Origin of the sequence: Stenotrophomonas maltophilia (assembly GCF_013464915.1) — a bacterium.
In the GTDB taxonomy this organism is placed as follows: domain Bacteria; phylum Pseudomonadota; class Gammaproteobacteria; order Xanthomonadales; family Xanthomonadaceae; genus Stenotrophomonas; species Stenotrophomonas maltophilia_AT.
Genome location: NZ_RAVT01000054.1, coordinates 1 through 43,463 on the forward strand (window position 1 = coordinate 1; position 43,463 = coordinate 43,463).

The 43,463-nt window shown below is 67.4% G+C and carries 38 protein-coding genes; 25 read left to right on the forward strand and 13 right to left on the reverse strand.

Translation table 11 applies throughout. The features are described 5' to 3' along the window. Window positions 1–190 precede the first annotated feature (190 nt). From D7T59_RS17805 to D7T59_RS17820, 4 genes are all read left to right on the forward strand, one after another. A complete protein-coding gene (locus D7T59_RS17805) occupies window positions 191–826 on the forward strand; it encodes a ubiquinone biosynthesis accessory factor UbiJ (RefSeq protein WP_164139083.1) in 636 nt (211 codons plus the stop codon). After that, window positions 823–2,478: a ubiquinone biosynthesis regulatory protein kinase UbiB gene (gene ubiB / locus D7T59_RS17810; RefSeq protein WP_180853084.1), complete on the forward strand. Its 1,656-nt coding sequence runs from the start codon at window positions 823–825 to the stop codon at window positions 2,476–2,478. The genes D7T59_RS17805 and ubiB overlap by 4 nt, the downstream gene beginning before the upstream one ends. 5 nt (window positions 2,479–2,483) lie before the next feature. Further along, window positions 2,484–3,062 (forward strand): O-methyltransferase, encoded by a 579-nt coding sequence (locus D7T59_RS17815; protein ID WP_164139100.1) that lies wholly within the window; start codon window positions 2,484–2,486, stop codon window positions 3,060–3,062. 131 nt (window positions 3,063–3,193) lie between these two features. Further along, window positions 3,194–3,937 carry a pseudouridine synthase gene (locus D7T59_RS17820; RefSeq protein WP_180853083.1) on the forward strand — a complete coding sequence of 248 codons (744 nt, stop codon included), beginning with the start codon at window positions 3,194–3,196 and terminating at the stop codon, window positions 3,935–3,937. A 75-nt stretch (window positions 3,938–4,012) separates the two neighbouring features. Here the strand turns inward: D7T59_RS17820 and D7T59_RS17825 are convergent, their stop codons facing one another. Then, window positions 4,013–4,540 (reverse strand): DUF2059 domain-containing protein, encoded by a 528-nt coding sequence (locus D7T59_RS17825; protein ID WP_180853082.1) that lies wholly within the window; start codon window positions 4,538–4,540, stop codon window positions 4,013–4,015. A gap of 134 nt (window positions 4,541–4,674) precedes the next feature. Between D7T59_RS17825 and arfB the strand changes: the two genes are divergently transcribed. The 3 genes from arfB to dcp all read left to right on the forward strand — a co-directional run bounded on the left by arfB (window position 4,675) and on the right by dcp (window position 7,981). Continuing rightward, window positions 4,675–5,106 (forward strand): alternative ribosome rescue aminoacyl-tRNA hydrolase ArfB, encoded by a 432-nt coding sequence (gene arfB / locus D7T59_RS17830; protein ID WP_032962216.1) that lies wholly within the window; start codon window positions 4,675–4,677, stop codon window positions 5,104–5,106. A gap of 4 nt (window positions 5,107–5,110) precedes the next feature. Next, window positions 5,111–5,713 (forward strand): lysophospholipid acyltransferase family protein, encoded by a 603-nt coding sequence (locus D7T59_RS17835; protein ID WP_180853081.1) that lies wholly within the window; start codon window positions 5,111–5,113, stop codon window positions 5,711–5,713. A 111-nt stretch (window positions 5,714–5,824) separates the two neighbouring features. Further along, complete coding sequence (gene dcp / locus D7T59_RS17840) at window positions 5,825–7,981, forward strand: peptidyl-dipeptidase Dcp (protein WP_180853080.1); 2,157 nt, start codon at window positions 5,825–5,827, stop codon at window positions 7,979–7,981. Between the two features lie 148 nt (window positions 7,982–8,129). Here dcp and D7T59_RS17845 read toward each other — a convergent pair whose 3' ends face one another. Together D7T59_RS17845 and D7T59_RS17850 are read right to left on the reverse strand one after the other, a co-directional pair. Continuing rightward, a complete protein-coding gene (locus D7T59_RS17845; protein WP_004153636.1) occupies window positions 8,130–8,576 on the reverse strand; it encodes a 3-dehydroquinate dehydratase in 447 nt (148 codons plus the stop codon). Between the two features lie 3 nt (window positions 8,577–8,579). Continuing rightward, window positions 8,580–8,981, reverse strand: coding sequence for a hypothetical protein (locus tag D7T59_RS17850; RefSeq protein WP_019661885.1), 402 nt, complete (start codon window positions 8,979–8,981; stop codon window positions 8,580–8,582). A gap of 258 nt (window positions 8,982–9,239) precedes the next feature. On the opposite strand from D7T59_RS17850, the gene lepB reads away from it, so the two are divergent. Further along, the gene (lepB, locus tag D7T59_RS17855) at window positions 9,240–9,866 is read left to right on the forward strand and encodes a signal peptidase I (RefSeq protein WP_180853079.1); all 627 of its coding nucleotides are present in this window, start codon (window positions 9,240–9,242) and stop codon (window positions 9,864–9,866) included. A gap of 122 nt (window positions 9,867–9,988) precedes the next feature. Next, window positions 9,989–11,245 (forward strand): MFS transporter, encoded by a 1,257-nt coding sequence (locus tag D7T59_RS17860; protein ID WP_180853078.1) that lies wholly within the window; start codon window positions 9,989–9,991, stop codon window positions 11,243–11,245. Window positions 11,246–11,339: 94 nt separating this feature from the next. Here D7T59_RS17860 and D7T59_RS17865 read toward each other — a convergent pair whose 3' ends face one another. Both D7T59_RS17865 and D7T59_RS17870 read right to left on the reverse strand, forming a co-directional pair. Next, complete coding sequence (locus D7T59_RS17865) at window positions 11,340–12,257, reverse strand: LysR family transcriptional regulator (protein ID WP_180853077.1); 918 nt, start codon at window positions 12,255–12,257, stop codon at window positions 11,340–11,342. Between the two features lie 355 nt (window positions 12,258–12,612). Next, complete coding sequence (locus D7T59_RS17870; protein ID WP_180853076.1) at window positions 12,613–13,581, reverse strand: LysR family transcriptional regulator; 969 nt, start codon at window positions 13,579–13,581, stop codon at window positions 12,613–12,615. Between the two features lie 110 nt (window positions 13,582–13,691). Here D7T59_RS17870 and aceB point away from each other — a divergent pair, with 110 nt between their 5' ends. The 4 genes from aceB to D7T59_RS17890 all read left to right on the forward strand — a co-directional run bounded on the left by aceB (window position 13,692) and on the right by D7T59_RS17890 (window position 20,693). Further along, entirely contained in the window at window positions 13,692–15,314 is a 1,623-nt protein-coding gene (aceB, locus tag D7T59_RS17875) for a malate synthase A (protein ID WP_180853075.1), read from the forward strand. Between the two features lie 66 nt (window positions 15,315–15,380). Then, a complete protein-coding gene (aceA, locus tag D7T59_RS17880) occupies window positions 15,381–16,682 on the forward strand; it encodes an isocitrate lyase (RefSeq protein ID WP_004153647.1) in 1,302 nt (433 codons plus the stop codon). A 418-nt stretch (window positions 16,683–17,100) separates the two neighbouring features. Next, window positions 17,101–18,141, forward strand: a complete 1,041-nt coding sequence (locus tag D7T59_RS17885; RefSeq protein ID WP_099551553.1) for a GGDEF domain-containing protein — start codon at window positions 17,101–17,103, stop codon at window positions 18,139–18,141. A 17-nt stretch (window positions 18,142–18,158) separates the two neighbouring features. Continuing rightward, the gene (locus D7T59_RS17890) at window positions 18,159–20,693 is read left to right on the forward strand and encodes a putative peptide modification system cyclase (protein ID WP_180853074.1); all 2,535 of its coding nucleotides are present in this window, start codon (window positions 18,159–18,161) and stop codon (window positions 20,691–20,693) included. Here D7T59_RS17890 and D7T59_RS17895 read toward each other — a convergent pair. Then, window positions 20,666–20,971 (reverse strand): NHLP-related RiPP peptide, encoded by a 306-nt coding sequence (locus D7T59_RS17895; RefSeq protein WP_180853073.1) that lies wholly within the window; start codon window positions 20,969–20,971, stop codon window positions 20,666–20,668. The two genes, D7T59_RS17890 and D7T59_RS17895, sit on opposite strands and share 28 nt — an antisense overlap. Before the next feature lie 141 nt (window positions 20,972–21,112). Between D7T59_RS17895 and D7T59_RS17900 the strand changes: the two genes are divergently transcribed. Further along, complete coding sequence (locus D7T59_RS17900; protein WP_180853072.1) at window positions 21,113–22,282, forward strand: putative peptide maturation dehydrogenase; 1,170 nt, start codon at window positions 21,113–21,115, stop codon at window positions 22,280–22,282. Between the two features lie 21 nt (window positions 22,283–22,303). Here the strand turns inward: D7T59_RS17900 and D7T59_RS17905 are convergent, their stop codons facing one another. Genes D7T59_RS17905 through D7T59_RS17915 form a run of 3 tightly spaced genes read right to left on the reverse strand, consistent with a single transcriptional unit; the run spans window position 22,304 to window position 27,112 of the window. Continuing rightward, on the reverse strand, window positions 22,304–24,319 hold the full coding sequence (locus tag D7T59_RS17905) for an acetyl/propionyl/methylcrotonyl-CoA carboxylase subunit alpha (RefSeq protein ID WP_407070873.1): 2,016 nt from the start codon (window positions 24,317–24,319) through the stop codon (window positions 22,304–22,306). A gap of 8 nt (window positions 24,320–24,327) precedes the next feature. Continuing rightward, entirely contained in the window at window positions 24,328–25,938 is a 1,611-nt protein-coding gene (locus tag D7T59_RS17910; RefSeq protein WP_180853070.1) for a carboxyl transferase domain-containing protein, read from the reverse strand. 10 nt (window positions 25,939–25,948) lie between these two features. After that, window positions 25,949–27,112 (reverse strand): isovaleryl-CoA dehydrogenase, encoded by a 1,164-nt coding sequence (locus tag D7T59_RS17915; protein WP_008268237.1) that lies wholly within the window; start codon window positions 27,110–27,112, stop codon window positions 25,949–25,951. A 158-nt stretch (window positions 27,113–27,270) separates the two neighbouring features. On the opposite strand from D7T59_RS17915, the gene D7T59_RS17920 reads away from it, so the two are divergent. The 3 genes from D7T59_RS17920 (at window position 27,271) to D7T59_RS17930 (ending at window position 30,352) form a co-directional block, all read left to right on the forward strand. Continuing rightward, window positions 27,271–27,888: a TetR/AcrR family transcriptional regulator gene (locus tag D7T59_RS17920; RefSeq protein ID WP_180853069.1), complete on the forward strand. Its 618-nt coding sequence runs from the start codon at window positions 27,271–27,273 to the stop codon at window positions 27,886–27,888. A 196-nt stretch (window positions 27,889–28,084) separates the two neighbouring features. Further along, complete coding sequence (locus D7T59_RS17925) at window positions 28,085–28,603, forward strand: c-type cytochrome (RefSeq protein ID WP_005407662.1); 519 nt, start codon at window positions 28,085–28,087, stop codon at window positions 28,601–28,603. Between the two features lie 303 nt (window positions 28,604–28,906). Next, complete coding sequence (locus D7T59_RS17930; protein WP_180853068.1) at window positions 28,907–30,352, forward strand: ExeM/NucH family extracellular endonuclease; 1,446 nt, start codon at window positions 28,907–28,909, stop codon at window positions 30,350–30,352. A 60-nt stretch (window positions 30,353–30,412) separates the two neighbouring features. Here the strand turns inward: D7T59_RS17930 and D7T59_RS17935 are convergent, their stop codons facing one another. Further along, a complete protein-coding gene (locus D7T59_RS17935) occupies window positions 30,413–31,270 on the reverse strand; it encodes an EamA family transporter (protein ID WP_180853067.1) in 858 nt (285 codons plus the stop codon). 43 nt (window positions 31,271–31,313) lie between these two features. On the opposite strand from D7T59_RS17935, the gene D7T59_RS17940 reads away from it, so the two are divergent. Together D7T59_RS17940 and zapE are read left to right on the forward strand one after the other, a co-directional pair. Then, complete coding sequence (locus tag D7T59_RS17940; protein ID WP_180853066.1) at window positions 31,314–31,985, forward strand: alpha/beta hydrolase; 672 nt, start codon at window positions 31,314–31,316, stop codon at window positions 31,983–31,985. Continuing rightward, complete coding sequence (zapE, locus tag D7T59_RS17945; RefSeq protein ID WP_059034176.1) at window positions 31,982–33,082, forward strand: cell division protein ZapE; 1,101 nt, start codon at window positions 31,982–31,984, stop codon at window positions 33,080–33,082. Before D7T59_RS17940 ends, zapE begins: the two co-directional genes overlap by 4 nt. Before the next feature lie 75 nt (window positions 33,083–33,157). On the opposite strand, the gene D7T59_RS17950 is transcribed toward zapE, so the two are convergent. Beyond that, window positions 33,158–33,994, reverse strand: coding sequence for a DUF2884 family protein (locus D7T59_RS17950; protein WP_180853065.1), 837 nt, complete (start codon window positions 33,992–33,994; stop codon window positions 33,158–33,160). Window positions 33,995–34,524: 530 nt separating this feature from the next. Between D7T59_RS17950 and D7T59_RS17955 the strand changes: the two genes are divergently transcribed. Both D7T59_RS17955 and D7T59_RS17960 read left to right on the forward strand, forming a co-directional pair. Continuing rightward, the gene (locus D7T59_RS17955; RefSeq protein WP_164136220.1) at window positions 34,525–36,927 is read left to right on the forward strand and encodes a ribonucleoside-diphosphate reductase subunit alpha; all 2,403 of its coding nucleotides are present in this window, start codon (window positions 34,525–34,527) and stop codon (window positions 36,925–36,927) included. Window positions 36,928–37,054: 127 nt separating this feature from the next. Then, the gene (locus D7T59_RS17960; protein WP_008264781.1) at window positions 37,055–38,074 is read left to right on the forward strand and encodes a ribonucleotide-diphosphate reductase subunit beta; all 1,020 of its coding nucleotides are present in this window, start codon (window positions 37,055–37,057) and stop codon (window positions 38,072–38,074) included. Window positions 38,075–38,176: 102 nt separating this feature from the next. On the opposite strand, the gene D7T59_RS17965 is transcribed toward D7T59_RS17960, so the two are convergent. Further along, window positions 38,177–38,812, reverse strand: coding sequence for a LysE family translocator (locus D7T59_RS17965; protein WP_049429770.1), 636 nt, complete (start codon window positions 38,810–38,812; stop codon window positions 38,177–38,179). Window positions 38,813–38,963: 151 nt separating this feature from the next. Between D7T59_RS17965 and D7T59_RS17970 the strand changes: the two genes are divergently transcribed. From D7T59_RS17970 to D7T59_RS17980, 3 genes are all read left to right on the forward strand, one after another. After that, on the forward strand, window positions 38,964–39,365 hold the full coding sequence (locus D7T59_RS17970; RefSeq protein WP_004153688.1) for an acyl-CoA thioesterase: 402 nt from the start codon (window positions 38,964–38,966) through the stop codon (window positions 39,363–39,365). Between the two features lie 55 nt (window positions 39,366–39,420). Beyond that, a complete protein-coding gene (locus D7T59_RS17975) occupies window positions 39,421–40,236 on the forward strand; it encodes an NAD-dependent protein deacetylase (protein ID WP_180853064.1) in 816 nt (271 codons plus the stop codon). 181 nt (window positions 40,237–40,417) lie between these two features. Then, complete coding sequence (locus D7T59_RS17980; protein ID WP_180853063.1) at window positions 40,418–41,518, forward strand: NADH:flavin oxidoreductase/NADH oxidase; 1,101 nt, start codon at window positions 40,418–40,420, stop codon at window positions 41,516–41,518. Between the two features lie 3 nt (window positions 41,519–41,521). On the opposite strand, the gene D7T59_RS17985 is transcribed toward D7T59_RS17980, so the two are convergent. Continuing rightward, complete coding sequence (locus tag D7T59_RS17985; RefSeq protein ID WP_180853062.1) at window positions 41,522–42,433, reverse strand: LysR family transcriptional regulator; 912 nt, start codon at window positions 42,431–42,433, stop codon at window positions 41,522–41,524. 114 nt (window positions 42,434–42,547) lie between these two features. Here D7T59_RS17985 and purU point away from each other — a divergent pair, with 114 nt between their 5' ends. Beyond that, window positions 42,548–43,399 carry a formyltetrahydrofolate deformylase gene (gene purU, locus D7T59_RS17990; protein ID WP_111112505.1) on the forward strand — a complete coding sequence of 284 codons (852 nt, stop codon included), beginning with the start codon at window positions 42,548–42,550 and terminating at the stop codon, window positions 43,397–43,399. Window positions 43,400–43,463 lie beyond the last annotated feature (64 nt).

Consider the following 43,463-nt stretch of genomic DNA (forward strand, 5'->3'; position numbering starts at 1 on the left):
CCGCGGCATGGATGCCGCGGCCAAGCCCCCAAGGACGGGTTTACGGCGTCCCCCGCAACCGGACCCACCCCGCCAACCCACGGAATGCCGGTTGTTGCTGTTGCTTCGGCTATTGCTGTTGCCGTTGCCTCTGCGGGTGCCGGGCGGCAGCCCGGCCCAAGCCCCCCACCCACGCAGGTAGAATGCGCACATGGCTCTTTCCCTGCTCAAGTCCCTCAAGCCGGTCGCTGGCCGCGCCCTGCAGATCGCCCTGAACCGCGCACTGGCGCTGGATCCGGATACCCGCCATGCATTGGCCAGCCTCGACGGCCGGCATATCGACCTGACCCTGGAAGCCCCTGCGCTGGCCATGCGCATCAGCGTCGACGGTGATGCACTGCGGGTCGGCCCGGTGGACGCGCAGGAAGCCGACCTGGCCGTGCGCAGCAGCCTGGCCGGCGTGCTCGCGCAACTGCCGCTGCTGGCCAATGCGCGGCGCGGCGGCGACAACGGCAAGGGCCGCGTGCGCGTGGCCGGCGATGCCGAGCTGGCGCGTCGCCTGCAGCAGCTGGCCAAGGGCTTCGACCCGGACTGGCAGCAGCCGTTCGTCAGCGTGTTCGGCGAAGTGCTGGGCGTGCAGGTCGCCAACACCCTGCGCAGCGCCCTGCAGCATGCGCGCCAAGGGGCGATCGACCTGGCCCACAGCGCCGCCGAGTTCATCACCGAGGAGTCGCGCGACGTGGTACCGCGCGCTGAACTGGATGCCTTCCACGACGATGTGGATGTGCTGCGCGATGACGTCGAACGCCTCGGTGCGCGCGTGCAGCGCCTGCGGGGTGCCGCATGAAGGCCGTGCTGCGGGCAAGCCGCATTGGCCGGGTGATCCTGCGTTACCGCCTCGACGATCTGCTTCAGGGCACGCCGGCCGAGCGCTGGCTGCGCCTGGCCAAACCCTTCGTGCCGCGCGCTTCGGCCAGCATCGCGTCGCAGTCGCGCGGCGCCCGCCTGCGTCTGGCGCTGCAGGACCTCGGCCCGATCTTCGTCAAGTTCGGCCAGATCCTGTCCACCCGCCGCGACCTGGTGCCGCCGGACGTGGCCAACGAACTGACCCTGCTGCAGGACCGGGTCAAACCGTTCGATGGCGAGACCGCGCGCCGCATCGTCGAGGACGCGCTCGGCCTGCCGGTCAGCGAGGCCTTCGCCAGCTTCGACACCGAGCCGTTGGCCTCGGCCTCGATCGCGCAGGTGCACGCGGCCACCCTGGCCGATGGCCGGCAGGTGGTGGTCAAGGTGCTGCGCCCGGGCATCGAGAAGCAGATCGACGCCGACATCGCCCTGCTCAACTCGCTGGCCGCCCTGGTCGAGCGCACCCACCCGCGTGCCGACAAGATCCGCCCGCGCGAGGTGGTGGCCGAAGTCGAGAACACCCTGGCCGCCGAGCTGGACCTGCAGCGCGAAGGCGCCAATGCCAGCGTGCTGCGCCGCTTCTGGGAAAACAGCGACGACCTGTACGTGCCGGAAGTGATCTGGAGCCACACCGCCGAGCGCGCGCTGACGCTGGAGCGCGTGTGGGGCATTCCGTCCGACGACATCGCTGCGCTGGACAAGGCCGGCATCGACCGCAAGGCGCTGGCTGCCAAGGGCGTCCGGGTGTTCTACACCCAGGTATTCCGCGACAACTTCTTCCACGCCGATGCGCATGCCGGCAACATCTGGGTCGACACCGATCCATCGCGCCGTGCCAATCCGCGTTTCATCGCGCTGGACTTCGGTATCATGGGCCAGCTCTCGCAGGAAGATCAGTACTACCTGGCCGAGAATTTCATGGCCATCTTCAACCGGGATTACCGCCGCATCGCCGAACTGCACGTGCAGGCACGCTGGATGCCCGACCACGTACGCATCGATGATCTTGAAGCGGCGGTGCGCTCGGTGTGCGAGCCGTACTTCACCCGCCCGCTGTCGCAGATCTCGCTGGCCGAAGTGCTGATGAAGCTGTTCCGCGTGGCGCAGCGCTACCAGCTGACCCTGCAGCCGCAGCTGATCCTGCTGCAGAAGACCCTGCTGAACATCGAGGGCGTCGGCCGCCAGCTGGACCCGCAGATCGACATCTGGGCGGTGGCCAAGCCGGTACTGGCAAAGATCCTGCGCGAGCGCTACAGCCCGCGCCGTGTGGTGCGCGAGCTCGGCAAGCGCCTGCCGGAAATCATGACCCATGCGCCGGACATGCCTCGCCTGGTGCACGCCTGGCTGACCCAGCAGGTGGAAGGTCGCCACGAACTGGCGATGCGTTCGCGCGATCTGGTCGCGCTCGACGCCAGCCTGCAGCGCCTGCAGAAGCGCGCCGTGGGCGCGATCACCGGTGTGGGCCTGCTCGCCATTGCCGCACTGATGTATGTGCTGCAGCCGCCGGGCTGGTACTGGGGCGACCTGCCGATGTGGAGCTGGCTGTCCGGTGTGGTCGGCGTGGTGGCGCTGGCGCGCGCGTGGTGGAAGTAGCTACCGTGCTGCAGGCGCTCAAGAACGAACTCGCACGGTTCGGCGCCGACAACGACGCGCTTGAAACCGAACGCGGCCGCCGCATGCTCAACATCACGCCGGAGACCGGTGAATTCCTCTCCGTGCTGGTGCGCTTCGGCACTGCGCGCAGGGTACTGGAGGTCGGCACCTCCAATGGATACTCGACGCTGTGGCTGGCCGAAGCCGCCGCTGCCATCGATGGCCACGTGACCACGCTGGAGTTTGCCGAAGACAAGGCGGCGATGGCACATGCGAACTTCGCACGCAGCGGTCTGGCCGAGCACATCACGCTGGTGCACGGCGATGCCGGGCAGTGGTTGGCACAGGCCGCCGATGCCAGCATCGATCTGCTGTTCCTCGATTCGGACCGCGGCCAGTACGCCGGCTGGTGGCCGCAGCTGCGCCGCGTGCTGTGTGCGGGTGGCCTGCTGGTGGTGGACAACGCCACCTCGCACGCGGAAGAGATGGAACCGCTGCGGGCGCTGCTGGAGGCTGACGCGAACTTCAGCACAAGCCTGGTGCCGGTGGGCAACGGCGAGCTGCTGGCCGTACGCAACGCCTGAACGACGTGCCGCCCCGCTTGATCCGGTAGTGCCGGCCGCTGGCCGGCAACCGCAGCCATCCKATTGCCCGGATGGCAGCCGGCCMGCGGCCGGCTCTACCCCATTCAATGCCCAGCCCCGATAATCCTGCCGTGAGCACCGAACCTGACACCCTCGCCGCGGTCGAGACCGACACCGCGCCCCTGCAGCTGCTGCACCTGGATGAACGCCTGGCCGTGGTCAACAAGCCTGCCGGGCTGATGGTCCACGACAGCAAGTTGGCCCGTGGCGAAGACGACTTCCTGGCCGACCGCCTGCGCGAGCAGCTGGGCCGCCCGATCTTCCTCGTGCATCGCCTGGACCGGGCCACCAGTGGCTGCCTGCTGCTGGCCTTCGACCGCGATACCGCCAGTGCGCTGGGCAAGGCGCTGATGGGTGGCGAGGTGTTGAAGGACTACCTGACGGTCTGCCGTGGCTGGCCGGCCGAGCTGTCCTGGCGGGTGGACCATGATCTGGACGGTGGCCCGGGCAAGCCGGTGAAGAAGCCGGCCATCACCGACTTCCAGCGCCTGGCGACCGGCGAGCTGTCGGTGCCGGTCGGCGAGTTCACCAGCTCGCGTTATGCGCTGCTGCGCTGCCAGCCACAGACCGGGCGCTTCCGGCAGATCCGCCGGCACCTCAAGCACCTGTCGCATCACATGATCGGCGACACCAGCCACGGTGATGGCCGCCACAACCGCATCTTCCGCATGCAGGGCGTGCATCGCATGCTGCTGCACGCCGAGCGCCTGCGCTTCCCGCATCCGGACGGTGGCGCGGTGGATGTGCGTGCGCCGCTGGACCGCGAGTTCCAGAAGGCGCTGGACCTGTTCGGCTGGCAGGTGGATACCGATTGACGGTAGTGCCGGCCGCTGGCCGGCATCTGCGCGATTCCAGATGTAATGGGGAGCCGGCCAGCGGCCGGCACTACCTCATTTCTTTTCCGGCTCGTTGACGATCGCTTCCAGGTCCTTCTGCAGGTCCGCAAACAGCGGCTGCATGCGGGCCTGGATCGCCACCATCACGTTCTGCATCAGCGCCGGGGTCTTGTCCAGCAGGCTCTGGCCGGCCGCGCTCTCGTAGAACTCGGCCATCGCCAGCACGTCTTCCTTGCTGAAGGTCTTCTTGTACAGGTCCACGTACATCGGCCGCAGCTGCTGCCACGACAGGGCCTGGCGCAGGGTCTGGCTGGTCCGCGCCTGGATCCGCTTCAGCTGTTCCTGCTGCTGGGCATTGAGCTGGCGCTGTGCGGCCACCTGCTGGAACTGCTGCTGCTGCATCGCCTCGATCTGCGGCAGCATGGTGTCGATCATGCTCTGCGCACGTGACGCGGACAGCAGGCGGTTGATGTCGCCGTCGGTCGGCGGTGCGGCCAAGGCGGGGACACCGGCCACGGCCAGCGCCAGCAGCAGGGCGGCGCGGCGCAGCAGGGACGGCAGGGCGGGTACGAAGCGGGTCATGCGAAGCTTCCTGCGGTACATGGGACGGCCAGCATACCCGCAGCCAAGGCGAAGGCGGCGTGTTCGGTACCTGATCGGCGGCATACGGCGCGCGATGTCGCACTCCGGTGCGTGGCTGCCGCTACAATGCGCGGATGGGCAGTGGACCGGTCACCATCAGCGCGCAGCTTGAAATCCCCGACGGCGAGATCGTCGAGCGGTTCGTGCGTGCCAGCGGTGCCGGTGGCCAGAACGTCAACAAGGTCTCCACCGCGGTGGAACTGCGTTTCGATGTGGCCAACTCGCCCTCGTTGCCCGAACCGTTGCGCACGCGCCTGCTGGCGCGGCGTGACCGGCGCATGACCGGCGAAGGCGTGCTGGTCATCGACGCGCAACGTTTCCGCACCCAGGATCGCAATCGCGAGGATGCGCGCGAGCGGCTGGCGGCCTTCATCCAGGCCGGGCTGAGCGTGCCCAAACCGCGCAAGGCCACCAAGCCGACCCTCGGGTCGAAACTGCGTCGTCTGGACGCCAAACGCGGGCGCGCGCAGATCAAGCGCGGGCGCTCATCACGTGACTGGGAGTGATTGCTTGAACAACCCGACTCCGCTGCTGCCGGCCGTGCCGCCGCAGATGCCACAGGTCAAACCCAACGCCTTCCTGCGCTGGCTGGCGCGCTGCACCCTGCGCATGGGGGGCTGGAAGGTGACCGGCACCCTGCCTGACATCCCGCGGCTGGTCTTCATCATCGCCCCGCACTCGTCAAACTGGGACGGCCTGTGGGGCATGGCGGCCAAGATCGCGCTGGGCATGAAGGTGAAGGTGCTGGGCAAGGCCTCGCTGTTCTGGTGGCCGCTGGGCCCGCTGCTGCACAAGCTGGGCGTGATCCCGCTGGACCGCAGCTCGCCGCAGGGAACGGTGGGCCAGGCGGTGGACCTGCTGCGCAACAACGAGAAGATGTGGTTCGCCATCACGCCCGAGGGCACCCGCAAGGCGGTGAAGGACTGGAAGGCCGGTTTCCTGAAAATTGCCCGGATGGCCGACGTGCCGATCCTGGCCGCATACTTCCACTACCCGGAAAAGACCATCGGCATCGGCCCGCTGTTCACGCCGACCGGTGATGACGCCGCCGACATGGCCGCCATCCGCGAGTTCTACCGGCCCTGGATCGGCAAGACCCGCGGTACGGTCTGAACCCGCCGGCAGGGCCTGCATAGACGCCACGTCCGGCACATGCCGGGCGAGCGCGACAGGAGTAGGGTGGAGGGCTGGTATTCCATACCGTCTGCCCAAGGAGCGTTTTACATGTCGCGTACCGTAGTCCTGGCCGCCGCCATCAGCCTGGCGCTGGCGGCCTGTTCCGGCAAGGAGTCCACCCCCGTGTCCGATGCCCAGAAAGCCCCGGCCCAGCAGCCGGCCGAAGCCTCCACCAATCCGCTGCTGAGCGCGAGTACGCTGCCGTTCCAGGCGCCGCAGTTCGACAAGATCAAGGACAGCGACTACCTGCCGGCCTTCGAGGAAGGCATGCGCCAGCACCTGGCCGACGTGCGCAAGATCGCCGACAGCAGCGAGCCGGCCACCTTCGACAACACCATCGTGGCGATGGAGCGCAGCGGCGAGACCCTGAACCGCGTGTCGCGCATCTTCTTCGGCCTGGTCCAGGCCGATACCAACGACGCGCGCCAGAAGATCCAGGAAGAAGTGGCGCCGAAGCTGGCCGCGCACCAGGACGAGATCAATCTCGACCCGAAGCTGTTCGCGCGCGTGAAGTCGATCTATGACCAGCGCGAAACGCTGGAACTGGACCCGGTGCAGAAGCGCCTGGTCGAGCATTACTACGACGGCCTGGTGCGCGCTGGCGCGCAGCTGTCCGACGCCGACAAGGCCTCGCTGCGCAAGCTCAACGTGGAAGAGACCACCCTCTCCACCCAGTTCCACACCCGCCTGGTGGCCGCCACCGCTGCTGCTGCCGTGGTCGTCGACGACAAGGCCAAGCTGGCCGGCCTGGACGAGGATGCGATCAACAACGCTGCGGCGGCTGCCAAGGAGCGCAAGCTGGATGGCAAGTTCCTGCTGCCGCTGCAGAACACCACCCAGCAGCCGGTGCTCGGCTCGCTGAGCGACCGCGACCAGCGTGCCGCCGTGCTGAAGGCCTCGGAAACCCGCGCCGAGCGCGGCGATGCCAATGACACCCGGCAGACCGTGCAGCGCCTGGCCCAGCTGCGTGCGCAGAAGGCCAAGCTGCTCGGCTTCGACACCTTCGCCGACTACCAGCTGGGCGACCAGATGGCCAAGACCCCGGCCGCTGCGCTGAAGCTGCTGACCGACACCGTGCCGGCCGCCACCGCCAAGGCGCGTGCCGAAGCCGGCGAGATCCAGAAGGTGATCGACGCGCAGAAGGGCGGCTTCCAGGTCGCTGCCTCGGACTGGGATTTCTACGCCGAGCAGGTGCGCAAGGCCAAGTACGATCTGGACGAATCGCAGGTCAAGCCGTACTTCGAACTGGACAACGTGCTGCAGAACGGCGTCTTCTACGCCGCCACCCAGCTGTACGGCATCACCTTCAAGCCGCGTACCGACATTCCGACCTACAACCCGGACATGAAGGTGTACGAAGTGTTCGACAAGGACGGCACCTCGCTGGCCCTGTTCTACACCGACTACTTCAAGCGTGACAGCAAGTCCGGTGGCGCCTGGATGGACGTGTTCGTCGAACAGGACGGACTGACCGGTGCCAAGCCGGTGGTCTACAACGTCTGCAACTTCACCAAGCCGGCCGCCGGCCAGCCTGCGCTGATCAGCTTCGATGACGTCACCACCATGTTCCATGAGTTCGGCCATGCGCTGCACGGCATGTTCTCGAACGTGAAGTACCCGTCGATCGCCGGCACTGCCACCTCGCGCGACTTCGTCGAGTTCCCGTCGCAGTTCAACGAGCACTGGGCGCTGGACCCGAAGGTGTTCGCCAACTACGCCAAGCACTACAAGACCGGCGAGGCGATGCCGCAGGAACTGGTCGACAAGATCCTCAAGGCACGCAGCTTCAACCAGGGCTATGCGACCACCGAGTACCTGTCGGCCGCACTGCTGGACCTGGCCTGGCACACGCAGAAGGCCGACGCGCCGCTGCAGGATGTCGGTGCCTTTGAAGCCAGCGCGCTGAAGAAGTTCAAGGTCGATCTGCCGCAGGTGCCACCGCGTTACCGCACCACCTACTTCGACCACATCTGGGGTGGCGGTTACTCGGCCGGTTACTACGCCTACTTCTGGGCCGAAGTGCTGGATCATGACGCCTACCAGTGGTTCACCGAACACGGTGGCCTGACCGCCGCCAACGGCCAGGAATTCCGCGACAAGATCCTCTCGCGTGGCAACAGCGTGGAGCTGTCGACCCTGTACCGCGATTTCCGCGGCAAGGACCCGTCGGTGGAACCGCTGCTGAAGTTCCGCGGGCTGAAGTAAGAAACAGAAAACGGCGGGGGCAACCCCGCCGTTTTTCTTTCTGTAGCGTCGAGGCATGCTCGACGTTCTTCTGTAGAGCCGAGCCCATGCTCGGCTGATGTTTCCTGGAAAGGCACCGAGCATGGGCTCGGCTCTACAAGAAACAGCGTTACGTCCCCACGTGCACGCGGTTTGCCTGTTCGGCCAGCCCCAGGTGATCCAGCGCGATGTCCAGCGCCAGCACATAGCTCTGCGCGCCATACCCGGCAGCAATGCCCAGTCGCTGGCCGACACCGGCCGGCAGGCACGGCTCGGCCACCGCGCCGTCGTCATGCACTTCCACGTACGCGTTGTGCAGATAGGGCAGCAGACGCTGCAGGCGCAGGCTGTTGGCACACGCACCCGGGTCAAGCAGGGTCACCTCGCCGCGGCTGTGATCGGCCACGCGCAGGGCATCCAGCAGTTCCTGCTCCGAACCACAGGCACGGATCGCCACGCTGGTGCCGGCGTCGATCGCACGATGCACCAGTGACTTCAGGACCGGTGCCGGCAGCGGCATGGCGGTACGAATCAACGCACCGGCGGCTTCCGGGCCACGGATGATGAAGATCGACATGGCTCAGCCCTCCTGTGCCAGGCGGCGACCGACGATGGCCAGCGACAGCGGGTAACCGGCCTGCTGGCTGCGCTGGTCCACCACCACCGCGGCGGGGCCATGCTGCAGGCGCAGGCGTGCATCCAGGCCGGGCTCGCTGGGGGCCTGCAGCTCTATGTACTGCGCCGGCAGCCGTTCCAGCGCCGCCTGCAGCGCGCCACCTTCGGCCTGCCATTGCGCCTCGTCGGCGGCGCCGACATCCAGCAGTACCCAGTCGGCCGAGCGCGCCTGCGGCTGGCACAGGCACTGGCGTACTTCGGACAGGCTGGCGCAGTCGCTGCACAGCACGCGATGGCCGGCCAGCTGCGCCGGCAGCTGCGGGCGCGGCGCCGACGAAGACGCGTGGCGGATCACCAGGAGGGTCATACAACACCTTGCGGAATGCGCCCTGTGGCGCGGTGGGCACACGATGCGCGTGCTGCCCGTAAAGGTGCGATGCCCGCGGCCGGGCCGGGGCGTAAAACCTGCGTAACCCTTCCTGTAGAGCCGAGCCCACGCKCGGCTGTGGGTAACCGAAGCGCGAAGCGCAAGCCGAGCGTGGGCTCGGCTCTACWGGACGCCGGCGCGGGAACCTCTTCGGTCTGCATGTGGTCTGATACCGCTACCAACCACCCGGAGCCTGTCATGGATGCTGTTGCCCGCCCTCCCTTTTCCGAACGCGCGCTGGCCTGGCTGAAGAAGGAGGCGTTGCCGCTGCTGGTGATGCTCGGCCTGTTGGCCGCCGCCCGCGATACCCTGGCCAACCACTACGTCGTGCCCAGCGGCTCGATGCAGCCGACCCTGCAGCCCGGTGACCGGGTGGTGGTGGACATGCGCGCCTACGGCCTGCGCCTGCCCTTCACCAGCAAGGAACTGATGGCGACCGGTACCCCGCAACGCGGCGAGGTGGCGGTGTTCGATTCGCCGGCCGATGGCACCCGGCTGATCAAGCGCGTGGCGGCGGTGGCGGGTGACCACGTGCAGATGCGCGAGGGACACCTGAGCATCAATGGCCAGCCGCTGCAGATCGCCGACCTGCAGGACGTGGAAGCCTTCGGTGAGCGTCGTGCCCGTCTCGACCTGGACATGGGCGGTGGTCCGGACATCGCCGATCTGGTGGTGCCGGCCGGCAAGGTGCTGGTGCTGGGCGACCACCGCGGCAACAGCTTCGATGGCCGCTTCTTCGGCTTCGTCGACGCCGACAAGGTCTACGGCCGGGCGGTGGCGGTGTACTACCGCCGTGGCGACGGCTTCGAGTGGCAGCGCCTCTAAGCTGAATCGATACGTCAGACGTATCGATCATGACCTATCAGGTTATGGATCGACTGGATGGGCGGGCCTAGTCTAGGCCTGTTCCCTCCCACGCCCGGCCGCCCCACCGGCCCATCGATCCCATGACTGGCGAAACCGCGGCGGCCGCCGAACGCCGCCCCCACACTGCCGATTCCGGCGCCGAGACCCGCATCCAGCAGGGCACGCCGGCCTTCCGCCGCACCGCGCTGGCGCTGTTCCTGGCCGGCTTCTCCACCTTCGGCCTGCTGTACACGGTGCAGCCGCTGCTGCCCGAGTTCAGTCGTCACTTCGGCGTGTCCGCCGCCGGCAGCGCGATGTCGTTGTCGTTGACCACGGGCACGTTGGCGGTGGCGATGCTGCTGGCCGGCCTGTTGTCCGATGCGATCGGGCGCCGTCCGTTGATGATCGCCGCGCTGCTGGCATCGGCAACCTTGTCGCTGTGCACCGCACTGGTGGACGACTGGACCACACTGCTGGTGCTGCGCACCCTGCTCGGCCTGGCGCTGAGCGGCGTACCGGCAGTGGCGATGACCTACCTGGTCGAGGAAATGGACAGCCGCGCGCTGGGCCTGGCGATGGGCCTGTACATCGGCGGCAACGCCATCGGTGGCATGAGCGGGCGCCTGCTGGCCGGCATCATCGCCGACCACTGGGGCTGGCGCTGGGGGATCGGCGTGGTCTCGATCATCGCCATCGCCAGCACCGTGCTGCTGTGGCTGCAGCTGCCGCCGTCGCGCCATTTCAGTGCGCGCCGCGATGGCCTGCGCCAGTTGCCGGCGCGCTGGCGCACGCTGTTCGCCGATCCGGGCCTGCCGTGGCTGTTCGCCACCTCGTTCGTGCTGATGGGCGTGTTCGTCACTCTCTACAACTACCTGGGCTATCACCTGCTGGCGCCGCCCTATCACCTCAGCCAGACCGTGGTCGGGCTGATCTTCAGCGTCTATCTGGTGGGCACCTTCAGTTCGGCGTGGATGGGCCAGCAGGCCACGCGCTACGGCCGCGGCCGCATCCTGTCGATCTCGTTCACGCTGATCGGCGCCGGCATCGCGCTGCTGGCGATGCCGTGGCTGAGCACGATGGCGCTGGGGATCGCACTGGTGACCTTCGGCTTCTTCGGCGGCCACTCGGTGGCCAGCAGCTGGGTCGGCAGCCGCGCCGGTACGATGCGTGCGGAAGCCTCGGCGCTGTACCTGTTCGCCTATTACCTGGGATCCAGTGTGCTCGGCGGTGTCGGTGGCCTGGCCTATGCAGCCTGGGACTGGCTGGGCGTTTGTGCGTTCGCGGCCGTGCTGACCCTGATCGGCGGTGGCATCGTCTGGGCGCTGCAGCAGCGTGCGCCGCAGCCGGTGACGGCGTGAACCTGTGGAGTTGCGCTTGCCTCGGTAGAGTCGACTGTTAGTCGACTATCGCGCGCAGCGCGGGGTTTTTGAATTCTGATGGAAGAGCAGTCGACTAACAGTCGACTCTACCGGCGAACGCTTCGCGCAGCAGCGTGGAGAAGTTGCGGATCAACGGCGTTACCCGTTCGTGGTGCCACGCCAGCTGCACTTCCGAATGCGCACCGGCATCGGCCAGCGCGACGAAGCGCGCGCCTTCCACCCGGATGTGATCACAGGACGACGGCAGGATCGCCGCGCCGAGACCGGCAGCCGCAAGACTGATCAATGTCGATGCCTCACCGGCTTCCTGCACGATGCGCGGCGTGAATCCGGCCGCCGCACACAACGCGATCATGTGGTCGTGGATGCCCGCACCGGCACTGCGGCGGAACGCCACGAACGGCTCCTGCGCGAAGTCGCGCAGCGACAACGTGCCCTGCTTCGACAGTCTGCGCAGGGCAGGATGGTCGGCATGCACGATCAACGCCAGCGGATCGACGAACAGGCTGTGCGCCACCAGTTCCGCTGGCAGCGCGCGCTTGCGGATGATGCCCACGTCCAGGCTGCCATCGAGCAGCGCATCGATCTGCTGCAGGGTGTTCATCTCGCTCAGCTGCAGCCGCACCTGCGGATACCGCTGGCGGTAGTGCAGGATCGAACGCGGAATCTGCGGCGACAGCGGCGTGGCGCGGGTCAGGCCGATGTGCAGTTCACCCTGCTCACCGCGCTGTGCACGCTGCACCTCGTCCACCGCCGTTTCCACCTGCTGCACGATGGCGCGCGCACGTTCCTGCAGCAGCTCGCCGGCGGGGGTCAGCTGCACGCGACGATGGCTGCGCACGAACAGGCGCGCCCCGATCAGTTCTTCCAGCTGCCGGATCTGCTGGCTGAGTGGCGGCTGCGACATGCCCAGCCGCTCGGCCGCCTGGCCGAAGTGCAGCGTATCGGCGACGGCAAGGAAGTAACGCAGGTGGCGGAGTTCGATGGACATGGCGCCAGTTTATTCATCGTCAGCCGGAAATGGGGTCAGAGCCCGTTGCGCAGCAACGGGATCCGACCCCGACAGATCGCGGGAATCTGTCAGAGGCGGGGCGGTGTGGGTKGGCAGGACCGTTGGCGCCATGGATGGCGCCATCGAGCCCCCAKGGGTGAGGGCGCTTTGCTTGCGAAGCACTGCTTCGCAAGCGCCCGAACGCACAGCCGCCAGCGGCTGGGCCGGACCGCGGAGCGGGGTTTACGGCGTGTCCTGCCCGCCTACACCGCCCCGCCGAATGCCAGCTTTTGACGTTGACGTTGACGTTGCTTCGGCTTCGGCAGGTGCAGGGCGCAGCCCTGCCGAACACCCCTCACCGCTCCGAATGCCCGCTCTGGTCGTAATCGCGCGGGCTGAACAACTCCGGCTGGATCAGCTCGATGAACGCCCGCGCCTGCGCCGACAACGCCTTGCCACGCCGCACGATCACCCCATAACTGCGTTCCGGGAACCAGCGCTTCATCGAACGCGCCGCCAGCCGCTCGCGGTCGGCCTCGTTCAGGCACAGCGCCGGCACGATGGAAATGCCCATGCCCATCGCCACGTACTGCTTGATCACCTCCCAGCCGCCCACCTCCAGCGCCACCGTGTAGGCAATGCGGTGGCGCTGGAACACCTGGTCCACCAGCCGGTAGGTGATCTGCCGCTTCGGCGGCAGCACCAGCGGGTAGCGCGCGATGTCGGCCAGCTCCAGCTCGCCGCCGCTGGCCAGTGGATGGTCATGCGGGGCGATCAGCACCTGTTCGAAACGGTAGGCCGGGGCGTAGCTCAGGTCGGCTGGCACATCGGTCATCGAACCGATGGCCAGGTCGGCCGCGTCCTCGCGCAGCAGGTCGGTGCCATCGGCACTGATCGCGTTGTGCAGGGTCAGGCGCACGTCCGGGTGGTGCAGGCGGAAGCGTTCGACGATCTTCGGCAGCAGGTACAGGATGGTCGAGCTGTTGGCGGCGATGTTCAGCTCACCCGCGTCCAGACCGCGCACCTTGTCGCGGAAGCGCGCCTCCAGCCCATCCAGGTTCTCCACCAGTGGCTGCGCCATTTCATACAGCACCTGGCCCTCGCGGCTGGGCACCAGGCGGCGCCCGCTGCGCTCGAACAGGGGTACCCCCAGCTCACGCTCCAGCGCTTGCAGCTGCAGGCTGATGGCCGGCTGGCTGACGAAAAGCGCCTCAGCCGCACGTGAGACCGAGCCCAGGCGCACCGTCTGGCAGAACGCGCGCAGCGGCTTCAACCGGTCGGATTTGTAGGAAAAACGAGGACTTGGCGAAGGGCGCGTGGTCATGGCGTCACAAGTATTAGCACAATTTATGTAGAGCATTGCAAAAACTGTTTTGCCAAATACTCAGTCCCAGCGGCACCGTGGAGACGTTCCCCCACCGCTGGAGTCGCCCCATGTCCGCCGTCGCTTCCGCTGTTCCCACCCCTGCCAGCAAGGCCACCCCCGGCATCGCCCTGGCGACCCGCGTGGCCGGCCAGGACACTGTGCTGCCGGCGCCACTGCTGGCCCTGCTGGTGTCGCTGCACCGTGCGGTGGAACCGGGCAGGCAGGCACGGCTGCAGGCCCGCCGCGAGCGCCAGGCGTTCTTCGACCAGGGCGGCCTGCCGGATTTCCGCGAAGACACTGCCGCCATCCGCAGCGGCGACTGGACCGTCGCGCCGCTGCCGGCCGCGCTGCAGGACCGCCGCGTCGAGATCACCGGCCCGACCGACCCGAAGATGGTCATCAACGCGCTGAACTCGGGCGCCAAGGTGTTCATGGCCGACTTCGAGGATTCGACCTCGCCCACCTGGCGCAACCTGCTGGCCGGTCAGCAGTCGCTGGCGGCGGCGGTGCGTGGTGATCTGGAATTCACCGCCGCCAATGGCAAGCACTACACCCTGCGCCCGTATGACGAACAGGCGGTCCTGATCGTGCGCCCACGTGGCTGGCACCTGGACGAAAAGCACGTGGCCATCGACGGCCAGCCGCTGGCCGGTGGCCTGTTCGACGCGGCAGTGTTCGCCTTCCACAACGCCCGCACCCTGCAGGCCAAGGACCGCGGCCCGTACTTCTACCTGCCCAAGCTGCAGAGCATGGAAGAGGCGGCGCTGTGGGAGACCGCGCTGTCGCACATCGAGGGCATGCTCGGCCTGCCGCATGGCCAGATCAAGGTGACCGTGCTGATCGAAACGCTGCCGGCGGTGTTCGAGATGGACGAGATCCTGCACGCGCTGCGTGATCGCATCGTCGGCCTGAACTGCGGGCGCTGGGACTACATCTTCTCGTACCTGAAGACCTTCCGCCGCCATGCGGATCGCGTGCTGCCCGAGCGTGGCCAGGTGACCATGACCCAGCCGTTCCTGAAGGCCTATTCGGAACTGCTGATCCAGACCTGCCATCGTCGCGGTGCGCATGCGATGGGCGGCATGGCCGCGCAGATTCCGATCAACAACGATGCCGCCGCCAACGAACAGGCGATGGCTCGGGTGCGTGCCGACAAGCTGCGCGAAGTCAGTGCCGGCCATGACGGCACCTGGGTCGCGCACCCGGCGCTGATTCCGGTGGCGATGGCGATCTTCGACGAGCACATGCCCGGCCCGAACCAGCACAGCGTGCTGCGCCAGGATGTGCGTGCTGGCCGCGATGAACTGATCGCGCGGCCGCCGGGCACCATCACCCGCGCCGGTTTCGAGGGCAACGTGGAAGTCTGCGTGCGCTACCTGGCGGCGTGGCTGGATGGCAACGGCTGCGTGCCGATCCATCACCTGATGGAGGACGCGGCCACCGCCGAGATCAGCCGCAGCCAGCTGTGGCAGTGGCTGCACACGCCGGGGCAGCAGCTCGACGATGGCACCGCGATCGACCTGGCCCTGCTCGACGCCACGCTGGCGCAGCTGCCGGCGCGGCTGGGCGAAACGCGTGCACTGCCCGGTGGCGCCCGCATCGGCGAGGCCATCGCGCTGCTGGCCGAACTGAGCCGCAGCAACGAACTGACCGATTTCCTGACCCTGCCGGCCTACGCACGCATTGACTGATCGCGCGTCCGCGTACCGCCGTCGCTTCCCTCCCCGCTGCACGCACGAACCGAACTGGAGAAAGACATGAGCAAGCTGCCCACTGCCGAACAGATCCAGCACGACTGGGATACCAACCCGCGCTGGGAAGGCATCCAGCGCAACTACAGCGCCGCCGACGTGGTGCGCCTGCGCGGCACCGTCCACATCGAGCACTCGCTGGCCCGCCTGGGCGCGGAAAAGCTGTGGGCGTCGCTGCACGAGCGCGAGTTCGTCAACGCGCTGGGTGCGCTGACCGGCAACCAGGCCATGCAGCAGGTCAAGGCCGGCCTGAAGGCCATCTACCTGTCCGGTTGGCAGGTGGCGGCCGACGCCAACCTGGCCGGCCAGATGTATCCGGACCAGTCGCTGTACCCGGCCGATTCGGTGCCGGCGGTGGTCAAGCGCATCAACAACACCCTGCTGCGCGCCGACCAGCTGCACCACGCCGAAGGCAAGGACGATATCGACTTCCTGCAGCCGATCGTGGCCGATGCCGAGGCCGGTTTCGGCGGCGTGCTCAACGCGTTCGAGCTGATGAAGGCGATGATCGAGGCCGGCGCCGCCGGCGTGCATTTCGAGGACCAGCTGGCCTCGGTGAAGAAGTGCGGCCACATGGGCGGCAAGGTGCTGGTGCCGACCCGCGAGGCGATCGAGAAGCTCAACGCCGCGCGCCTGGCGGCCGACGTGCTGGGCGTGCCGACCCTGCTGGTGGCGCGTACCGACGCCGAAGCCGCCGACCTGCTGACCAGCGACATCGACGGCAACGACAAGCCGTTCGCCACCGGCGAGCGCACCGTGGAAGGCTTCTACAAGACCCGCAATGGCCTGGACCAGGCGATCAGCCGCGGCCTGGCCTACGCGCCCTATGCCGACCTGGTGTGGTGCGAGACCGGCAAGCCGGACCTGGAGTTCGCCCGCAAGTTCGCCGAGGCGATCCATGCGAAGTTCCCCGGCAAGCTGCTGGCCTACAACTGCTCGCCCAGCTTCAACTGGAAGAAGAACCTGGACGACGCGACCATTGCGAAGTTCCAGCGCGAACTGGGCAGCTACGGCTACAAGTTCCAGTTCATCACCCTGGCCGGCTTCCACGCGCTGAACTACGGCATGTTCAACCTGGCCCATGGCTATGCACGCCGCCAGATGAGCGCCTTCGTGGAACTGCAGGAGGCCGAGTTCGAAGCGGCCGAGCGTGGCTTCACCGCGGTCAAGCACCAGCGCGAGGTCGGCACCGGCTACTTCGATGCAGTGACCCAGGCGATCCAGCAGGGCCAGTCCTCGACCACCGCACTGACCGGCTCCACCGAGGAAGAGCAGTTCCACGGCGGGCGCAGCGAACGCGCCGCGTGATGCGGTAGTGCCGGCCGCTGGCCGGCGACCATGTGATCTTCCGGGCATTGCAGGGAAGCCGGCCAGCGGCCGGCTCTACCGAAGCCTCGAAATACGATCAGGGTGGCCAGGGAAGGGCCAGACAACGCCGGCCGGTCGGGGGACCTGCCGGCGTTGTTGTATCGATGGAAACGCGATGAACGCATGCAGCGTCAATCCGGCGCACCCCACAGCCCGGCAACTTGGCCGAAACCCTGTGAAGGTGGCCATCAGATTGATCCGGAACGACTTTTCCCTCGACCGTGGCGGGCGGAACGGCCACCGCGCGCCTTCACATCGGGAAAGTGGACCAGAACGCTCAAAATGAGATAGGGCGCACATTTTAAAGCGGTGCTATGCTCCGCGGCTCACCAGGGGACGCTGGCGGCGGGTGCAGGGAATGACCGGCAGGGGTGCGGCCGAGAACAGTGATGTGACGTCAGGTATCGCCCGGGTGGCGATGGCCGAGATCGTGCATGCGCTGCTGTCCGATGCCGAGGTCGCATTGTTCGCCAGATTTGCCCGCCCATGCAAGCTTCATGCCGGACAGTGGCTGTTCCAGCGCGGGCATCGTGGCGAGCGCATGTATGTGATCCTGGAAGGCCAGATCGAACTGGACTTCGGCGAGGACCTGGTGATCAAGACCCTCGGGCAGCAGGAGTTCTTCGGTGAGCTGGGCCTGCTGGTGGGTGATCACCCGCGCAGCGCCAGTGCGCGCGCCCTGGTGGACTGCGAGGTGCTTGAGCTGGGGCCCGCCGACTTCCATCGCCTGGTCGAATCCGATCCGGGCCTGGTCGCCTACTTCCTGCGCCGCACGATCATGCGCGTGCTGACCAACGAACAGGCCCTGATCAGCCAGCTGCGCCGGCGCAACCATGACCTGGAAACCGCGCTGGACAACCTGTACATCACCACCCACCAGCTGACCCACACCCGTGAGCTGGTGCGTACCGATGAACTGACCGGACTGCACAACCGCCGTGGCCTCACCCTGTACCTGCAGGAATGCCGCGCCGATGGCAGTGGGCTGCCGCAGGCGCTGCTGCTGATCGACTGCGACCGCTTCAAGCAGATCAATGACCGCCATGGCCACCAGGCCGGCGATCGGGTGCTGCAGAGCATGGGCAACATCCTGCGCTCGATGGCCGGTGAGCAGGACCTGACCTGCCGGCTCGGCGGTGACGAGTTCTGCCTGATCCTTCGCCGTGGAAATCATGAGATCGTGCAGCACGCGGCCGAGTTCATTCTCAGCGCGGTGCACGGCCTGCTGGAACGCAGCCACGGCACCCCGCACGTCAGCCTGGTCAGCATCGGCGCCAGCCTGCTGGACCCGGATGCGGGCTGGAGCGAGTGGTACGCCAGCGCGGACCGTGCGCTGTACCAGGCCAAGCGTGATGGTGGCAACTGCCTGCGTTGGGCAGACGCAGTGGACTCACCCTAGATCGGGAGACAGAGGCGATGAATGGCGACAACGGAACGTCGGCGCCGCACAACCAGCAACTGCGCGCCCTGCTGTTCACCGACCTGTGTGACTCGCTGCTGCTGGTCGAACGCATCGGCGATGTCGCTGCCGCCGAACTGTTCCAGGAACACGACCGGCTGGTGCTGGCGCTGCAGCAGCGCTGGAATGGCCAGCTGATCGATCGCTCAGACGGGTTGTTCATGCTGTTCGAGCGCCCGATCGATGCGCTTGGCTTCGCATTGGATTACCAGCGTGGGCTGCAGCCGCTCGGGCAGGCACGCGAGATCCGCCTGCAGGCGCGGGCCGGGCTGCACGTCGGCGATGTGCTGACCTGGGAAAACAGCGCCGAGGCGGTGCGGGCGGGCGCCAAGGCGATCGAGGTCGAAGGGCTGGCCAAGCCGATGGCGGCGCGCCTGATGCAGCTGGCGCAGCCGGGGCAGATCCTGCTGTCGGCGGTGGCCGAATCGATCGTGCGTCGCTCCAGCGCAGCGTTGGGAGCCACTGCCGAAGGCCTGCAGTGGCGGTCGTTCGGGCGCTGGCGCTTCAAGGGTGTCAGCCAGCCTGCCGAGGTCTTTGGCGTGCAGGCGGCGGACATGCCGACGCCGGGACGGCTGCGGCACACGGCCAAGGCCCAGCGCGATCTGCCGTTGTGGCGCCGTCCGCTGGCGATGGCGGCGCAGGCCGCTGTACTGCTGGCCGCCGTGCTCGGGGTCTGGCTGCTGACCCGGCCGCAGCCGGCCATCGCCTTCGCCGAACGCGACTGGGTGGTGCTGGGCGGGCTGCGCAACCTGACCGGCAATCCGTTGCTGGACGATGCACTGGACCAGGCATTCCGGATCAGCCTCGAGCAGTCCCGCTACGTCAACGTGGTCAGCGACGATCGCGTCGGCCGCACCCTGGAAATGATGCGCAAGCCGCTGGAAGGTGGCGTCCGCGAGCGTGCCGATGCCGCCGCCGTGGCAGTGCGCACCGGCGCACGCCTGTTGTTCGTGCCATCGGCGACCCACATCGGCGGCCGCACCCGATTCAGTGTGGAAGTGGTCGAACCGTCGACCCTGCGTACCCTGGCCGTGGTATCGGCCGATGCCAAGGCCGGTGCGGTGCTGGCCGCGGTGGACGATGTTTCCCGCCAGCTGCGCGATCGCCTCGGCGAAGAGGCGACGCTGATCCAGCGCGACAGCCAGGCGCTGCCGGAGGTGACCACGGGCAGCATGGACGCATTGCGCGCGTTTGCGCTGGGCCAGAAGCGCTACAGCCGCGGAGACTTCACCGGTGCGATGGCGTTCTACGAGCAGGCGCTGCAGGTCGATGCTGATTTTGCGCTGGCCTGGCTGGGCCAGAGCCGTTGCCGCTTTGCCACGATGAACTACCACGAAGCCGCGCGCCTGCTGGAGGAGGCGCGCCGTCGCTCGGCACACCTGACGCCACGCGAGCGCCTGTACGTGCAGAACTGGATGCTGCAGATCCGCGATCCGGATCGCGCCACCGACGGTTGGGCGCGCATGGCCGAGCTGTATCCGGATTACATGCCCGCAAGCTACAACGCCGGCCTGAACCTGTTCCACGAAAACCGTTTTGCCGAGGCCCTGGTGCTTTCCGGGCGGGTTGCGCAGAGCAGGGTCGACCTCCCGGAGATCGCGCAGGACCAGTACGGCCGTGCGTTGCTGGCGAGCGAGCGCTATGCCGAGGCTGACATCGCGTTCAGCCGTGCTGCCAGCAATGGCTGGGAGGGGGCACTGATGCGCCAGGCATCAGTGGCCGCCGCGCGCGGTCAGTTCGGAAAGGCCAATGCACTGCTGGCGCGCATTGCTCCGGACAATTTCCACGCCGGCAATTTCGCGACGACGATTGCGCTGGACCAGGGCGATATCGAGGGCGCGATCAGGCGTGCCGAGCAGGGGCGGGTGCACGCCGGGCAGCGCCAGGGCATGGATCGATACAACTTCGATATGCCCCTTGCCGTTGCCTACATGACGGCTGGCAGGAGATCCAACGCGCTCGCTGTCGCGCGGGCGGCAGCCACTGCGCCGTTCGCCGGGCTGAGCGGCGAACCGGCCGTTGAGACGGTGGATCGCCTGGTGGCGGCACACGCGGCAGCCCTGCTGGCATTGCGGTTGGGTGACGCGGCACCGGCCAGAGCGGTGCAGGCAAGGATGAAGCTGCTGCGGGAACGTCCCGACAGCAGCGTGCTGCGGCAATACATCGCATTGCTGGCTGCGCGGCTGATGCAGCATGAAGGTCAGCCCCGGCCAGCGTTGGACCTGCTGGTGCCGCTGTTGAAGACGCAGCCCCGCCTGCAGGTGCGGTTGGCGGTGCGCGAGCTGGCACTGGAAGCCGGCCTGGTCGATGTCGCCCAGCAGCAGACCCGCTGGTTGCGTGATCGTCCCGGGCTGGCGTACGCCGAAGCGCAGTGCAGTTTCTGCCTGCAGGCACTCAACGTTGTGGACGTGCGGAAGCTTACGGCGGGGCCGGCAGGCGCTGCCGGCACCGACCCGGTGGTGGCTCAGCGCAGCGTGCGCGGCGCGCCGTAGCCATCCTCGAGCATCGGCACCGAGTAGCCGGTACCACTGGTCAGCATGGCGATGATCTGGTCTTCGGCCTGTGCGATGACGTCCTTCTCCGCCAGGCAGATGTTCTTGCAGCAATCCTGGACGAACTGCTGGAGTTCGGCGGGATCGGACGGAACGTGTCCGGCCAGCAGGATCGCGGCGGCAGTGTCGCTGGCGAAGAGCTGGCGGAAGGTGTCATCGGTGGCGAGGCGGTGAACCAGAGTTTTGGCAACCGGCAGCGAAAGCGTCAACGTGGGCATTGTGTCGTGGATCCATGGAGTGTCGAGAGGCAGAGGTGATGTCGGCCCGGCGAAGCGCTTCTTGAGCGTGCGGAACTGGAATGTAAAGGAATTCCGTAGCGGTTCGATAACGTGGGTTCACGATGAAGGATGATTGATTCGATGGATGTCAGGCGTTGCGCGATCGTGGTGGTACAGCCCACCGAGCAGATCCGGTTTGAACTTGAGGGCCTGCTGCGTGGCGGCGATGGCCTGGTGCGCACGCTCGCCTGGGAAGCACTGGCCCCGCACCTGGATGCCCCGGTTCTGCTCGACGCTGCCGCCCAGGCATTGCTTGGCAGCGTGAGTCCAAGTGCGTGGACTACGCTTGACGCAGGGCAGGTCGGCTCGCCGGCGATGCAGCAGCTGATGGCCACGGGCCTGGTGCTGGCCCGGGGGCAGGACGACGATGCTGCCGCACGGGATGAACGGTTGCGCGCGACGCACTGGCATCCATTGGCCGCGGTAATGCATGCCTTCTCGCGCTGGGAGGACGTCGATGCTGTGCGCAACATGCGCGAATCGCAGATCGAAACGGCCTCGCAGATGCGCAGGACATTGGGCCCGCCGCCTTCGCATGCTGCAGCCACGGAAGAAGGGCTGGTGCCATTGCCACCCATGCAACCCAACGATTTCGATGCACTGCTTGCGCGGCGCGTGACGTGCCGGAATTTCGACAGCGCCCGGCCACTGCCGCTGCCCCTGTTGAGCCAGATGCTGCAACGTGCATTCGGCAGTACCGGATGCCAGCGCGAAGGCGATGATCTGGTGTTCCTGAAGAAGAACGTACCTTCAGGCGGTGGACTGCATCCGGTCGAAGCCTATGTGCTGGTGCGCAATGTCGATGGGCTTGCCGCCGGCATGTACCTCTATCGAGCGCAGGGCCATGGGTTGATGCCGGTTGACTGCCCGGTGCCCATCGATCGCGACTTCGTGATGTCCATGGTCGGGCAGCAGCACTGGTTCGCCGATGCGCATGTGCTGGTCATCCTGTCCCCGCGTTTCAACAGGACGTACTGGAAGTATCGCCAGCATGGCAAGAGCTATCGGGTGGTCGCGATGGAGGCGGGGCACCTGTCGCAGACCCTGTACCTGGCGGCGACCGATGCCGGTCTCGGTGCCTTCATCACCGCAGCGATCAATGAAAAGCCGATTGAACGCGCGCTGGGCCTCGATACGATCAATGAGGGCGTGCTCGCGGTCTGCGGCTTCGGATGGCGCGCTTCGCAGATGACCACCAGCGAGCTGGACCCGGCAGGCGTGATCTGGAACCTTGAAGACCGCGCGGGCTGACCCCGCGCGGCCTCTGCCACGTCACGCCGCTTCGAAGTCCACCAGCACCGCACCATCACCCACCTGGTCGCCGGCCTTGGCGCGGTAGCCCTTCACCGTGCCGTCTGCCGGTGCCTGCAGGGTGTGCTCCATCTTCATCGCTTCCAGCACCACCAGCGGCGTGCCGCGCTTGACCTCGGTGCCGGCCGCGACCAGTGTCGCGACGATCCTGCCCGGCATCGGCGCCAGCAGGCTGCCGGCATCGGCCACGGCGTGGTCCGATTCGCCCACCGGATCGTGCAGGGTGAAGCGGTGCTGGCCATCGGCGCCGAACAGATACAGCTGGTCGCCTTCGCGCAGTAGCTGCAACGACCAGCGGCGCTCGCCCAGCAGCACGGTCAGATGCTGCGCATCGGCCGTGCCAAGCACCTGCACCGGCGCGGCGTCATCGCACTGCACGCGCCAGCCATCGATCTGCGTCCACACCTTCAGCGTGTGCTTGCGTTCGCCCTGCTGCAGCGGCAGCACGCGCGGTGCCGATGCGCCAAGGCGCCAGCCGTCCTGGGCCTGCCACGGCGAATGCGGATCGCGCGCGTCGGTGCTGGCGCTGCCCGTGCTTGCAACCGCAGCCACCGCAGCCAGCTGCCACAGGGCATCATCCGTGTCGCCCACTGCACTCAATGCCGCCTGCTCGCGCTCGATAAGCGCGGTGTCCAGCTTGGCGTGCGCGAACGAATCAGTGTTCACCAGGCGGCGCAGGAAGCCGGCATTGGTGGTCACGCCCACCACCTGGCAGTCGGCCAGCGCCTGGCTCATGCGGCGCAGTGCGGCCTCGCGGTCCACGTCCCAGACGATCAGCTTGGCGATCATCGGGTCGTAGTACGGGGTGATGCTGTCGCCTTCCTCCACGCCGGTATCCACGCGCACATGGGCCGACGGGGTCGGCAGGCGCAGGCGGCGCAGGGTGCCGGTGGAGGGCAGGAAGCCCCGGTCGGCATCTTCGGCATACAGGCGCGCTTCGATGGCGTGGCCGTGGATCGCCAGCTGTTCCTGGCGCAGCGGCAGCGGCTGGCCCGAGGCCACGCGCAGCTGCCACTCCACCAGGTCGGTGCCGGTGATGTACTCGGTCACCGGGTGCTCGACCTGCAGGCGGGTGTTCATTTCCATGAAGTAGAAATCGCCGTCCGGGCCGGCGATGAACTCCACCGTGCCGGCACCGACGTAGCCCACCGCGCGCGCGGCATCGACTGCCGCCTTGCCCATTGCAGCACGACGTTCTGCGCTCATGCCCGGCGCCGGCGCCTCTTCCAGCACCTTCTGGTGGCGGCGCTGCACCGAGCAGTCGCGCTCGAACAGGTACACCGCCTCGCCGTGGCTGTCGCCGAACACCTGGATCTCGATGTGGCGCGGGCGCTCGACGTACTTTTCGACCAGCACGTGGTTGTTGCCGAACGCCGAGGCCGCTTCGCGCTGGCAGCTGGCCAGCGCATCGACGAAGTCCTCGCTGCGCTCGACCTTGCGCATGCCCTTGCCACCGCCGCCGGCGCTGGCCTTGATCAGCACCGGGTAGCCGATGCCATCAGCCTGCGCGCGCAGGAAGTCCGGTGCCTGCTGGTCGCCGTGGTAACCCGGAGTCAGCGGCACACCAGCCTTGGCCATCAAGGCCTTGGCCGCGCTCTTGTCGCCCATCGCGCGGATGGCGCTGGCCGGTGGGCCGATGAAGGTGATGCCGGCGGCGGCGCAGGCGTCGGCGAAATCGGCGTTCTCGGACAGGAAGCCGTAGCCGGGGTGGATGGCCTGCGCGCCGGTCGCGCGTGCGGCGTCGAGCAGCGCATCGCCGCGCAGGTAGCTCTCACGCGCGGCGGCCGGGCCGATGTGGATGGCTTCGTCGGCCAGCCGGACGTGGCGCGCGTTGCGGTCGGCATCGGAATACACCGCCACGGTGGCGATGCCGAGGCGGCGGCAGGTGGCGATGACGCGGCAGGCGATCTCGCCGCGGTTGGCGATCAGGATCTTGGTGAACATGGCAACGGGCTTCATGGGAGCGTGCTCGGTCATGGCATGGATTACATGCGGAACACGCCGAAGCGCGTCTGCTGCGGGGCGGCGTTGAGGCTGGCCGACAGGGCGAGGGCGAGCACCCGGCGGGTGTCGGCCGGATCGATCACACCGTCGTCCCACAGGCGCGCGCTGGCATAGTAAGGATGACCCTGCTGCTCGAACTGCTCGCGGATCGGTGCCTTGAACGCATCCTCTTCCGCTGCCGGCCACTGGCCGCCCTTGGCTTCGATGCCATCGCGCTTGACCGTGGCCAGCACGCTGGCCGCCTGCTCGCCGCCCATCACGCCGATGCGCGCGTTCGGCCACATCCACAGGAAGTTCGGCGAGTACGCGCGGCCGCACATGCCGTAGTTGCCGGCACCGAACGAACCACCGATCACCACGGTGAACTTGGGCACCCTGGCGCAGGCCACCGCCATCACCAGTTTGGCCCCGTCCTTGGCGATGCCACCCTGTTCGTACTTGCGGCCGACCATGAAGCCGGTGATGTTCTGCAGGAATACCAGCGGGATGTTGCGTTGGGTGCACAGCTCGATGAAATGCGCGCCCTTCAGGGCCGATTCGGAGAACAGGATGCCGTTGTTGGCGATGATGCCGATCGGGTAGCCGTTCAGATGCGCGAAGCCGGTCACCAGCGTCGCGCCGTAACGCGGCTTGAACTCGTCGAAGCGCGAGCCATCGACCAGGCGTGCGATCACTTCGCGCACGTCATAGGGCTTGCGCGTATCGGCCGGGATCACCCCGTACAGTTCATGCGCCGGCAGCAGCGGTTCTTCGCTGGCCTGCATCGCCATCGCCGGTTCCGGCTTGCGCCAGTTGAGCTGGGCGATGATCGCGCGCACCCGGGCCAGTGCCTGCAGATCGTTGTCCGCCATGTGGTCGGCCACGCCGGAAATGCGCGTGTGCACGTCGGCGCCGCCCAGTTCCTCGGCGGTCACCACTTCGCCGGTGGCCGCCTTCACCAGCGGCGGGCCGCCGAGGAAGATCGTGCCCTGCTCGCGCACGATCACGGTCTCATCGCTCATCGCCGGCACATAGGCGCCACCGGCGGTGCAGCTGCCCATCACGCAGGCGATCTGCGGGATGCCCTGCGCGGACAGGTTGGCCTGGTTGTAGAAGATGCGACCAAAGTGATCGCGGTCGGGGAACACCTCGTCCTGCAGTGGCAGGAAGGCGCCGCCGGAATCGACCAGGTAGATGCACGGCAGGTGGTTCTGCTCGGCGATCTCCTGCGCGCGCAGGTGCTTCTTCACGGTCATCGGATAGTAGGTACCGCCCTTGACCGTGGCATCGTTGGCCACGATCACGCATTCCACGCCGCTTACGCGGCCGATGCCGGCCACCACGCCCGCGGCAGGCACGGCGTCTTCATACATGCCATGCGCGGCCAGCGGCGCGATTTCCAGGAAGGCGCTGCCCGGGTCGAGCAGGGCGTCGATGCGGTCGCGCACCAGCAGCTTGCCGCGTGCGGTGTGCTTGGCGCGTGCCGCCTCGTTGCCGCCCAGTGCGGTGCGGGCAAGCGTGGCATGCAGGTCATCGACCACGGCCTGCATGGCCGCGCGGTTGGCTTCAAACGTTTCGCTGCCCGGTTGCAGCTGGCTGTTCAGGACGGTCATCGCGGTGGCCTTACAGGGTGCGCTGGAACAGTTCGCGGCCGATCAGCATGCGGCGGATCTCCGAGGTACCGGCGCCGATTTCATACAGCTTGGCGTCGCGCCACAAACGGCCGGTCGGGTATTCGTTGATGTAGCCGTTGCCGCCCAGGATCTGGATCGCCTGGCCGGTCAGCCAGGTGGCCTTCTCGGCGGCGTACAGGATGGCACCGGCGGCGTCCTGGCGGGTGGTGCGGCCCTGGTCGCAGGCGCGCGCCACGGCATACACATAGGCGCGGCAGGCGCCGAGGCCCACGTACATGTCGGCGATCTTGGCCTGGATCAGCTGGAAGCTGCCGATCGCCTCGCCGAACTGGTGGCGCTCGTGCACGTACGGCATCACCACGTCCATGGCGGCGGCCATCAGGCCCAGCGGGCCGCCGGACAGCACCACGCGCTCGTAGTCCAGGCCGGACATCAGCACGCGCACGCCGCCACCGACCTGGCCCAGCACGTTTTCTTCCGGTACTTCGCAGTCCTGGAACACCAGCTCGCAGGTGGGCGAGGAGCGCATGCCGAGCTTGTCCAGCTTCTGCGCGGTGGAGAAGCCCTTCATGCCCTTCTCGACCAGGAACGCGGTGATGCCCTTGGCACCCGCTTCCATGTCGGTCTTGGCATAGACCACCAGCACGTCGGCATCCGGGCCGTTGGTGATCCACATCTTGTTGCCGTTGAGCACGTAGCGGTCGCCGCGCTTGTCCGCGCGCAGCTTCATCGACACCACGTCCGAACCGGCGCCGGGTTCGCTCATCGCCAGCGCGCCGACCTTGGCGCCGCTGCACAGGTCGGGCAGGAAGCGCTGCTTCTGTTCCTCGTTGCCGTTCTTGCGCAGCTGGTTCACGCACAGGTTGGAGTGCGCGCCATAGGACAGGCCGATGCCACCGGAGGCACGCGAGATTTCTTCCATCGCCACCACGTGGGCCAGGTAGCCCATGCCGGTACCACCGTATGCTTCTTCCACGGTGAGGCCGAGCAGGCCCTGTTCGCCCAGCTTGGGCCACAGGGCCAGCGGGAACTGGTTGGTGGCATCGGCCTCGGCGGCCAGCGGTGCGACCTCGGCGGCGGCAAAATGGGCCACGCTCTGGCGCAGCAGGTCGATGTCTTCGCCAAGGTCGAAGTTCAGGGATGGCACGTGCATTGTGGTGGCTCCACGGCGGGATGGCGGGAAATGGACGCACCCGGCGGGGGAGCGGGCGGCGGTCTGCAGGACCGCCACCTGCACGGGCGATGGCCCAGCGTAGCGGGGTTCGGGTAAGAAGTGAATACGAATTCAAAAATTGAAACTAGAATCAGAACATGGCCTATAAACGCTCTGCATTGATGGAAGAACGCCTGGCCGGGGCCCGTGAAAGGATCCTGCTGGCCACCCGTGAGCTGGTCGCCACCGGCGGCTGGCGCAACGCCCCGGTGACCGCCGTGGCAACCCAGGCGGGGGTGTCCACCGGCCTGATCTACCGCCACTTCCCGTCCAAGGCCGAATTGTTCGTGGAGGTGCTCAACGCCGCCGTGGCCCACGAAGTGGCGATCATGGAGCGCATCGCCCGTGGTCCGGAGGCGGCCAGCGAGCGGCTGCGGCTGGCGATCACCGCGTTCGTCCGCCGCGCCCTGGCCGGGCCGGGGCTGGCCCATGCCTTCATCGTCGAGCCGGTCGACCCGGACGTGGAAGCCGAGCGCATGCGCGGCCGTCGTGCCTTTGGTGATGTCTTCCTGCGCCTGGTGGAAGAGGGCGTGGCCGCCGGTGAGCTGCCGGCACAGGACGCGCACGCCACGGCCGCGTGCCTGGTCGGCGCCTTCACCGAAGCGATGGTCGGCCCGACCGCACCCAGCCGCGAAGCGCACCGCGACGAAGGCGCGCTGGTCGACGCGATCTGCAGCTTCTGCCTGCGCGCGATCGGTGCGCCCGTCACCCGGTAGAGCCGGCCGCTGGCCGGCTTCTGTTGCCGGGGTCAGATCCCTTTTGCATGGCAAAAGGGATCTGACCCCGGCCCCCGGCATGCTGCGCCGCACCAGCATCGACGCCTGTTGTCGCACGCAAAGCGCGTTCTATACTCGGCCCATCACGCAGTCGCTCAGCCGTGGTCCAACGACTATCAGCCAGGGGTAACGAAGAGTGCGGAATTACGATCTGGAGTTCCTGAAACGCTTCTCCATGGTGATCGCGCTGCTGGCGACCATCACCCTCGGCCTCATCCTCCTTGCCGCTTACATCCATACCCGGATTCCGCCCGAGGTGTCGCCGACGGCGGCCAAACGCACTGAACAGCGCATTTCGCCCACCGGCGCGGTGTACGCCGGCAGCACTGGCGCCGCCGCGCAGGCTGCGGCCAAGGCCGCCGCGCTGGCCAAGGCGGCCTCGCAGGTGGCCTACGGCGGCACCAAGGATGGCAAGGTCATCTTCGACAACCTGTGCACCGCCTGCCACACCACGGGTGTGGGCATGGCGCCAACGCTGGACCACTCGCACTGGGACAAGCGCATCGCGCAGGGCAAGGACACGCTCTACAAGCACGCCATCGAGGGCTACACCGGCCCGGACGGCGGCATCATGCCACCCAAGGGCGGCAACCCGGCCCTGACCGAGGAGCAGATCCACGCCACCGTGGACTGGATGCTGGGCAACCTGAAATAGACGCCGAACCGTCGAACCGCGAAACGGCGGAACCGTCGAAACATGGAACGGCCGAACGGGATGGCGGAACCGCGGAACGGGGGTAGAGTCGACTGTTGGTCGACTATCGCGCGCAGCGCGGGCTTTTCGGTGATGTCGGGAGGAGCAGTCGACTAACAGTCGACTCTACCCCCTCAAGTCGCCCCTGCCGCTGCCCCGCGCTTTGCCCACCGAGGCCTGATCGCCCATAGTGCCCCCGCCCACAGGCGGGGTTTCGCATTTCAGGGTTAGTCTGTGCGCTCTTTTCCCTGGAATCGCCCGTCGATGCGTCGCCGTTCCCTTGCTCTTGCCCTGTCCCTGCTGCTGCCGGCCAGCGCCTTTGCCCAGGCCCAGCCGCAGGCCACACCGGCTACGACGCCCGCTGCCGCGCGCAGCAGTGCCTCCGTGGTGCTGGCCGCTGCGCCGGCCGACTGGCGCACGCTGGATGGCCAGCGCGTTCGCATTGCCGCACCGCTCACCCTGGCCGGCACCGATGGCCTGGAGCGCTTCGGCCAGCTCACCGTGGCCTTCGATGGCCGCCTCTGGCAGCCCACCGAAGTGGCCGCGCCAGGTACTGCCGGCTACGAACAGGTGATGGCCGACAACCAGCGTCGCCGCCTGCTGCTGGACGATGGCAGCGATGCGCGTGACCCGGCCAGCGTGGCCTACCTGCCGGCCAACCCGGTGCTGCGCACCGGCATGCAGCTGCGCAACGTGGAAGGTGTCGTGCACGTAGACGCGCAGGGGCGCCCGCGCCTGCAGGTCGAAGGTGTGCTGAAGCTGCCGGAACTGAAGCGTCCGGCGGTACCGACGGTACCGGGCAGCCTGCACGTGGCGGCCTTCAACCTGGAGAACTTCTTCAATGGCGACGGCCAGGGCGGTGGCTTCCCGACCCTGCGCGGCGCGCGCACGCCGGACGAACACAAGGCGCAGGTGGCCAAGCTGGTCACCACGGTCAATGCGCTGGGCGCCGACGTCGCCGCGCTGATGGAGCTGGAAAACGATGGCTACGGCCCGCAGTCGGCCATCGCCGAACTGGTCGATGCCCTCAACCGGGACCGCGGTGCGCAGGGCGACTGGCGCTTTGTCGATGCCGGCAACGGCCCCGGCGACAACCCGATCCGGGTCGGCATCATCTACCGCAGCGCGCGCCTGCAGCCGGTCGGCAAGCCGGCCACGCTGACCGGCGGCCCGTTCGTCGAGCACAGCCGCGTGCCGCTGGCGCAGGCCTTCCAGGGCAAGCAGGGCGCGCCGTTCGTGGTGGTGGCCAATCACTTCAAGTCGAAGGGCTGCCGCGACGCCGCCGGTGCCGATGCCGACCGCAACGACAACCAGGGCTGCTGGAACGCCACCCGGGTGACCTCGGCGCAGCAGCTGCATGCCTGGTTGCAGACCGACCCGACCGGTACCGGAGCCAGGGACGCCGTGCTGCTGGGTGATTTCAACGCCTACGCGATGGAAGACCCGATCCGCACCCTGCATGACCTGGGCTGGCAGGATGCGTTCAAGGTGGCCAAGGTCGAGCATCCCTACAGCTACGTCTACAACGGCTACACCGGCCGTCTTGACCACGCGCTGCTGAGTCCGGGCATGGCCAAGCGCCTGCGCGGTGCCGCCGAGTGGCACAGCAACGCCGACGAGCAGGACGCCAGCGGCTACCAGGGCCGCAATGTGCAGGGCCCGTGGCGCAGCTCCGACCACGACCCGCTGCTGCTGGGTTTCGATAAATAACGCGCAAGGCCGGGGTCGGATCCCATTCCAACGGAATGGGCTCTGACCCTGCAGCACCCCTCACCCCCAGGCGATCAACCCGATCGCCAGCACCGCCAGCGCCAGCCCGGCGCGGTTCCACCGGGTGGTGGCCTCGCCAAAGGCGAACACGCCCACCAGCGCGCCCAGCACCACCACGCCGATGTTCATGCCGGCGAACACGGTGGCCGGGCTCTCCGGCATCGACTGATGCGCATGCACATAGAAGAGGATGTTGCCGCCATTGAGCAGGCCCAGCAGCGCACCCGCGCCGAGGTTGCGCCAGGCCAGCCGGCTGCGGCCGCTGGCATGCCGCCACAGCTGCAGCGCCAGCATCAGCACGAAGGCCACGCTGAAGCTGGCCAGCACGGCTGCCATCGACGGCGTGCCCGACAGCGCCACCTGCTTGAGCAGCACGTCGACCACGGCAAACCCTGCCCACACGCCCAGCAACCAGCCCCAGCCGCCGGGCGAGGACGCCACCGCCGGGCCGCGCGGGCGCAGGCTGATCGCCACCATCGCCAGCAGGCCCAGGCCCAGCCCGAGCAGCTTCCACGATGTGGCGGTCTGCCCGAAGAACAGGAACGCCGCCGCCAGCGACAACAGCAGCGACAGGCGCTGCGCCACATCGCTGCGGACGATGCCGGCCACCGCCACCGCGCGGCCCAGTACCAGGAAGATCGAGGGCAGCACCACCGCCAGCGCCAGCAATGACAGCCACGGCGCATGTGGCGCGCGCAGTGCATCCAGCGGCGGCTGCAGCACCACCGCCGTCATTGTCGCGGCCACCAGGTAGTTCCAGGTGACCATCTGCGCGACATCCAGCTGACGGCGGTTGGCCAGCTTCAACAACACCGAAACCAGCACGCTGCAGATCACGGCCAAAGACAGGTAGAGCATGGGGCGGGCACAGGGCAGGGGCGGGGGACGGTATCATGGTGCCATGCACAAGCCCTCGTTCCCCGTCGCCCCCGGCGAAACCGCCTGCCTCGAACTGGACGGCCCGGCCGGCCCGCTGGAAGTGGTCGTCGACCTGCCCAAGGCCGATGTGCCGGTGCAGCCGATCGTGGCCATCATCTGCCACCCGCTGTCCACCGAAGGCGGCACCCTGCACAACAAGGTGGTCACCATGACCGCCACTACCCTGCGCGAGCTGGGCATCGCCACGGTGCGCTTCAATTTCCGCAGCGTGGGTGGTTCGGCCGGTGAGTTCGACCACGGCGTGGGCGAGCAGGACGACCTGAAGGCCGTCGCCGCCTGGGTGCGCAGCCAGCGGCCCGACGACCGCCTGTGGCTGGCCGGTTTCAGTTTCGGTTCGTTCGTTTCGTTGAAGGCCGCTGTCGCGCTGCAGCCCGAAGCGCTGATCTCGATCGCGCCGCCGGCCGGTCGCTGGGATTTCGATGGCATCGCACCGCCGGCACGCTGGCTGGTGATCCAGGGCGAGCAGGACGAAATCGTCGACCCGCAGGCCGTCTACCAGTGGCTGGACACGCTGGACTTCCCGCATGAGCTGGTGCGCATGCCCGAGACCAGCCACTTCTTCCACCGCAAGCTGATCGACCTGCGTGGCGCGCTGACCCACGGCGTCAAGCACTGGCTGGGCGCGGCGGCATGAGTGCAACCGAGCTGACCCCCTCGCAGCGGTACGCGGAAGGGGTTGCCCGCGGCGACTGGCAGAACGACCCGGCCCAGCATGCGGCACTGGCCGAACTGGACCGCATCCACCTGGGCCTGCTGGACAGTGCCGAGGACGGCTGGCTGGACCGCCTGTCCTCGTTCTGGAAGAAGCCTGAGCCGGTGAAGGGCCTGTACTTCTGGGGCGGCGTCGGCCGTGGCAAGACCTTCCTGGTCGACCTGTTCTACGACGGCCTGCCGATCAAGCAGAAGTACCGCACGCATTTCCACCGCTTCATGCGCAGCGTCCACGAGCGCCTGCGCGAGCACCAGGGGCAGAGCGACCCGCTGGCGAAGATCGCCCAGGAGTGGCGCAGCAACCTGCGCGTGCTGGTGCTGGACGAGTTCTTCGTCACCGACATCGGCGATGCGATGCTGCTGGCACGCCTGCTCGAACGTCTGTTCGCCGAAGGCGTGACCCTGGTGACCACCTCCAACACCGCGGTGGAGAACCTGTACCTCAACGGCCTGCAGCGCGAGAGCTTCCTGCCGGCCATCGGCCTGCTGCAGCGCTTCTGCGTCGAGCTGTACGCCGAGGGCACCGAGGACTACCGCATGCGCGCGCTGACCCGCTCGCCGGTGTACCGCGCACCGCTGGCGGCCGACAGCGATGAGTGGCTGGCCACGCGCTGGAACGAACTGAGCGGCGGCCAGCCGGCCAAGCCCGGCAACATCGAGATCGAAGGCCGCAAGATCCCGGTGCGCGGCCGTGGCAAGAGTATTGCCTGGTTCGATTTCGCCGCGTTGTGCGAAGGCCCGCGTGGCCCATCGGATTACATCGAGATCGCGCACGAGTTCAACACCGTGCTGCTGGGCGGTATTCCTGCGTTCGACCGTTTGAACGAAGATGCCGCGCGCCGCTTCGTCAACCTGATCGACGAACTGTACGACCGCCACGTCAACCTGGTGTGCACCGCCAGCACCTCGCCGATCGAGCTGTACACCGGCCAGCGCCTGCAGGGCGCGTTCGAGCGCACCGCCTCGCGCCTGATCGAAATGCAGAGCGCCGAATACCTGGGTACCCCGCACCGGGCGTGAGGGCGCCACCCAGGTAAATGCGTTGCCGGCCAGGGTTCCGGTAGTGCCGGCCGCTGGCCGGCATCCGCCGCGCGGTTACCGGGTCGGCGCCACCGCATTCCCACGCGGCCGCTCATCCGGCCCGGCCGACACATGCAGGCCCGAGCCATCGCCGTGCTCCACCCGTACGCTCTCGCCGCGCTCCAGCAGCCGCAGTGGCTGGCCCTGGTAGCGCACTTCCAGCGCGTCATGAGTGTCGGCCAGCGACTGCACCAGCGGGCAAAGCGACTGTGCTTGGGCCTCGATGCGTTCGGCGCGGCCTTCCAGCTGCTGTTCCATCCGCGCGTCAAGACGGTCGGCGCGTGCCTCCATCGCATCGCCGCGACCGGTGAAGATCTGCCACAGCATGCTGCGGGCGATGGAGGCGGACAGCGACTCGGCCATGTCCTGCACCTTGGCCTCGAAGCCTGGCCCGAACACGGCCTGTTCCCAGTAGCCCTTGCCCAGCGTGCCGCCGATCCAGTCATCGGCCTGCCGGCGCAGGCGCCGGACCTTGCGGCTGTTGGCGGTACCGGTGAGGCTTTCATAGACCCCGTCGAGCACGTCGAAGCTCAGTCCGCTCACTTCATGGGCCAGCGCCGTGGCGGCCGGCATCAGCTGCCGTGCCCCGGCCTCCATCTGCCGCAGGCGGGCCGCGTCGGCCTCGCTGACCGGCACGACCGTGTCGTCCAGGCTCAGCACGCCGTCGTGGAACACCACCTCATGCGGCGCCTGCGGGCCATGCCGCAGCCAGATGCCGCCGCTGTCCACCAGCACGTCGTAGTCGGTATGGATGCCGCACTGGTCCGAACGCAGGTCCGGCCCTTCGGCGGCCAGCGCCGGGGCAATGAACAGGGCAGGCAGCAGGGCCAGCGCGGGCAACCGCAGGTGCATCGGAGCATCCTTTTCCGGGAGCGAGCGGCCAGCATCCGCTGCCAGCGCGCGGGCGTCACCGGCCGGAAGTCACCCGTCCACCGGATTCCCACCGGCTGCCCACCACCTATCCACAGGGTTGTCCCTAGCCAGCTTCATCACTGTCATGTGAAGCTGTCATTGTTCCGTTTCCGCGGTGCGTTGTGCCACCGCAATGACGCCTTTCGGGCTTGACTGCGCAGCCCGTTCCGGCAGGTCTGAAGCGTCTGATCCAGGCGCCGATGGCACGATCCTTGCGGCGCAAGGGATTGCCGAATTTCACTACATTTGGCGTTGACGGACCCCATTACCCCCACTATCTTGTGGCCGTCGGTCGCAGCAACCCCAATTCCAGGGGGTGCCCGGGGTACCCATCAGCGATCGTCAACGGCAGTGGCAGGCGCAGGGTCTCATCCCCTGCGACGCCGTCCTGCCATCCTGGGCTGTCATGTCCCGGGCTGCGTCACCCGATGCATCGAGCACCCACCAATCACGCCAAGAGGACACACGCCGTGACCACCGAATCCAGCGCCACCATCGAGAAGGAAAGCGAATTCCTGTTGACGTCGCCGCCGACGGCCAACGCGATGAGTGTGACCAAGCGCAATGGCACGACCGAACTGGTGGACCTGAACAAGATCGTGCGCGCGGTGCAGCGTTCCTCCGAAGGCCTGCACGCCGTCGATCCGATGCGCGTGGCCACCCGCACCATTTCCGGCCTGTACAACGGCGCCACCACCCGCGAGCTGGACGAACTGTCCATCCGCACCGCCGCCCTGCTGATCGGTGAAGAGCCCGAGTACGGCCGCCTTGCTGCGCGCCTGCTGGCCAACTACATCGCCAAGGAAGTCTCGGGCCAGGAAATCTACGCTTTCTCGCAGTCGGTCAGCCGTGGCCATGAAGTCGGCCTGATCAACGACCGCCTGCTGAACTTCGTGCAGACCAACGCGCGCAAGCTCAACGATGCCATCGACATCTCGCTGGACCTGAACTTCGATTACTTCGGCCTGCGTACCCTGTACGACCGTTACCTGCTGCGCCACCCGCACACCCGCAAGGTGATCGAGACCCCGCAGCAGTTCTTCCTGCGTATCGCCAGCGCGCTGAGCGAGGACGTGTCCGAAACCCTGGCGCTGTACAAGCGCATGGGCAACCTGGACTACCTGCCGTCCAGCCCGACCCTGTTCAATTCCGGCACCACCCACGAGCAGCTGTCCTCGTGCTTCCTGCTGGATTCGCCGCAGGACTCGCTGGAGTCGATCTATTCCAAGTACGGCGACATCGCCCAGCTGTCCAAGTTCTCCGGCGGCATCGGCGTCAGCTACACCCGCGTGCGTTCGCGTGGTTCGCTCATCAAGTCGACCAACGGCCACTCCAACGGCATCGTGCCGTGGCTGAAGACCATGGATTCGTCGGTGGCCGCGGTGAACCAGGGCGGCAAGCGCAAGGGCGCGGCCTGCGTGTACCTGGAAACCTGGCACGCCGACATCGAGGACTTCCTCGAGCTGCGTGACAACACCGGTGACGAAGCCCGCCGTGCGCACAACCTGAACCTGGCCAACTGGGTGCCGGACCTGTTCATGAAGCGCGTCGAAGCCGACCAGGAATGGTCGCTGTTCGATCCGCGCGTCGTGCCGGAGTTCACCGACCTGTTCGGCGAAGCCTTCGAGGCCGCCTACCTGCAGGCCGAAGCCCAGGGCAAGGCCAACCGCACCATCTCTGCCCGCAAGCTGTACGCCCGCATGATGCGTACGCTGGCCGAGACCGGCAACGGCTGGATGACCTTCAAGGACAAGTGCAACCGCGCCAGCAACCAGACCCTGCGTCCGGGCAACGTGATCCACCTGTCCAACCTGTGCACCGAAATCCTGGAAGTCACCTCCAACGATGAAACCGCGGTGTGCAACCTGGGTTCGATCAACCTGGGCAACCACTTCGACGAGCACAACGAGTTCGACTTCGAGAAGCTGGCCGAGACCGTGCGCCTGGCCGTGCGCCAGCTCGACCGCGTCATCGACCTGAACTTCTACCCGATCGAAACCGCCCGCCGCGCCAACCTGCGCTGGCGTCCGGTCGGCCTGGGCTGCATGGGCCTGCAGGACGTGTTCTTCCGCAAGCGCCTGCCGTTCGACAGCGCCGAAGCCCGCGCCCTGTCGAAGAAGATCGCCGAAACGATCTACTTCCACGCGCTGGAAACCTCGGCCGAACTGGCCCAGGAACGCGGCAAGCACCCGTCGTTCAACGACACCCGTGCCGCCAGCGGCGAACTGCAGTTCGACGCCTGGAACGTGGTGCCCGAAGACACCGCACGCTGGGACGCCCTGCGTGCCCGCATCAAGGAACACGGCCTGCGCAACTCGCTGATGATCGCGATTGCCCCGACCGCGACCATCGCCTCGATCGCCGGCTGCTACGAGTGCGTCGAGCCGCAGGTGTCCAACCTGTTCAAGCGCGAGACCCTGTCCGGTGACTTCCTGCAGGTCAACCGCTACCTGGTGAACGAGCTGAAGAAGCTGGGCCTGTGGACCGCCGACATGCGCGATGCCATCAAGCTGGCCGAAGGTTCCATCGCCGGCGTGGCACAGATTCCGGAAACGCTGCGCGAGGTCTACCGCACCGCATGGGAACTGCCGATGCGTTCGCTGATCGACATGGCCGCCGAGCGTGGTGCCTTCATCGACCAGTCGGCCTCGCTCAACCTGTTCATGGAAAGCCCGAACATCGGCGCGATGTCCTCCATGTACATGTACGCCTGGAAGCAGGGCATCAAGACCACCTACTACCTGCGTTCGCGCCCGGCCACCAAGATCGCCAAGACCACGGTGAGCAGCGCAGCTCCGGCCAAGGTGTTCAGCCCGGACGAAGCCATCGCCTGCTCGCTGGAAAACCCGGAAGCCTGCGAGGCCTGCCAGTAAGACGCGCCGTGCCGGCTTCGCCGGCACCTCGCACCTGTAGAGCCGAGCCATGCTCGGCTGCGGAAAAACACCCACGGTAGCGCCGGGCAATGCCCGGCGGCTCACCCAGGAATTCAAGGAAACACCCATGGCCGACAAGCCCAAGCAGATGCTGCTCGATCCCGGTTTTGAACTGACCCTGCGCCCGATGCGCTACCCGCAGTTCTATGACATGTACCGGAATGCGATCAAGAACACCTGGACGGTGGAAGAGATCAACTTCCAGATCGACATCACCGACCTGCACAGCAAGATGTCGCCGGGTGAGCGCCACCTGATCCACCGCCTGGTCGCGTTCTTCGCCACCGGCGACTCGATCGTCTCCAACAACCTGGTGCTGAACCTGTACCAGCACTTGAACGCGCCCGAAGCGCGCATGTACCTGTCGCGCCAGCTGTATGAAGAAGCGCTGCACGTGCAGTTCTACCTGACCCTGCTCGACAACTACCTGCCGGATCCGGAAGAGCGCGTCAAAGCCTTCGCCGCGGTGGAGAACATCGACTCGATCAAGAAGAAGGCCGATTTCTGCTTCAAGTGGATCGACTCGATCCAGGACCTGAAGCGCATCGAGACCCGTGCCGAGCGTCGCCAGTTCCTGCTCAACCAGATCTGCTTCGCTGCGTGCATCGAAGGCCTGTTCTTCTTCGCTGCCTTCGCCTACGTGTACTACTTCCGTTCGCGCGGCCTGCTGCCGGGCCTGGCCTCGGGCACCAACTGGGTGTTCCGCGACGAGAGCGCGCACATGGAGTTCGCGTTCGAGTCGGTGCGCGTGGTGCGTGAGGAAGAACCGGACCTGTTCGACGACGAGATGAAGCAGCAGGTCTATGACATGCTGGCTGAAGCGATCGAGTGTGAAGTGCAGTTCGCCGAGGACGTGCTGTCCGGTGGCGTGGCTGGCATCTCGACCCGCGACATGCGCCAGTACCTGCAGCACTGCGCCGACCAGCACTTCGCCAAGCTGGGCATGGAAAAGAAGTACAACGTGCGCAACCCGCTGCCGTTCATGGAACTGCAGGACGTGCAGGAACTGACCAACTTCTTCGAACGCCGCGTCTCGGCCTACCAGGTCGGCGTGCAGGGCGAAGTCGCCTTCGACATGAACTTCTGATCGAACCGGCCAGGCCTGTCGCGACGAAAAACCCCGGCCAACGCCGGGGTTTTCTGTTTCTGTAGCGTCGAGCCATGCTCGACTGCTCGACCCTACAAAGTGCTAGCGCCGGCCTTCCACCGCCATGCGTACCGCCAACCCGGCCAGCACCGTGCCCATCAGCCAGCGCTGCACCGCCTGCCAGGTCGGGCGCGCAGCCAGGAAGCCGGCGATGCTGCCTGCAGTCAGCGCGATCATGCCGTTCACGCTGACGCTGACCAGGATCTGGGTGGAGCCCAGCACGATCGACTGCATCAGCACGCTGCCTTCGCCATCGGGGTGCAGGAACTGCGGCAGCAGCGACAGGTACATCACCGCCACCTTCGGGTTCAGCAGATTGGTCAGGAAGCCCATCGTGAACAGCTTGCGCGGGCTGTCCTGCGGCAGGTCGCGCACCGCGAACGGCGAACGTCCACCCGGCTTGAGCGCCTGCCAGGCGAGGTACAGCAGGTACAGCGCGCCGCCGATGCGCAGCGCGTCGTAGGCGAACGGCACCGTCATCAGCAGAGCGGTAATGCCCAGCGCCGCGCACAGCATGTAGAACACGAAGCCCAGCGCCACCCCGCCCAGCGAGATCAGTCCCGCCATCGGCCCCTGGCAGATCGAACGCGAGATCACGTAGATCATGTTCGGCCCGGGCGTGATCACCATGGCCAGCGAAACCAGTGCAAAGGCCAGCAGGTCGGAAGTGGCGGGCATGGGCGGTCCTGGCGGTGGGCGTGGCGCAGTGTAGCGCCTGCCACGGGCGCGGCCTGTGCAGGCACCGCTGCCAGGTGGCCATTGCACGTGCGTTCCGATGGCCGTCACGCCGGTCGCATAAAATCACCGGACCCCACACCGAAGCATCCCCATGACCCCGATCCCCGAGACCGTGCCGCCCACCGAAGTGCGCATGGCCGAAATCGTCTTCCCGAACCACACCAACCACCTCGGCACCCTGTTCGGTGGACAGGCGCTGGCGTGGATGGACAAGGCCGCCTTCCTGGCCGCCGCGCGCTACTCGCGCCGCACCGTGGTGACCGCGCGCAGTGACCAGGTCGACTTCAAGCTGCCGATCCGCATCGGCCAGATGGTGGAAACCATCGGTCGCATCGTCGAAGTCGGCCGCAGCTCGATGAAGGTCGAGGTGGAGCTGGTCGCCGAAGACCTGCACAGCGGCGAGCGCAAGCTGTGCACCCGCGGCCACTTCGTGATGATCGCGCTGGACGAGGAAGGCCATCCGATCGCGGTGCCGCCGCTGCCGGCCGCCTGATCCGGCGACTGAACCGGCGCTTGCGGGGGCGCCGCCGCGCCCCCATTTGGCAGCCATGACCCTGCCACTGACCGACTTCATCGACCGTGCCCAGCGCTTGTTCGTGCTGACCGGTGCCGGTTGCAGCACCGCCTCGGGCATTCCCGATTACCGCGATACCGACGGCCAGTGGAAACGCACGCCGCCGGTGACCTACCAGGCGTTCATGGGCGAGGCCGCCACCCGCCAGCGCTACTGGGCGCGCAGCCTGCTGGGCTGGCCGCGTTTCGGCCTGGCCCGGCCCAACGGCACCCACCAGGCCCTGGCCGCACTGGAAGACAGCGGCAAGCTGCAGGTGCTGCTGACCCAGAACGTGGACGGCCTGCACCAGCGGGCCGGCAGCCGCAACGTGATCGACCTGCATGGCCGCCTGGACCTGGTGCGCTGCATGGGCTGCGAGCGCCGTAGCGGCCGCGAGGACTTCCAGCAGCGCCTGCTGGACGCCAATCCCGGCTGGGATGCGCTGGAGGCCGGCATCGCCCCCGATGGCGATGCCGATCTGGAGACCGATTTCTCCAGCTTCGTGGTGCCCGGTTGCCCGTACTGTGGCGGCCTGCTGAAGCCGGATGTGGTGTTCTTCGGCGAAAACGTGCCGCGGGAGCGCGTGGCGGCGGTGCATGAGCACCTGCAACAGGCTGACGCCGTGCTGGTGGTGGGCTCGTCGCTGATGGTCTATTCCGGCTTCCGCTTCGTGCAGGCGGCGGCCAGGGCGGGATTGCCGGTGGCGGCGCTGAACCGTGGCCGCACCCGCGCCGACGACCTGCTGCAGTTCAAGGATGAACGGGACTGCGCCGAGGCCCTGGCGTCGGTTGTCGAACCGTCGGCCGGGTAGAGTCGACTGTCAGTCGACTATCGCGCGCAGCGCGGGCCTTTCGACGGCCGTTGGAAAAGCAGTCGACTGACAGTCGACTCTACCGGCGACGCGCCCCCGCGAAACAGCGATCCATCCAGGCGGTTGATTCGCAGGCCGTGCGGCGGTGCAATACGCACCCCCTTCGTCGTTCATCACCGTCTTGAGCCAGCTGTTTTCGCCGATCTCGTTCGGCCCCCTGACCCTGTCCAACCGCATCGTCATCGCGCCGATGTGCCAGTACTCCGCCGAAGACGGCCGTGCCAGCGACTGGCATGCCATGCACCTGGGCAACCTGGCGCAGTCCGGCGCCGGCCTGCTGATCCTGGAAGCCACCGCGGTCGAGCCGCGTGGCCGCATCAGCTGGGCCGACCTGGGCCTGTGGGATGACGGCACCGAAGCGGCACTGGCACAGGTACTGGCCAGCGTCCGCCGCTGGTCGCCGATGCCGCTGGGTATCCAGCTGGGCCATGCCGGCCGCAAGGCCTCGGTGAAGCGCCCGTGGGACGGTGGCGGCCAGCTGGCCGCCGACGATGCGCGTGGCTGGGCCACCGTGGCACCGTCACCGCTGCCGTTCCACGCAGCCGATCCGGCGCCGCAGGAACTGGATGAGGCCGGCATTGCCGAAGTCGTCGCCGCCTTCGCCGCCAGCGCGGTGCGTGCCGAGCGCCTGGGCTTCGAGCTGATCGAGCTGCATGCCGCGCACGGCTACCTGCTGCATCAGTTCCTTTCGCCGCTGAGCAACCGCCGCACCGATGGCTACGGTGGCTCCTTGCCGAACCGCCTGCGCCTGCTGGTGGAGGTTTTCGATGCGGTGCGTGCGGCAGTGTCCGACAAGGTCGCGGTGGGCGTGCGCATCTCCGCCAGCGACTGGGTCGATGGCGGCTGGGATCTGGTGCAGAGCGAAGCGCTGGCGCAGGTGATGGACGCGCGCGGCTGCAACTTCCTGCATGTCTCCAGCGGTGGCCTGGACGAGCGCCAGAAGATCACCGTCGGCCCGGGCTATCAGGTGCCGTTCGCGGCGGCGATCAAGGCCAAGGTGCGCATGCCGGTCATCGCCGTGGGCATGATCACCGAGCCGGAGCAGGCCGAATCGATCCTGCGCCATCGCCACGCCGATGCGGTAGCCCTGGCGCGCGGCATCCTCTACGACCCGCGCTGGCCGTGGCATGCTGCCGCCGCATTGCGCGACAGCGTGGAACCGGCGCCGCAGTACCTGCGCTGCGAGCCGCGCGATGCGCGCGGCGTGTTCAAGGCGCGCTGAGGCTCACACCCGCCAGGCCAGCGCCATGCCGGCCTGCAGGTGCTCGAACAGCGCGCGGATCTTGGCAGTGAAATCGCGGCGGTCGCTGACGCAGAAATAGACCTCCATCGGCTCCGGGCGCCATGCAGTGTCGGCGCCGAACACTGCCTGCAGGCGGCCATCGCGCAGGTACGGCTCTGCCACGAATGCGGCCAGCCGGGTGATGCCGGCACCGGCTGCGGCCAGCGTCGCCAGCGCATCGATGTCATCGCAGACCATGCTCGGCGGCAGTGCGGCGTCCACGCGCTGGCCATCCTTCAGCAGGCCCCAGCGCAGCGGCCGGCCATCGGTGGGGAAGCGGTGCAGCAGCCCGCGATGGCCGCTCAGCTCGGAGGGCTGCCGCGGGGTGCCGTGCGCTTCCAGATAGGCCGGCGAGGCACAGAACACGAACGGTACGCGGGCCAGTTGCCGTGCAACCACGCCATCTTCCAGCTGCGCACCGATGCGGATGCTGGCATCCACCGCTTCCGGCCCATGCTGCACGGCGCGGTCGCTCAGGCGCAGCTCCAGCTGCAGTTGTGGATAGCGCTGCTGCAGCGACGGCAGCAACGGTGCCAGCACGTGGCGACCGAACGCGCTGCTGCTGGCGATGCGCAGCGGCCCGGCCGGTTCGATGTCGCCGGCGGTGACCATGGCCTGCGCGCGCGCCAGATCGGCTTCGATGTGGCGCACCTGGGCCAGGTACAGCGCACCGGCCTCGCTGAGGGCCAGCTGGCGCGTGCTCCGGTTCAGCAACCGTACGCCCAGATGCGCCTCCAGCCGGTTGATGTTCTGGCCGACTGCGGTGGCGCTGATGCCAAGGATGCGGGCCGCGGCGGCAATGCTGCCGGTCTCTGCGGTGCGGGTGAAGCTGCGGATCAGTTGCAACAGGTTCATGACCGACCAGCTTGCCATGGGGACGCCCAAGTATCGCTTTGGACTGAACCAAGAAGTTCGGTTGCATCGGTGACCATCGATCCGCCGGGCAGGGCGCTGCCCTACACTCGGGCAATGCGCCCCGATTCCATCCTTACCCTGTCCTGCCCCGACCGTACCGGCATCGTCTATCGCGTGTCCGGCCTGCTGTTCGACCACGGCTGCAACATCCTCGACGCCCAGCAGTTCGGCGACGAGGAAAGCGGCCGTTTCTTCCTGCGCGTGCACTTCGACCGCGACGCCAGCCTGCCGCTGGAGACCGTGCATACGAGCATGGCTGCGCTCGCCGAAGGCTTCGGCATGGACTGGCAGCTGCACGATGGCCGACGCCGCGCGCGCCTGCTGGTGCTGGTCAGCAAGCAGGGCCACTGCCTCAACGATCTGCTGTTCCGCGCGCACAGTGGCCAGCTGAAGGTGGACATCGCCGCGGTGGCCTCCAACCACGCCGACTTCGCGCCGCTGGCCGCGTCCTACCAGGTGCCGTTCCATCACCTGCCGGTGAATGCGGAGACGCGCGCGGTGCAGGAACAGCAGATCATCGACCTGGTCGAGCGCGAACGCATCGACCTGGTGGTGCTGGCGCGCTACATGCAGATCCTGTCGCCCACGCTGTGCCGTGCGCTGGCGGGTCGCGCGATCAACATCCATCACAGCTTCCTGCCCAGCTTCAAGGGCGCGCAGCCGTACCACCAGGCGCACGCGCGCGGGGTCAAGATCATCGGCGCCACCGCGCACTACGTCACCGAGGATCTGGACGAAGGCCCGATCATCGAACAGGACGTGGCCCGCGTGGACCACGCGATGGCGCCGCGCGAGCTGGTGCGGCTGGGCAGCGATACCGAATCACTGGTACTTGCCCGCGCCGTGCGCCGCCACGTGGAGCATCGCATCCTGCTCAACGGGCATCGCACGGTGGTGTTCCGGTAGTGGCGGGSGCGGGGGGGGGGGGGGGCGGGGGCGGGGGGGGGGGGGGGGGGGCGGCSGGGGSGSG

Bases quoted from the DNA above. Each gene is read 5' to 3' on its own strand.
- D7T59_RS17950 (WP_180853065.1), bottom strand. From the start codon at position 33,994: ATGCACCTGCGGTTGCCCGCGCTGGCCCTGCTGCCTGCCCTGTTCATT.
- ubiB (WP_180853084.1), top strand. From the start codon at position 823: ATGAAGGCCGTGCTGCGGGCAAGCCGCATTGGCCGGGTGATCCTGCGT.
- purU (WP_111112505.1), top strand. From the start codon at position 42,548: ATGCGCCCCGATTCCATCCTTACCCTGTCCTGCCCCGACCGTACCGGC.
- dcp (WP_180853080.1), top strand. From the start codon at position 5,825: ATGTCGCGTACCGTAGTCCTGGCCGCCGCCATCAGCCTGGCGCTGGCG.
- D7T59_RS17865 (WP_180853077.1), bottom strand. From the start codon at position 12,257: ATGTCCATCGAACTCCGCCACCTGCGTTACTTCCTTGCCGTCGCCGAT.
- D7T59_RS17930 (WP_180853068.1), top strand. From the start codon at position 28,907: ATGCGTCGCCGTTCCCTTGCTCTTGCCCTGTCCCTGCTGCTGCCGGCC.
- D7T59_RS17885 (WP_099551553.1), top strand. From the start codon at position 17,101: ATGACCGGCAGGGGTGCGGCCGAGAACAGTGATGTGACGTCAGGTATC.
- D7T59_RS17905 (WP_407070873.1), bottom strand. From the start codon at position 24,319: ATGACCGAGCACGCTCCCATGAAGCCCGTTGCCATGTTCACCAAGATC.
- D7T59_RS17935 (WP_180853067.1), bottom strand. From the start codon at position 31,270: ATGCTCTACCTGTCTTTGGCCGTGATCTGCAGCGTGCTGGTTTCGGTG.
- D7T59_RS17825 (WP_180853082.1), bottom strand. From the start codon at position 4,540: ATGACCCGCTTCGTACCCGCCCTGCCGTCCCTGCTGCGCCGCGCCGCC.
- arfB (WP_032962216.1), top strand. From the start codon at position 4,675: ATGGGCAGTGGACCGGTCACCATCAGCGCGCAGCTTGAAATCCCCGAC.
- D7T59_RS17805 (WP_164139083.1), top strand. From the start codon at position 191: ATGGCTCTTTCCCTGCTCAAGTCCCTCAAGCCGGTCGCTGGCCGCGCC.
- D7T59_RS17860 (WP_180853078.1), top strand. From the start codon at position 9,989: ATGACTGGCGAAACCGCGGCGGCCGCCGAACGCCGCCCCCACACTGCC.
- D7T59_RS17890 (WP_180853074.1), top strand. From the start codon at position 18,159: ATGAATGGCGACAACGGAACGTCGGCGCCGCACAACCAGCAACTGCGC.
- D7T59_RS17920 (WP_180853069.1), top strand. From the start codon at position 27,271: ATGGCCTATAAACGCTCTGCATTGATGGAAGAACGCCTGGCCGGGGCC.
- D7T59_RS17850 (WP_019661885.1), bottom strand. From the start codon at position 8,981: ATGACCCTCCTGGTGATCCGCCACGCGTCTTCGTCGGCGCCGCGCCCG.
- lepB (WP_180853079.1), top strand. From the start codon at position 9,240: ATGGATGCTGTTGCCCGCCCTCCCTTTTCCGAACGCGCGCTGGCCTGG.
- D7T59_RS17910 (WP_180853070.1), bottom strand. From the start codon at position 25,938: ATGACCGTCCTGAACAGCCAGCTGCAACCGGGCAGCGAAACGTTTGAA.
- zapE (WP_059034176.1), top strand. From the start codon at position 31,982: ATGAGTGCAACCGAGCTGACCCCCTCGCAGCGGTACGCGGAAGGGGTT.
- D7T59_RS17985 (WP_180853062.1), bottom strand. From the start codon at position 42,433: ATGAACCTGTTGCAACTGATCCGCAGCTTCACCCGCACCGCAGAGACC.
- D7T59_RS17915 (WP_008268237.1), bottom strand. From the start codon at position 27,112: ATGCACGTGCCATCCCTGAACTTCGACCTTGGCGAAGACATCGACCTG.
- D7T59_RS17900 (WP_180853072.1), top strand. From the start codon at position 21,113: ATGGATGTCAGGCGTTGCGCGATCGTGGTGGTACAGCCCACCGAGCAG.
- D7T59_RS17975 (WP_180853064.1), top strand. From the start codon at position 39,421: ATGACCCTGCCACTGACCGACTTCATCGACCGTGCCCAGCGCTTGTTC.
- D7T59_RS17870 (WP_180853076.1), bottom strand. From the start codon at position 13,581: ATGACCACGCGCCCTTCGCCAAGTCCTCGTTTTTCCTACAAATCCGAC.
- D7T59_RS17960 (WP_008264781.1), top strand. From the start codon at position 37,055: ATGGCCGACAAGCCCAAGCAGATGCTGCTCGATCCCGGTTTTGAACTG.
- D7T59_RS17970 (WP_004153688.1), top strand. From the start codon at position 38,964: ATGACCCCGATCCCCGAGACCGTGCCGCCCACCGAAGTGCGCATGGCC.
- aceB (WP_180853075.1), top strand. From the start codon at position 13,692: ATGTCCGCCGTCGCTTCCGCTGTTCCCACCCCTGCCAGCAAGGCCACC.
- aceA (WP_004153647.1), top strand. From the start codon at position 15,381: ATGAGCAAGCTGCCCACTGCCGAACAGATCCAGCACGACTGGGATACC.
- D7T59_RS17965 (WP_049429770.1), bottom strand. From the start codon at position 38,812: ATGCCCGCCACTTCCGACCTGCTGGCCTTTGCACTGGTTTCGCTGGCC.
- D7T59_RS17895 (WP_180853073.1), bottom strand. From the start codon at position 20,971: ATGCCCACGTTGACGCTTTCGCTGCCGGTTGCCAAAACTCTGGTTCAC.
- D7T59_RS17940 (WP_180853066.1), top strand. From the start codon at position 31,314: ATGCACAAGCCCTCGTTCCCCGTCGCCCCCGGCGAAACCGCCTGCCTC.
- D7T59_RS17845 (WP_004153636.1), bottom strand. From the start codon at position 8,576: ATGTCGATCTTCATCATCCGTGGCCCGGAAGCCGCCGGTGCGTTGATT.